The following is a 45570-nucleotide window of genomic DNA, read 5'->3' as shown; positions in this document are numbered from 1 at the left end:
TCGCTCAACCTACCAGTATCGAGAGTTGAGCGGAGTCGAAACTCGGTTCATGGGGATCTTTTTTGCGCGCAAGTCCCCTAGCGCTGGCTGGTCATGACATCCAGGCGGCAATCTAAGCCGACCTTGATTGCGACCACGCCGCACTGGCTAACCACCGTGCCAAGAACCCATCGAGCCACTGATCGACTTGGGAACCATGGTGGTGATGGGCCGCGAAATGGCGATCGCGGGGCTGGGCACCAGGCAATTGGAGTTGATCCGCCCCGCGCGTGGTCCAGTCATCAATCAGCGACGTGGTCATCTCAGGATGAAACTGGAGGCCAAAGGCCGCGTCACCGTAGCGGAATGCCTGGTGCGGAAACGTCGGCCCCGTGGCTAACTGCACGGCCCCACTGGGCAGTTCAAATCCTTCGCTGTGCCATTGGTACACCGCCATCGGCTGCGTAAAGTAAGGGCGGCCAGTCCTCAGAGGACTGAGGTCACAGTAGCCAATTTCTCGCTGTGCTGCTGGATGGGGAGTCACCTGAGCACCAAGGACGCGGGCTAACAGCTGCGCCCCCAAGCAAATACCCAAATAGGGTTTGCCCGAGGCCAGCGCCATCGCAATCCAGTCCAGCTCCGTGCGGATAAACGGCAGGGTGTCGTCGTCATTGGCGCTCATCGGTCCGCCAAACACGATCGCCCCCGCATACTGCGCCAGGGTCGGAGGCAGGGCATCGCCCAAGGCCGGACAGCGCTGATCCAGGTGGTAGCCGCGCGATCGCAGCTTGTCGCCCACTAAGCCAGGGCTCGAAGTCGCTTGATGCACGATCACTAAAATTTGCCGGGTGGAGGTCATGGGCTGCGGTGGATATTCGCCATGCCCTTCACTCTAGCAAGCTTATTCTTCCGGGGAAATGAAATCGAACGAACCGTGCATTTGCACCAGCAGCTCTCGGGTCGCGGCAGAATCGTCATCGTAAGACGACACGATGGTGGCCGTGCGGCCCCGCCCATCGCCGACGAACGTGATGACCTGGCGGGAAAACTCACCGGGCATTTGCTCCATCCAGAGCCGAAAGGCGTCGTTGCCGCCCACGCTGGTAATGCCATAGCGATCAATCGCGAATTCTCCGGCTAATGCCGCTTCGATTAAAGCGTCTAGTTGTTGGGGTACGTAGGTTTCTGGTGGCTCGGGCACGAGCACAATTGCGGTGGCGACATCGGTGGGTTGGGGGGCTTGGGTGGCCGCATCGTAGCTGGCAATGACGGCCCGGGCTTCGTCAGCAGCGGCGGCGGTAATCCATCCGGTAGGGACGTCAATGACAAACAGATCGGGCACCTCCCAAGGCTCAAACGTGACCGCCGCTGGTGTGGCATCCACCGCGGCAGTCAGCAGCGGTTCAGCAGCGATCTCGATGGCCGCAGGAGCCGTCATGTCGGCGATCGCCCCCGTCGCCCCGGCGATTAAGCTGCCGATTATCCATGCCCCGCTGAACCCGATGTGACGACTGATCATCTGCTGGCCTCCCGATTAATCCCCTTACCCTACAGCGTTTTGAGCCAGATGCGGGCTAGCCATCCACCCCCACCCAAGGCAGTCGCGCCAGATCTTCAAAGGTGGTCTGCCGCTCTTTTTCGAGTTCGGCGATGCGGCGCTTTTCGGCGTAGATCTGATTTTGGTAATAGGCCAGTTGGTCCGCCGCTTGGGTGTGGTCGCTCTCAGTCCACAGCTGCAAAAAGTGACGGTAGCGCTTTTCACACAGGGTTTGCTCAATGCAGGCCGCCGCTGCCCGAATCACCAGGGGCGCGCGCAGCACATCCCGGTGGGTCTTTTCGTCGAGATAAAACAGGTGCTGGGTTTGGGCCAAGGCGGCAGATTCGGCGGTGCGATCGCGCAACCACCCCACCAGTTCGTCGGGGGGAGCCGCTGCCTGCGATCGCAGGGTCTGCCACAAGGCGCGATGATGGGAAAAACTGAACTGGAGATCCCGGCTATCCAACATCGTCAACACGTCAGGGCGATGCTCGGCACTGTGGATAAAGACGCGCAACAAGGCCGCCTCGGCTTGTTCGAGGGTGCTGGTTTGGGTAAAGGAGAGGCGCGGTCGGTCAGAGCCGTCCTGGGGCGATCGCCGCTGCCGCCGCACCTGCACCACCAGGTTTTCGGCCAGCAGCGGCACCAGCCGCCCGTCGCCATTGCTAAAGAGTTCGGCACATTGGCGCACGTAATGGGTGCGAGTATCGGCGTTGGCGATTTCACTCAGCAGTTCCACAATCGCCTGCGATGACTGCTGAAACTGGTCGGCCTGGCCCAAATCGCGCCCGAGCACAATTTGCTGAATCTGCCAGTCAATCCAGAGGGGAGCCTGATCCAGCAGGGCTTGGTAAGCCTCAATGGGGTGATGCTGCAAATATTCGTCGGGGTCTTTCCCCTCGGGAATATTCAGCACCCGCAGCTGCACCTCGCCACGATAGGCCATGGCCTCCACTTCGCCGATCGCCCGTTGCGCCGCCTTCACCCCCGCCGCATCGGCGTCAAAGTTCAGGATCACCTGCTTGGACTCGGTGTAGCGCAGCAGTTGCCGCACCTGATTCGCATTCACCGCCGTGCCCAAAGCCGCCACCGCCGTCGGACTCCCCGCCGCGTGCAGGGCAATCACGTCAAAATACCCTTCCACGATGACGGCGCGATCGTGTTTGGCGATCGCTGGCCGCGCCTTGTCCAATCCGTAAAGGGTTTGGCCCTTGTCAAACAGCTCTGTGTCGGGGGAATTGAGGTATTTGGGCTTAGCGTCATCGGTGAGACCCCGGCCCCCAAACCCAATGATCCGCCCCCGTGTATCGTGAATCGGGATCATCAGGCGATCGCGAAACCGATCGTAGTAGCCGCTGCCCGACGTGCGGGGCACAATCAACCCGGCCTGTTCCACCAGGGCGACGGGAAACTGCTTTTGCTCCACCAGGTAGGCATACAGCGTTTGCCAGCCCCCCGGCGCATAGCCCAGCTGAAACTGCTGAATCGTTTCGTTGGTCAGCCCCCGCTGGTCGGTCAAATAGGTCAGGGCTGCCGCCCCATCCGGTCGCCGCAGGGCATGTTCATAAAAGCTGGTGGTGACGGCCAAAATTTCGTACAGCTGTTCCCGCAGGGTCAGTTGCCGCTGGAGTTCTTGGCGCTTCTCCGGTTCCAGGGTTTTGACGGGTACCTGATACCGCTTAGCCAGGTCGAGCACCACATCGGTGAACGATCGCTGTCCCAGTTCCATCAAAAACTTGTAGGCATTGCCCCCGGCCCCGCAGGAAAAACAATAGTAAAACTGCTTCGTCGGGCTGACGCTAAAACTAGGGGACTTGTCATCGTGAAAGGGACACAGCCCCACGTAGTCTTTGCCCTGCTTTTTGAGCACGACCTGCTCCGACACAATATCAACAATGTCGGCGCGATCGCGCACGGCGGCGATGGTATCAGGATGGAGACGGGGGGTAGACATGGAGGTGCGGGGCCAAACCACCAGGACAAGTGCCCACCATCATAGCGAACCCCCAGCGTTAGGGCTGAGCACCGCATCAAACTGCTCGCCCCGGCGGCTACAGGTCAGATACAGGCGGTTCTCCAGTGAGCACCCGCAGCAGCATCGCCAAAAAGGCTTGGGTAATCGTTAGGGTAATCGCAGCATCCGGGTATGAAGCGATGTGAGGCTGCCAGCGCGATCGCTGGGCTTCGAGCTGATAAATCGCCTGGGCTAACTCATAGGCTGACTGTTGCCACCGTTTGGGCTCCTGTGCCTGGGTCGCCAAGTCATCCCAGCCCCGCATGAGCACGGGCTGGAGGGCCGCAGTCAGCGGATCGAGCCGGGGCGTCGGGACGACTGGCGTCGGTGTCGCCGTTGGGGGCGCGTCCACCGACCACCGGCGGCAGCGACGGTCAGCCCACTGCAATAGCGTCGGCAACGATACTTGCAGGCGATCGCCGAGCGGCCAAGGCCCCTGGCTGGAGCGGCGGTGATCCGTGATCGCCATCGCTAGCGTTGCAGCCGGCCAAGCCCCCTGACTACACTGCCGCCACCAGGTCGCTATCCCCACCGGCGAGAGGGTGAGCTCCAGGCTGCCAGTGGGCAGCGCCTGCGCCACCAGCCCCGTCGCGATACTGTCCGGAATCGTGCGGCCCTGGGCGGTAAATTGCTGAGCGATCGCCTGCGCCACTGGGAAGACCGGTTGGGCCTGGGCCGCCGCCAGAGGGTGAGCGATCGCCGAGCGATACCGATACGCCCCCGTCGCCCTGATCTGCAAACCACTGAGGGGAATGGACGGTGGCGGCCAGCGATCGTCCTGATCCGACCAGCTAAGCGCCAGGATGGTTTGCAACCGGGCTCTAGGCGACACGGTCAGCAGCCAAGCCCCGACCGCTGGAGGCGGCGACCATCCTTCGCGAGGCCGGATCATGACTGCGCCGCTGCCGGCAGGTTGGTCGGCGGGCGATCGACGGTGGGCCTGAGTAGGCAGTTCTGCATCGGCAGCATTGTGTAACACTCCATTGACTAGCGATAATACGGAGGCTTTGCTTTAATATGAAGTAAATTAAGTCTAGATTTTTCAGTAAATTCCCTGTTTAATTCCCTCTATCCTTGAGATTTTGAGGCGGCCTTTCGACGATTCGAGAGATGTAGCCTATCCTGCATCTGTAAGTCGACGCGAGTCAGCGCAGTTTTGTTTATTCTTGACCCCCTAGAGCGTATATGTACCCAACATCATCGGCGAATCAGGCCCGTCCGTTTCTGACCTGGCAGCGAATTTCTGACTGGGCTCAAGAGCATTATCGGTGCCGTACTTTCGTCAAAGATGAGCGCATTCCGTCGCGGCCCGGCTTGTTATACCTGGTGCAGCGGGGGGCCGTCCGGCTCACGGGCAGTGCCCAGCTCGGCGTCAATGTGGCCGCTGATGATGAGGAAGCCCCCTCAACGCCCTTGATGGCACAAGACGAAGAGGCGTTTCTCGGGTTTGTCGGCCCCGGTCAACCCTTCGAAATTATTGCCCAATCGCCATTTTCGCTCCAAAGTTTTGCCCATGTGGATCAGACCGCCGTCATCTGGCTGTACTGGCACGATTTAGACAACTGGCCGCATTTTCGGCGGGAGGTCCTAGAAGCGTTTCGGCATCAGCATCAGCGCAAACTTCTCTGGCTGAGCACCCTCGGTCAACGGCGCACCATTGATCGGCTGATTGGCTTTTTGACCCTGCTGATCGAAGAGTTTGGCGAAACGTCTCCGGAAGGTTACTATCTGCCATTTCCCCTCACCCATGCCCAAATTGGCAGTGCGATCGGCTCCACCCGCGTCACCGTGACCCGACTGATGGGCAAACTGCGGCAGCAGGGGGTGCTCGCGACCCATGGCGACGGCCTGATCTGTTTGCCCGGTCATGGTGATCTGCCCCTGGACAAAGAAGCGTAAACGGTGGCCAGAAAATCTTAATTGACGGCTGATTGATTGATCGTTCCCAGCTTTGGGCGGTCCATGACCCGCCCTGCTGCGGGTTGAACAGGTGTCATTTCGAGTCGGTCACCCTAGGATAGAGAATGGACTGGGCCGTCGGGGGCGTTCCCTGTTGGGGAGTGGCGTGAGTCACGCGATCGCTGCGGTGAGCCGAGAGTGCTGCCCCACCGCTCGTTGCATCGACACCAGGATCCCCGTGGGTACGCCATCAAGTTTCTAATGATCGGCTGGGACGAGCCCGCCAATCGCTATTCAAGTTTTGAGAAGGGGACGCGATCGTGAAGTTTGTTGATTTAGCTGAAGTAACGGTCATCGGTGGTCAGGGCGGCGACGGTCTGGTTTCCTTTCGGCGCGAAAAATACGTGCCCGCCGGGGGGCCTTCGGGGGGCAACGGGGGACATGGAGGATCCGTCTACTTGATCGCCGAGTCCAATTTGCAAACGCTGCTTGATTTTCGCTTTGCCCATGAATTTAAGGCCAAGCCCGGCGGGCGGGGTGGCCCCAGCAATCGCACCGGGGCGAATGGCGCGGATCGCTACATCGAAGTGCCCTGCGGTACGACCGTGTACAATGCCGAGACCGATGAACTCATTGGCGACTTGGTCACCCCGAAGCAAATCCTGTGTGTGGCCGCTGGCGGCAAAGGCGGCCTGGGCAACAAGCACTTTCTCAGCAACCGTAATCGGGCTCCGGAGTATGCCCTGCCGGGATTAGAGGGGGAATGTCGGCGCATTCGCCTGGAGCTGAAGTTACTGGCGGAAGTCGGCATCATTGGGCTCCCCAACGCCGGTAAATCAACGCTGATTTCAGCGCTCTCCGCCGCCCGCCCCAAGGTCGCTGATTATCCCTTCACCACCCTGGTACCCAACTTAGGGGTAGTGCGTAAACCCACGGGCGACGGCACCGTCTTTGCCGACATTCCCGGTCTGATTGCGGGAGCCCATGACGGCCTCGGCCTCGGGCATGAATTTTTACGGCATATTGAGCGCACCCGGCTGCTGCTGCATTTGGTCGATGCCACGACCCCAGATCCCCTGGCGGACTATCGCACCATTCAGCAAGAACTCACCGCCTACGGCCATGGCTTGAGCGATCGCCCCCAAGTTCTGGCGTTGAACAAAATTGACGCCATGTCCCCAGAAGATGCAGCGGTGCTGGTCGATCTCATGGCCGAAGCCACTGGCACCCAGGTGTGGGCCATCTCCGCCGTGACGCGACAAAACCTCGAAGATTTATTACAAACCATCTGGGATGGGCTAGACGCTCTGCCCACCCCGCCCGCCGTGTCCCCCACCGATGAACCGCTGCCCCCTTCGACCACTGCGCCGCTGCCCACCGCCGAGTTATCGCTCACCGTGGCTGACGGTCAATAGCCCTGGGGAACCTGCCCGCCCCCGATCGCGTCCATGAATTTGGGCATATTGTCGCTAGCGATCGCACGAAGGAGCAACCAAACCATGACTGCACAATGGACCCGCTGGGTTTCTACCGGATTAACTGTGGGGCTGCTCGCTGCCAGTGCCTCACTCCCGGTGAGCGCCCAGGTAACCGATACGACCGATGAATCGGCTCCCGAGGCTGAGGCCGAAACGACCGACGATGAAGTGGCGCTGCCCGATGAGGAGGTGCGCTTTAGTTGTGAAACCCAAGCGGGTCGACCCACGGTCATGTACACGCCGGTAAGTCAGCCCGGCAATCTCTATGCCTGGGCTACCCCCGAAGATATGGGGGCCGCCTGGCCCGCCGAACGGCGCTGTGCCGAAATCGCCCGCCGCCTGGAACTGTATCGCCCCGATGGCTTGCTAGAGCTACAAACGGGTCGCGAAAATGGCTACAACACCGTTTGTGTCACCACCGAAACTGACGCCAGCTGCCGCATCGTATTCACCGTGCCGGAGGGGCAAGATCCGGTGGCGACCCGCGATCGCGTTTTCGACAACTTGGTGCTGGCCGATCAGGGGCAGGCCACGGAAGGCGTCACCACGTTTACCGAAGGGGATAGCCTGCTGGATGAAATTGGCAATGTGCTGGGTTTCCCGACCGGGGGTTCTGCGGCAATTTCCGGTTCTAGCGGCATTAATCTCCAGCCGTTTTTAGATAGCGCCGATGGGGGCACGGGTACGCAACTCAATCAGCGCAGTGGCGGCCGCCCCTTGAATCCGGATAATTTTTGACGCGAGTCGGTGAATCTGCCCCGTAAAATCGCGTAGCATGAGGGGCGATGTGTTGAGCGATCGCCCCTCATGACGGCAACGAGTCCCCAAAAACCCGCTTGGGCTGGTGATGACTTTCTTTCCCAAGTGGTGAATCGGCTGATTCAAACCAAGCCCCTCTACGCGCTGATGAAGCGACAGGCCCGGCAGGTACTGATTAAAACCGCTGAGCAAAACGGGATTCCCTGGCGGCAAACCTGCGCCGACTACGCAGCCGCGAATGTCGCGGCTCAGATTGATCAGGTGCAAAATCCCCAGGTCACCTACCCCGACTATTATCAGGTGCCGTTTCACGCCTATGACGCGGGCAACCTCTGCTGGCAGGCCGCATTTGAAGCGGAATCCGCCACCTACTCGATGGCGCTGCGGGTCTGGCCGAATGACTCTCTGGCGCCTCAAGCGGCTCAAGATCGATTGCGTAGCAGCTTTCACGAAGTATTAGAGCCCTATCTCACCCAACCAGTGGAAAACGCGCTGGATATTGGCTGCTCGGTGGGCATCTCGACGATGACCCTACATCACTGGCTGCAGCAGCGATCGCCCGCCGTCCACACCACCGGCCTGGATCTCTCTCCTCACATGCTGACGATCGCCCAAGCCCGGGATGCCCAGCACGAGATTACGCAATGGCTGCATGCGGCGGCTGAAGCAACGGGCCTGCCAGCGGCGTCCTTTGACCTCATTTCCATGCAGTTCGTCACCCATGAACTGCCCCGCACGGCAGCCCGCGACATTTTCCAAGAGGCGCTGCGACTGCTGCGACCGGGGGGGACGTTGGCGATCGCCGACAACAACCCAAAATCGCCGGTGATCCAAAGTCTACCGCCGGTCATTTTCACCCTGATGAAAAGCACCGAACCCTGGAGCGACGACTACTACACCTTTGACATCGAAGCGGCGATCGCGGAAATCGGTTATGAGCGCGTCACCACCCACGAAACCGATCCACGCCATCGCGCCATCCTGGCTCAAAAGCCCGAGTCATAATCTGCGCCTCCGCCTCCAGACCAAAAGCGCTAGAGCGGTGACCGCGGTCAAGATTTTTTCAGGGCTTGTAGCTGTTGTTGCAGGGCTTGAGGATCGACAGGCAGATTGCCGTAGCGCCAGCGCAGATAGGCTTGGACGATCGCCATCACCTGCTCACCCTGCGTGAACTGAGGCGTTTGCGTGAGGGCGTGGGCATATTCCAGCGGGGTTTGGGTCGGGCGTTTGGGATGCCCCTGGACGGCTAACCACGCCAGCATTTGCTGATAGAGGCGCTCCACGGGCGACAGTCGCCGCAGGCGGCGATGTTGCCACCAGCCTTGCCATCCCTTCCACAGTAGCCAACTCAAGAAAAGGAGTCCCGTCAGTGCCAGCAGGGCGGCTAAAAAGCCCACCAGTCCTTCGCTAAAAAAGCGTACCAGCCGCGAAAAGAGCGTGAATAGCCAGGTCACTACCCCCGTCAGCCAGCCCGTCACGGGAGAGGGGAGCCAACCCGCCACCCAGTTCCAGAACTGTCGCAGCACCGAAAAGGTTTGACTGTCTTTGATCGAGGGGGGCAGCAACTCGTGACCCGGAATGGGGTCAAAGCCGAACCAGCCATAGCCCGGAAAAAAGACTTCCGTCAGGGCGTAGGCGTCGGTATTGCTGACCACGTAGTAGCCCGTGAAGGGATTGAAGTTGCCGGGGCCAAACCCGGTGACCAGTCGGGCGGGAATGCCGATGCTGCGCAACATCACGGTCAGCACGGTGGAAAAGTGGTCGGGATAGCCGCCTTCGTAGGTGAATAAAAAGGCTTCCACCAAGTCTTCTTCCTCGGTGAAAAACGGCAGCTCAGTTTGAATGGTGTAGTTTTGCTTCAGGCTTTGGGCGAGATATAGCGTCTGCTCATAGGGATCGCTCAAGGGGGTGGGCGACTGGGCCAACAGCGCCTCGGTTTGCTGCCGTATGCGATCGCGAACCGCGGCGGGCACTTGCAGATATCGCTGCCGCATTGCGTCCTCATAATTGCGCGAGGCGGCCCGCAACTGGGTGCGATCGCGATAGGGCACATCGGACACCACGGTGTAGGTAATGCCCGGCGACAGCGGGATCGGCGATCGCAACGAGCCATCGGCATCGATCGCCACCTCGCGGGTGGGAAAGTACAGATCATCCGCCTGATACAGCGCCGGAATCAAGTTTGGTAGGTTATTCACCACCGTGTAAGTTTGCACGACTTCGCGCTCGCGGCCCTCGGTGTTGTAGCGCACGATTTGGTTCGCAGCAGCGGGCAATCGGGTGCGAAAAGACACACTGGAACGCTTGAAGAGTTCAATCTCGTTGGGCAGCGACATGTCCCAGCCTTGCCCGGTGTATTCATCAAAGGCGAGTACCCGCCAGAATCCGGGTGACTGCGATCGCACCCGCATTACCACCTGCGGTTCCAGCGTCCCCCGGAGGTTTTGATTCATCTGCTGGTTAAAGCCGTAATAGCTCGTGTCATCAAACTCTCCGGGGCCTTCAGCGGGGCTATTGCCCTGAATCTGGGTACTGTCACCATTGCCATCGTCCAGCCCTTCTACCCCGGGAGCCAGTTGACTGCCCGAAGAATAGCCGGGATTAAAAATCTGATCGCCGCCAAACTCCCCCTGAAAATCGATCGTGCCGCTGAGGGGAAAATTGCGAATCTGGTACCCCGGCAGCCGGGGCATGGCCGCAAAGATCGCGAGTCCTAAGCCCAGGGTCAGCAGCAACAGCCACAGCAATCGCTTCGGCTTGAGGGTGGCTCCCAGGTTCGTCCCCGTCGGCAGCGCCAGCAGCTGTAACCGCGACTGATAGTCCAGAATCAACACCGGCAGGATGACGGCCAAAAAGACAATCAGCAGCGGCGCAAAGGTCAACGACTGACTCACCGTGGCCGCCACCCCGAGCAAAATCAACCCAATCACAATGGAGTAGCCCAGATCTTTACGTCGGGGCATGTCGAAGCTGTGCAGCACCTGTAAATGAATCAGCAACTCCGCGAGCTGGATGCGGGTATCGCTTTCGCGGCCCACCAGTCCCGCCAGAAAAATGCCCAGCGCCATCAACATGCCAAACGCAATCAAGAACTTGACGGTGATGTTGCGGCGATGGCGAGCTTTCCAGCTCCAATAGCCTCCCAGAGCACTCAGGGGAATCGCCAGCAAATTCAGATAGGACACATCGGTCACGCCCGCTGCGGCCACTGAGACGGACGCCATGCCGACACTGACGAGCACCTGCACCAAGCTGCGCAACAGGATCGAGTCTTCGACAGTCTCTGAAGTTGGGGAGCGATCGCGCCAACGTTGTTGCCAGGTTTGCCGTGGGGAAGTGGGCGTTGGGGTCATGGTGAGGGAGTGTGAGGGTAGCTGGGTGTGTTGGCGAAGCCTGCCCGGAGGGCTTGGGTGGCGGGGTAGCGGGTTGCTTACCGTTAGTGTGCCCGACGCTGGGGAAGCCTGTTCGTCGGCTTGGTAGGGCGCTTTAGAATTCGATGCGATCGCCCTGGAGCCAGAGGGCGATCGGCACGGCGTTGCCCCCGGGGCCAATGCGCACTTCGACAAAGAATCGTGGTTGTTCTTCCCCCGCTTGGGCGTCACGAATGCGGTTCTCCAGATCGAGCCGTTCGGCTTCCGGGAGGTAGTAGCGTTCGAGGCCATAGACGATGCGATCGCGGCGATAGGTGCCTTGCAGGGCGATCTGATGCGGCGGGAGATCGCGGGGGCGATCGCGGGTTACGCGAATGGGCGTCCAGGGTTCCCCCACGATGGTGGCGCTGGGATTTTCCACCTGGGTTTGATCCGCCAGCACCACGTAAAAAGATTGCCCCGGCAGCAGCAATTGCGGCGTCCCCGAGGGCTCTAAGTTGGGCTGAATGGTTTCCCAACCGTCGAGGGTGCTGAGCACTCCCCGCTGGGAGATGTCGTACTGCAAGGTGGTGTAGTAGCCGCGAAAGGGATCGTAGGGGTCAACGGGGACGGTGCGCAGGATAACGGTAGTGCCGATCAGAGCCGTGGTCGCGGCCTGCCAGGGCACCGCCACAATCAGCAGGGTTTGCAGCAAGAGCGGCAGGGCGATCGCCCACAGCCCTGGCCGTTGCTCCAGGGATTTCGGCGGAGCTGGCGTCATGGCGTATCCACCCGCAACGTGCGGACGTAATGCTCAAACCACAGACCCACCACAATGAAGCCGATGCCACAGACCACAAACACGAGCGATTTCACCAATAAACCTGTTTCGTATTCTAAGACGCGGCTCAAAATCTGGAGGGTGAGCATCACCAAGCCCCACCAAAACGGGGCGCGGGTGCCTGATCCCAGGCCCTCTCGCATCATGCCCAGGGATAGGACTGCTAACAGAATATTCATGACCGTGGTGGCGAAAATCGGCAGTGGCCCGGTCGCAAAGGTCAGCCAAAACAGCCCCGCCGTAATCCCCAAAAAGCCGAGGATGATATTGCTGAGCGCATCCAGTCGCCAGGGTCGGCGTTGCCGCCAGCCCAGGTAAACCCACGCGCCCACGGTCCACCCTGCGAGCAGGCCAAGGGTCAGCATCACCAGGCCAGAATTGTGCCATCGCAAGGGAGACTCCAGCAGCGTCCGGCTCGCGGAGGTCAACCAGGCATCGCGAAAGGAGAGCACCCAGTAGATGAGGCTCAAGCTCAACAGCATTAGCCCCCGCGCGACGGGCTGAAAGGGTGGCTCGGTATCGTCTACGCGGGCTGGGGTGGCGAAGGCTGGGGTGGCATCAGGCCGGGAGTTCGTCAAGGGCCAGGGGAGTCGCCGGCGCTGTCGAGCCAACCAGGGCCACAGGGTATCGTCATAGGCCCACAGCAGGGCAAACGGCAAGATCAGCACCAGGGCATCCAGCCAATACGGCAGTGATCGCCCGACATCCAAAATTAAAATCATCAACGACGAATTAACGGCGATCGCGCTCAGGGCAAAGAGCAGGGGCGACTGGCAACGATAGGCCAGGGGAATGAAGAGCACCGCCGCCAGTAGGGGCATCATTTGCAGCGTCCACACCCCCAGCAGCGAATTTTGCAGCCACACCATATCCCACAGGGCGCTCCAATACCCAATTCCGAGAATCAACAGCGCCAACATGCCGAGAAACGGCAACCGTAAGCCGTAGGCCATGGCTAGCACCCCGATCGCCCACGTGGCACAGAGTTCATAGCGGGTACTGCTGGTGTGGACAATTTGCCCCATCAGCGCCAGGTTGGCTCCGAGCAGTAATGCCCCCAACAGCAGCAGGGCTTGGCCGAGTCGCCGCCAGCGATCGCTCGGCCCCACCCGATTCATCAAGCCAAAGCCACTGAGGTCACACACCAGCATGGCGATGAACAACAGCCCCGCCTTGACCGTTTGCGACAGCGCTTGCCAATTGGCCGCCACAAAGGTGATCGCCCCAATGCCGATCAAAATGCTGCCCAGCCCCAACAAAATCATGATGAAGCGATCGCGGGCCGCCGTTTCAATCGTGGCAAATTCGTATTGCTCAGCGAGGCGCTGATATTGCTCAGCCGAAATCAACTCGCTCGTTTGCCACTCGCGAGCCTCCCGCTGGAGCTCACGCCGAAACTCATCTGACGCCACGGCACCTTCTCTCCCCACGCTCACGGCTATCAGCTTGCCAGCCCCATTTCAGAACTGCAAGCCAGCACCTCAGTACACTGACAAAAGTTTGCCTCATAACCCTTCAGGATGCTGTCCCCGTGCAAAATCGCTTACGTCGCTGGTTGCCACATCTAGATCGCCGAGTTTGGCTGTTAGCGGCCGGTCGCCTGCTGTCGCAAATCGGCATTGGGTTTGTTTTATTTTACGCGCCGATTTTTTTCGTGAACGAGGTGGGTCTGTCGGCGACCCAAGTCGGGCTGGGGGTGGGCAGCGAAGCCTTATCGGGATTAGTGGGCCGCTTTTTGGGCGGCTCGATGACCGATTCTGCCTTTTGGGGGCGGCGCAAAACGCTGCTGTTGTCGGCGCTGATTTCCGCCCTCGCGGATGTCGTCTTTTTGGTGTCCAATAATTTTCCCGTCTTTGTGCTGGGCAATGTGCTGATGGGCTTTGGCGTCGGCTTGTATTGGCCCTCGACGGAAGCAGTGGTGGCCGACATTACTCCGGCCGCCGATCGCAGCGAATCCTATGCCATTGTGCGACTGGCCGACAGCATTGGCTTGGGGGTCGGCGTCATTTTAGGGGGCGTGCTGATTTCGACCACGCAGCAGTATCGTCTCCTGTTTGCGGTGGATGGGGTGTCGTTTTTGGCGTTCTTTGGGCTAATTTATGTGGCGATCGCCGAAACCCGCCCCGATCAGGAAAGCGATCGCACCTTTCTGGAAGGCTGGAATGTCGCTCTGCGGGATACGCTGCTGCTCATTTACCTCGCCGTCAACGTGCTGTTTACCAGCTACATCGCGCAAATCCAGAGCACGCTGCCGGTGTACGTCAACAAGTTTGTTCCCACGCCGACGGGGGCGGGCCTGCCCGAAGCCGCCATCAGCGTTTTATTCACGGGACACGTGGTGTTGGCGGCACTGGTGCAGCTCCCCATTGCCCGCCGGCTCAAGCCCCTACCCTACCCCCAAGCGCTGATGGTATCGGCTTGCGGCTGGGGATTGGGGTTTACCCTGGTGTGGGCCACGGGCAGCGGCCTGGTGCGCCCGGCGAGTCTGGGCATCGGGTTGGCCCTGGCGGTGATGGCCCTAGCGCTGACCGCTTATACGCCGATCGCCGCCGCGTTTGTCGTGATGCTGGCACCTGAGGCGCTGCGGGGCGTCTATCTATCCGTGAACTCCATGTGTTGGGCGATCGGCTACATGATCGGTCCCCCCCTCGGGGGCTGGGCCTTGGACCAAACTGCCGCCGTCGCTACCCACTTTTGGCTGGTCGCAGCGGTGAGCGTTATGCCATTATTAGCAGTCCTGTCCCTGCTCAATCGCCGCCTGGCGAGCCAACCCCACCGTTCTCTGTAAACTCCGCTGTGTGTATTGCCCCATGATTTCAGGATTCCAAACTGCTCCGAAAAAACTGCTCGGCCTCGCCACCGGACTGGGTCTGGCGATCGCCCTCGCTAGCTGTAGTGAAACGGTGACCACCGACTTTGAAGCGATGGCCGTCACCACCTACACCTGGCGGGCCGAATACTCCCCGGCGAACGTGAACCAAGATCGCCCCCGCGATCGCCGCCTGGAAGAATTTGAGACCAACTCGCTGATCAATATGAACGGTGAACCGACGGTCGATCCCACCGGGGAGCGAGACTCCGATGGCATCTGGTGGCCCGCGATTCCCCCCAAACCCTCGGTGGATGAGTTGGAAGCCCGGCTCCAAGATGGCGAAAAGTATGCGGAACCACTCATCGACAAATCCATCGACTTTACGATGACCTTTGACCAACAGGGTCAGACCGTCACCCTGCCCACCAACGCTGCCGTTTACCGCCGCGCCGTGCAGGCCACCGAACGCGATCGCCCCCTCAAACTCCTGCTCGGCCCCCAGGATGGCTCGGTACAAAAGGCCGAAATTCAGTAAGGTGAAACAGTAGCGGGCAGGCTGTGAAATCCGGAGAACCGTCCGAGCACGGGATCACGAAGGCACCGCCCCCACCGATTACGCTCACCGACTCCACTCACCCTGCCACCCACTCACCCTGCCACCCACTCCACCGACCTCACCCACGTTCCCTGCCACCCACTCACCCTGCCACCCACTCACCCCCCCACCCCCATGGCCGATCGCGATCGCATCCCCCCCGGCATGAGTCCGGAAAAGTACCAACGCCTCATGGCCGAAGCCAAAGCCCCCTACAAAGGGCTGCGCAAATTTATCTATGGCACCTTTGCCGCCTCCGGAGCGATCGGGGCGTTCATCTTTTTCACGCAAGTGCTCGCAGGGCGGGATGTCGGGACAGCCCTGCCTAATCTGGCCCTGCAAGTTGGCGTCGTCGCCCTCATGGTCTTTCTGTTTCGGCTGGAAAGCCGCAAGTCGGCTAAGAAGTGAGTCCGGCTCCGGACGGTTTGGAGCCGTCCGTCATCAATGCGCTGTGCCAAGGAGACAGAAGCGTGAAGGGGACTAAATCTGTGGTTGCCATCGAGAGCGATCGCCTCACTCGCCCTTGCGATCGGCCCAAGGTTTCAGCGTGTCACTCGCGAGCCGTTCACTAAAGCCCGCGATAAACGCCGCCACAAAGATTTTATAGACTTCTTGCGAGTCAATGACCCCGAGCGGATCGCGCCGCTGTAGGGTCGTTGAACTGCTAGTAGTTTCCTCGTACAGGTCGAAGCCCGCCGGCAGCACATCCACCACTTTGGTACTCAATAGGGCAAACACCACCACGCCAAACACGGCACCAATCAACGGTTTCAAGCAGCCCAACGCATAGGGATTTTTGAGGTTGTCTTCGTCCAGCTTATCCAGCCGAATAACGATGCTCATCATGCTGCCGAGCGCCCCCGCAAACGCGGCCAGCGCCAACCGACTGAGGTGATTTTGAATCTGCTGATTATTCAACCAATTGGCGATGAGTTTCAACGTCGTATCGGGATCGGGATCTTGATTGAGGTTGCGATCGTTCGCTTCAGATGTGCGGGCGGCGTTAATCTGCTCAGTGAGCGCATTGATCTCCAGCAGCAGGGTATCGACCTTATCTCGCTGGGCTTGAATCTGTGAGGTTAGCTCGCGCTCTTTTTGGGGCAGGGCCGTCGTCGCATCGGTGCCAGGGGGCGCGTTTGTTGCCGCCGCTGCCGTCGGCTCGTCGGTTGAAGGGGTTCCCGCTGCCTGGTCTTCGGCAGCAGCCTCTGCAGGAGTCGTCGCCGCACTTTCAGGATTGGTGGCGTCGGACTCGGGGGCCGCTGTCGATGCTGGGCTGGTCGATTCCTCCGGTTCGGCCACCCGGTTCTGAAGCGCTTGAGCCGCGATGCTATTTTGTATGGCCTGTCGCTCGGTTTCCTGGTTCCGCAACAGCTGCACTTCTTCCTGAAGGGTTTGCAGGTCGGTGTTGCGCTTTTGCTGGAGCTGAAGGCTTTTGGGCACGGGTGATTCGAGCTGGCGGCTCACCGTCGTAAACACTCCTGAAACCGTCGCAATCGTGACGATGGCCAGCGATAACGTCGTCGCCATGCCCAGCATCACGCGGGCTTGGGGCGAGCGAAAGCGGTTGATATCGCTCAAGCGGCTCGCCAGCCAGCCGAAGCCGAAGCAGTATTCGTAGCGGTGCAGTTGACGCTCAACAAATACTTCAGTCTCTTCTAACAAATCGGGGGCCGCTGCGGTCTGGTAGTCGAGGCGATCAACCGCGCGGTCAATCTGATACACCAGCGGGCGCAACTGGGGCGCAATGGAGCCAGCTTTGTTGAACCACAAATCTGGTTGCAGCCAGTTGGGGCGCACTGCACGGCACTGGCTCAGGCCGTCAATACGATGCAGCAAGCCAGCTAGACGGTTGAGGCGCTTGGCGATCGCGGCATTGAGGGGGGTATCAAGCGGGACGCTGACAAGTAGCGGCGGCGGCTGGAGCGATCGCCCCAACCGTTCCAGTGCTTGATCGATCGCTGACGGTTCCTCTCCTAAACCGGGTAGCGGCGCGATCGCCCGCCGTTCAATTTGAATTTCGTCTAGCCACCACCTGAGCAATTCAAACCCGTTGCGCACGTTCAATCGATTCAGTGAGGCCGCGACATCGCTAGCATCACTGGGGTCTGTGGCAATCTGGTCGACAAAATGGGTGATGGCTTTGAGGTCGGTTTGATACTCGGCCTGACTAGCTGCCTCTAGGGCGATGTCATCACTAGCGAGCAAGCTCTCCGCCTGTCGAATGCCCCGGTGGAGCTGGGCCAGTTGCTGCCGCAGGCGGCGCGGCGTCTGCTCGATCGCTTGCAGCGTGGTTTGCTTATGGTGAATGCGTGTTAAGGTCTGCTCGATCAGCCAGCTCAGCTCAGCTTCAGGTGACCGGGGTGACTTCGTGGCGGGAACCTGGGCAGAGGAGGACGGAGACGAGGCAGGAGACGAAGGGTCCATGCTGAATCTGGCGCTTGTGACAACTCGGTCGGTTGCCCTCCAAGTTAACGTAGGGTCTGATCATCACTTCAGTTTTCTTATCGCATCTTGACGATCGCTGCCCCCGCTCAGGCGTACGGTCATCTGGCCAGCGATCGCCCTCAAACTAGGTCGGGCACACTGTCGGTAGATCGCAGCTATCGTTCCCCACCGAGAACCATGCACGACATCCAGCCCATCGGCACCTTAGTTCAATCCCGCTACAAAATCATGGACGTGTTGGGGCGCGGCGGCAGCGGCATCACCTATCGCGCCGAAGATGCCTTTACCGGGCGACAAGTGGCGCTGAAGGAATTGTCCCTCAAGGGGCCAAGTGATTGGAAAAAGCTGGAACTGTTTGAGCGCGAGGCGCGGGTGTTAGACGACCAAACGCCTGCTCAACGCTAATCCCAACTGCTCCCAGCCATTTTTCGTCGGTGCAGAGGAGACGGTTCCCTGTCGGCTGCATCCAAGCGCTGGGACATGATCAAGGGAACCGTCCCCTGATGGGGCTCTGGACTGCAACATTTCCTACCAGCCAGTCTCAACGCAAGCTGTAGAATCGTTTAGCTTGGCATAATGATGCCTACAGGTTTTTTCAATGAGATGAGGAGCGCGATCGCCGTGACCAATAGCTTCAACGCCAAGTCCAGCCTGAATGTGAACGGCAAGGAATATACCTATTACAGTCTGCCGGAAGCCGCGAAGACCTTAGGGGATATCGATCGCTTGCCCTTTAGCCTCAAGGTGCTGCTGGAAAATTTGCTGCGGTATGAAGATGACCGCACAGTCACGGCGGATGACGTACGGGCGATCGCCCAATGGCTCGAAACTCGGTCCTCTGATCAAGAAATTGCCTATCGGCCGGCCCGCGTACTGATGCAAGATTTCACCGGGGTGCCTGCGGTGGTGGATCTGGCGGCCATGCGCGATGCCATGGTCAAGCTCGGCGGCAATCCCGAACAGATCAATCCCCTATCCCCGGTCGATTTGGTCATTGACCACTCCGTCATGGTGGACAGCTTTGGCAGTGACAGCGCCTTTGGCGACAATGTGAAGCGTGAATTTGAGCGCAACGGCGAGCGTTATGCGTTCCTCAGTTGGGGCCAAAAAGCGTTCGACAACTTCCGCGTGGTGCCGCCGGGAACGGGCATTTGCCACCAAGTGAACCTGGAATATCTGGCCCAAACCGTCTGGACAAAGGAAGAAAATGGCGAAACCGTCGCCTACCCCGATACGTTGGTGGGCACCGACAGCCACACCACCATGATCAACGGCCTGGCGGTGCTGGGCTGGGGCGTCGGCGGCATTGAAGCCGAAGCGGCCATGCTAGGACAGCCCATTTCTATGCTGATCCCCGAAGTGGTGGGCTTTAAGCTGACGGGCAAGTTGCCCCAGGGGGCCACGGCGACTGACCTGGTGCTCACCGTCGTGCAAATGCTGCGGCAAAAGGGCGTCGTCAGCAAGTTTGTCGAATTTTACGGCGACGGCCTCTCGCACCTGACCCTGGCCGATCGCGCCACCATCTCTAACATGGCTCCGGAATACGGCGCGACCTGCGGCTTCTTCCCCATCGATGCGGAGACGCTGAACTACTTGGCCTTCTCCGGTCGCGATCCGGAACGGGTGGCCCTGGTGGAAGCCTACGCCAAAGCCCAAGGTCTCTGGCGCGAAGACGACACCCCCGATCCCGTCTTCACGGACACGTTAGAACTCGACCTCGCCACCGTCGAACCCTCTCTGGCTGGCCCCAAGCGGCCCCAAGATCGGGTGCTGCTGTCTGATCTGGCGGCACAGTTCACAACGTCGGACTTTCCCACCTTTAGCGGGCTAGAGTCTTACGCCGAAAAGCGGTCAGTGCCCGTGGCGGGAGCGGACTATGAGCTGACGGATGGCGCGGTGGCGATCGCCGCCATCACCAGCTGTACCAACACGTCCAATCCTTCGGTGATGATTGGGGCCGGGCTCGTCGCCCGCAAAGCTCGCGCCAAGGGACTGACGGTGAAGCCCTGGGTGAAAACCTCCCTGGCTCCCGGCAGCCAAGTCGTGTCTGACTATCTGGAAAAGGCTAATTTGCAGGAAGATCTGGATGCGCTGGGCTTCAACCTGGTGGGCTACGGCTGCACCACCTGCATCGGCAACTCGGGTCCCCTGCCGGAACCGATTGTGGACGCCATCAATGCCAAAGACCTGGTGGTCGGGGCTGTGCTCTCCGGCAACCGCAACTTTGAAGGGCGAGTTAGCCCCCACACTAAGGCGAATTATCTGGCCTCGCCGCCGCTAGTCGTCGCCTATGCGATCGCGGGCAACCTCGCCATTGATTTGAAAACCGACCCCATCGGTCAAGACGCGGACGGTCGCCCTGTGTACCTCAAAGACATTTGGCCCACCACCGAAGAAATCAAAGCGGTGATGGGAGAAGCGCTGACGCCAGAAATGTTCCGCAGTCGCTACAGCAATGTTTTCAGCGGCACGGCAGATTGGCAAGCGATCGCCGCCGAAGAAAGCCAGACCTATGACTGGCAGGGCGACAGCACCTATGTGCAAAATCCCCCCTTCTTTGAAAATATGGCTGCGACGGTCAACGGCAGCAGTGCCGCCGACATTACCGGAGCGCGTCTGCTGGCACTGCTCGGCGACAGCATCACCACCGACCACATCTCGCCCGCTGGCGCGATTAAAACTGACGGCCCCACGGGCAGCTATTTGCAGAGCCATGACGTGCCCGTGAGCGAGTTCAACTCCTACGGATCGCGACGGGGCAACCACGAGGTGATGATGCGCGGCACCTTCGCCAACATTCGCCTGCAAAATGAGCTGGTGCCCGGTTCCTCCGGCGGCGTGACCAAGTACATGCCTGCTGGGGAAGAGATGTCGATCTACGACGCGGCGATGCAGTACCAGGCGGAAGGCACGCCGCTGGTGGTCATTGCGGGTAAAGAGTACGGCACCGGCTCCTCCCGCGACTGGGCCGCCAAGGGCACCCGTCTCCTGGGTGTCAAAGCCGTGGTGGCAGAAAGCTTTGAGCGTATCCACCGCTCTAACCTGGTGGGCATGGGGGTGTTGCCGCTGCAATTCCAGCCTGGCAGCGATCGCGAGACCCTGAAGCTGGACGGCAGCGAAACCTTTGACCTGACTGGCCTCAGCGGTGGCATTCAACCCGGCATGACTGTCACCCTGACCGCGCATCGCGCTGACGGCACCACCGCATCGGCGGATCTGCTCTGCCGCATCGATACCCTCGATGAAGTCGAGTACTACCGCAATGGCGGCATCCTGCACTACGTGCTGCGGCAACTGTTGGCAGCTTAAATCTGTAGAAAACCCCGGTTTCTGAATTCTGGACACTGGCATATGTGCCGGTTCCTGCCTAGAAACCGGGGTTTTGATCTCTAGCGGTGAGTCAGGGCGACGATCGCGCCACAAACTCCGATCGCAACATCGACATCAGCCACTGCGACTTAAACTGCTCACCCATTTTCACGCTCTCCCGCAGGCAGCCCTCTTCCACAAAGCCCAAACTGCGATACAGCGATCGCGCGCGGTGATTATCTTCCATCACATCGAGCCAAATGCGATGGGCCGCAAATTCGTTAAAGGCTTTATCAAGCACCTGCATGAGAACCGAGCGACCATAGCCTTTACCCGTTTGCGTAATCACGATGCGCTTGAGCAGCAGGCACTGGTGGGGGTCTTGCAGCCCTAACAAAATCACGTACCCCACCCGTTTATGAGTCGTTGTGTCTTCGATGATCCAGTGGCCTGCGTTGGGATCATCCAAGGTTTGCAAATGGCGATCGCGCGTCCACAGTTGTACAAACCCTGATGCATGGGCAGTGGCCTCCGCTGACAGCACAAACTCTAAATTGGCGGGCGTGGTCGGACGCAACTGGGCAGAGTGATCGGTCATGACAGTTCGCAAAACAAGGGCATTTGCCGGGCCGCACTAATCCGCATCGCCGGATAGCACGGCAGCGCTAGCACTAATCATCTAACGCGATCGTCGCCACCACCTGACCGTGATCCGACTTCCACGGCTCGATCTGGTCATCCAGCAAGGTTTGGTCAAACAAGTGGTCATTGTAAACCGAGACGTAAATCACCTGACCAATGTGGTTGCGGTTGCGCGGGGCAAATTCTTCGCTCACCATGATGTGATCCAAGCTGTCGTAGTGACCGTTGTGAATGTGGGTGTAGTAGTGGTCGCCGTAGCCCAGCCGGGCCTGAATATCTTTGACCTGATACAGCAGCGTGTCCCAAACGGGCACCTTTTTTCGAAACGGCCAGCATTCCCATGGCGGCTGCCCCGTTACGAGCTGAGTCGTCACTGATGTGTGGTTATCGTTCACATCCCCCATCACAATGACGGGATAGCGGCGATCGCGTAACTTTTCCATCAAGATGTAGCGCAGAGCCGTGGCTTCGGCTGCCCGGCGGATCAGCGATCGCGCTTGCCCCTTCGCGATTTCTACCGGGTCAGTGCGATCGACATTACGGAACATCATCGGTCGCTTCGATTTCAAATGCACCACAAACACCGTGCAGTGCGTGCCATTCGGCAACTCCACATCCACCGCCAACACCGGATGCGAAAACGAAGTGAGCGGAATGCGAGCTTTTTCCGCATCCACACTCAGCCAACTCTCCGGCGGAAAATCGATGTAAACTCGCTGCCCCAAAACGGGAAACCTCGTCGCCAGCGCCACCCCAGGCCCGTTACCAATGCCTGCCGCCATCACCAGCTGATGCTGCTTGGCGCTATCGGTAGCTGCCAGCACTTCCGCTAACGCCTGCTCCTGAAAGATTTCTTGAAACCCCACCAGATCGACCTGCATACGGTCTAGCTGGCGTGCCGTCCAGGCCACCTTCTGGTGATAGTCAGCGCTTGAGTAACACTCGCCGTGGTAGTACTCCACCTCAGGCAGCACTAAATTATTGAGGTTAAACGTGCCAATCCGAAACTGCTGCTTTTCCACACCCTTATCCACAACCAGCTACGGCCAGTTTTAACACCTCAGCGGCTGGCCGAAACATCTTTAGCACAACGCTTTACCCACTGGATGGCAGAACGAGGCGCGATCGCAGTCCGGCGCTAGCTACACCACTTTGCGAGTCCAGATCGGCTCGATTTTGAAGGGCCGCTGCTTATGAGACGGCATGGTTTGGCGGAAAGATTGGTAATAGTCCTTGTGCGCTTCGACGAACAGAGTACGCAGTTCCACAATGGGCTCAGGATTATTATCGACCCGGAGATCCAAATAGGGATAGAAGTCATCCTGCACCACATACAGCGCTGCGGATTGCTTGCCGCGCTTATCGCCGCCCGCCAAATCCCCGGCTTCCAGCGCACACAACAACCGTTCCGAAAAGCTCAGAGAAGGATTATTGCGGAAGGTTTCAGCCATGGCGTGCAGCACCTGCTCACCCACCAGCATGTTGCCTGCGACAGAAAAATTCGGAAACGTAAAATGCCCAGCCCAGTCGGTGCAGTGCTGCCCCGTCCAAGCGGTGGTATGGCCCTGATGATCGACTAAGTGAAGCTGCCGATAATCACGCTCTTCGTCGTTTTGTAGCAACACGTCAAGCACGTCCGCCACGGGAATATTGACTGAATCAGCTTGAGCCGCCTTGCGACTTTCGAGCAGGCGCAGGCCCCAGATGCCGAGTAGCGGATTCGTTTGGGCTTGAGTCGCGATCGCCCCCACTGCCGCCTTCGCATGGGGCACCAATGCCCCCACAGCCAAATGCTTGGTAGCCACAGCCACGCCCGTCATCCCAGTGAAAGGATCCCAGGCCACGATAGAGAATGTCATGCCGCAACCCCCCTATCCAAAACGCGTTAATGGATATATTCAATTGTTAATGTTTTTGGAAAAAAGATCTGTCGTGAATCTTACGGTTCTTGTATACCGTCGCAATTTTGCTGGCAGGGGCGACGGGACTCGCAACGCTGAAAGTGCCAACACAACACGTTACAATGGCTCCCTGATTCATATTCTCGGTAATGACGCAAGATCTGAAACAAGAACTGAAGTCAATGATTGGCCCTGCCGCTTGGTATAACCTGCTACCTCATGCGGCCCGCGACAGTATCGTCTTGGTGAATCCGGGCCTAGACTTGGCCGAGGTGGGGGCCGCCGTCGCCACGGATAACGTGACTTCCGTGCAGCGCTGGATTAGCGAAGCGCTGATTACCAAGCCTACCGTCGAGCAAATGGCCGATTGGGAGCGCGATCGCAGTCGCCAATTTCAGACTTTGATTGTGCAGCCATACGTGCTGATTCAATATCTGCCTGACGATTCATCGGTATAACTTTTCCGATATCTTGTCCCAGTCTTGTCACGACGAGCCTCACACCCGATAGTCTAAACAGGAAACCTCATACGAGCGCATCATAGCGATGGGTCAAAGCGTTTCTCCCCAGGCAACACCAGCACCAGTCCAGCAGCTTAGTCTGTTTCGGACGCCGCTGCCCTGGTTGGCTGCCTTTTGGAAATTTTCTCGGCCCCACACCATCATTGGCACGAGCCTTAGCGTGATCGGGGTATTTGTCATTAGCTGGACGGTGGTGCAAGACAGCGGTGTCACCCCCGCCTTGAATCCGTTTTCGCTGGTGTTGCCGCTACTGGCTTGTTTAGCGGGCAATGTGTATATCGTTGGGCTTAATCAGATTGAGGATGTCGAGATCGATCGCATCAACAAACCGGCGCTGCCGATCGCTTCGGGTGAATTTTCGAGCGGCAATGCTTGGAGCATCATCGTCTTTGCCGCCAGTCTAAGCATTTTGTTAGCGGCCTTAGGCAACTGGTATCTACTGGCGACGATTTTACTGAGTTTAATGATTGGCACAGCCTACTCAGTGCCGCCTGTCCGCTTAAAGCGGTTTCCCTTTTGGGCATCGGTCTGCATTTTGACCGTGCGCGGGGGCATTGTGAATCTGGGCTTATTCCTGCACTACAGCCATCAACTCAGGCTGCCTTTGGCGATTCCCGCTCGCATGTGGGCCTTGACAGCCTTCGTGCTGGTGTTCAGCATCGTGATCGCCATTTTCAAGGATATCCCCGATATTGAGGGCGATCGCCGCTTCAATATCACCACCTTTACGGTGCAGCTTGGGCAAGCGCGGGTTTATCAAGTGGCGCGACTGGTGTTGACACTTTGCTATGTCGGCATGATGGCTGCCGTCCCGTTGATTCCCGGCATTAACTGGCTCTTTATTTGGTTGACTCATAGTACGTTGCTGGGCTGGTTTTGGTGGCGTAGCTATCGGGTCGCTATGCCCAATCAAGCCGCGAGCGCCGATCTGCCGCTGACGTTTACCAACTTTTACCAATTCATTTGGCAGCTCTTTTTCTTAGAGTATGTGTTGTATCCGATCGCGTGCCTGTTGGGCTAATGGCATGGGACCAAGGCCGACGATGAAGTTCTATCGCCCGCACCGCGATCGGTCTTAGCGTAGGAACATGAGAGATGCCAACAACGGCAAAACGACAACTAGGCGATCGCGGCGAAGCCCTAGTCGCGGCCTGGCTGCGCCAACAGGGGTGGGAAATCGTCGCCCAGCAGTGGCACTGTCGCTGGGGCGAACTTGATCTTGTGGCCCGACATGTTGACTCCAATGTCGGAGTTGTGTTTGTCGAAGTCAAAACCCGCCGCCGCCCAGGCCTGGATCAAGGCGGCAGACTCGCCATTACGCCCCAAAAGCAGCAAAAACTCTGGCGTAGTGCGCAAACTTTTTTGACCGAATATGTCGCCTACAGTGACCTGCCCTGTCGGTTTGATGTGGCGCTGGTGAGCCAAGGCAAACTGGCCACGGGCTTACACCACTCACCGCCAGGCGAAGCACCCTTGACCCTGGTGGAATATATCGAAAATGCGTTTCAAGGATAGAGCATCACCCCCACCCACCCGGCGGTGAGCCTGCCCCCGGCGGCCATCTCACCACATCATCACGGCGGTTTGCCCGGCAGAATAGTTGAAGTAGAGACGAATGCGCAGTACGTATTGCCGATCTTTGTACAGTCTGACCCGCAGCCGGGCGTTGGTATCGGTACCGCTGTCGTCATCGCCAGTGACATATTTCAAATCGCCGTTTTGGTCTTCAAAGAGCACCATGACAGTATCGGCAGCGCCAAAGGTCTGAATGGTATAGCTTCGGGTGGCGTCAGGTCGGATGGTGAAATTCTTTTGTTCGGCGGGGGCCAACGACAGCATTGCCGACCGGAAAACCTGCAACTCTGGATAAGTGGCTTCGAGCGGGGGGTAAAACAGTTTGGTCTGCTCGATATCTTGAGGCGATAGGCCTCCGGCTGGCCTGATGCCCTGCTGGTATTTTTCGGGCTCCAGAATCAAACCACTGGGAAACGAATAATGCATGACGGAGTCGGGATCCCATTCGGAACCACCCACCTCGCCCTGGGATAACTTCCGCAGAATATTGTAGAAAGTCGTTTCACGAGCCCAGTTGTTAGGGGGACCGCCAAAGTATTCATATACGGCGGCCTCATCCCACTCAATCCCCGCGAACGGATTTTGGTGCTCATGGGGAAAGCCCAGCGTATGGCCGATTTCGTGGACTGGAGTATCTACACCGCGCGGATCGCGGGTTAAGTCCCAGCCGAAGTTCATCGTGCGTTCTGCCTGACCGGGAATGTCCAGAACATCGCGCCCCACGTAGGACCATGAACCGACCCCCCGCTCAAACCCAATCCGAATTTCTGCTTCACTGATATTGGTGATTTCTTCAAAAGTCAGGCCAATGCCTACGTTCTCCCAAAGGCGAAACGCTTCTCTGACGACTTCGATTTGCTCGATCGCTCCACCATAGGCACCGCTCGTGAAAAAGTAGTAGCGGAGCTTGGTGCCATTCATCCACTTTTTGTCGATGTAGCGAATGAGCCGCGCCCGATGGGGCGAAAGGTCATCGGGGAGTTCGCGGTTGGGAATTTGGGGCAAGCTGCAAAACTGCTTGGCGATCGCTGTCTCAGGGACAACTTCTTCCAGATCATCGACGTCAAGGGCGGCTTCGAGGCGGCTGACCCGCATTAAGAGCTTTTTGAGCTGTTCTGTCAGACTGGCTTGATGATCAAACATGGGGGCTTCCCTCGCAGACGAAAGCAAAGCAGTAGCAGCGATCGCACCGCAGAGGAAACGCTTAAGTTGCCGCTGCCTAATCCAGGCATACTATGCCTGCTATCAGAGATCGCAACAATGGTCGAAATCTTCACGTTTCTTAGGTGTCGGTATCACTGTGCAAAAGTAGCGAGGCGGCTGCCAGCTCTGGGATAGGCACCGCCGCCCGCCAAACTTGCCAGAAACTAAGGCATCGTCAGCGGTTGGTTGACGATTTCATCGAGCTCAACGGAACTCAGCAGCTCAGCCCAGCGGTCTGGTAGGCGGCGATCGCTCGGGTTCATCGTTTGCAGCGTCGCCAACTGATCCACCGCGTCAAACCAATAGCCATTTTGCGTATATAGGCTTACCTGGTCGGACTCAGAAACTAAGGCGAGCACACTACTCAGACCTTGGCTGGGGGGCTGATATTCCACCCAGCCTTCAATTTGTAAATCGCCAACTTCATTGGCAGGGTTACAAAAAGCCGCGACTTGCCAACGGTAGCGATCGCCGGCCTCCAGCACTGGCAAATCAGCGCTTTCTGGCACCTCAAAACTAACAATGCCAGCATCACTGGAGACGTCCAATCGTGTGGTGTAAAAAGGCGACTCCACACCGTTTGCATCAACCTGAGCTAACGTCAATTCCACAAATTCTGCTTGGTTGAGTGGCATATACCAGTAAAACTGAGGATAAGGCTCGGCAGTGAGGCCAATATTCTCAGTCGGCATCAGCGCGATGAGATTGGCTGGGTTCCCAAACGCACAGCCGCGAGTGCCCGCACTTTCGCGCCGCCCTGGCGCTCCCAAACCCGCCGGTGGCACATAGGGCTCGGCTAAGGCAACAGTACCGCTCGCTAGCACTAGTGCCCAAGGCAATAGTTTGACCATGGATGGGCAGAGCACGTCAAAAAGTTTCATAAGTCTGACAAGTAACGACTGAAAACAAAAGAGCGCCCCTGATATCTGCACAATACTGGCTACTTCAAGTTTGCCGATCAAGAATCCGTAAAAGATCACACTTGAGTTGAGATTGAGTGATTGCTGGAGAGTGCAGGCGATCGTGTGATTCCTCCAGGCTGCTACAGCACCATGGCGAACCCGCCGATGTCCCCAACCCCTCGTGAGAAGACGAAGGAGACGTCGGCAGCGATCGCCAAAAGTCGTCAAAATACTTAAAGCATTCACCATGAGGCGGCACCATGACGACGGGCGTTTGGGTACTGGGCGATCAACTCTACGCGGGACAGGCCGCCTTAGCCCAGCGGAACGAGCACCAAGCCGAGACCCCAGTGCTCATGATCGAGTCCCGCCAGCATGTGCAACAGCGCCGCTACCACGCCCAAAAACTCGTGCTCGTTTGGTCAGCCATGCGTCACTTTGCCGCAGAACTGCAAGCAGCGGGATGGACGGTGAGTTATGAACTTGCCAAAGATTTTGAAACTCCGCTACGCCAGTGGATTGAGGATCAAGACATTACGACTTTGCAGGTGATGGAGCCCAGCGATCGCCCTTTCCTCACCTTTTTGCAAACTCTCGACCTGCCCTGTGATCTCGAAATCATCCCCAACAATCATTTTCTCTGGAGTGTGGACGGCTTCAAGGCGTGGGCCAGCGATCGCAAAAGCCTGCTGATGGAAAGCTTTTATCGGGCCGGGCGCAAAGAACTGAATGTGCTGATGGCGGGCGGCGAACCCGTTGGCGGTCAGTGGAATTTTGATAAAGAAAATCGCAAACCGCCGAAGGGCCAGCTTGACACTCCCGAACCGCTGACCTTCGAGCCGGACGAGATCACCCAAGCCGCGATCTCAGCGGTGCAAAATGCCGACTTTCCCACCTTTGGTGAGGTTAAGCCGTTTCCCTGGGCCGTGACCCGCGACCAGGCGCTGCAAGTGCTCGACCATTTCATCGCCACGCGCCTCAATACCTTCGGCCCGTATCAAGACGCCATGGTGACGGGCGAAGATACGATGTGGCACGCGCTGCTGTCGCCTTATCTCAACCTGGGTCTGCTCCAACCGTTAGAAGTGATTGAGGCTGTCGAGCGGGCGTATCACGAACAGGATTTGCCGCTGAACAGTGTGGAAGGCTTCATTCGGCAGGTGATGGGCTGGCGCGAATACATGCGCGGTCTCTATTGGTACGTGGATGAAGACTACTGCGATCGCAATTTCTTTGACCACGATCGCCCCTTGCCCGACTTTTTCTGGACGGGCGACACCGACATGAATTGTCTGCATCAGGTCATCGACCAAGTGCAGCGCACGGGCTACGGACACCACATTCAGCGGCTGATGATCCTCGCCAACTTTGCCCTCATCGCCGGACTCAACCCTCAGGAAGTCGAAAACTGGTTTCACGCCGCGTTTATCGATGCCTACGACTGGGTGATGCAGACAAATGTGCTCGGCATGGGTCTCTTTGCCGATGGTGGCGTGCTCGCCTCAAAACCCTATTCCGCCTCAGCCAACTACGTAAACCGCATGAGCGATTACTGCAAGGGCTGCCGCTACAACCACAAAGCGAAAACGGGCGACGATGCCTGCCCCTTCAACTTCTTCTACTGGGACTTTCTCGATCGCCACCGCGACAAGCTGAAATCCCAAGGGCGCATGAATTTCATCCTGGCCAATCTCGACAAGATGCAGCCCGCAGATCTGGACGAGATCCGCGATCGGGCCGCCAACTTCTTTTAGATGTCTCCATGGAAATTAGCAACCTATTTTGAAATGCCCTTGGCGTCTATTGCTTTACCGCTGCTAAATTTGTGGCGATGGTGGCGGTAAATGGCAATGGCGAATCAAGAACAATTGGCTTTGCTAAAGCAAGGAGTAAGATGGTGGAATCGTTGGAGAGAGGATAACCCAAGACAAAGAATAGACCTCCGCAATGCCATCCTTTACGATGCCAACCTCCGCAGTGCTGACCTTAGCGGTGCTGACCTAAGCTTTGCCGACCTCTTCGCTGCCAATCTCCGCAGTACTGACCTCAGGGGTGCCAAACTCGGTGGTGCCGACTTCCGTGATGCCGACCTCAGCCGTTCCAACCTCCACGATGCCAACCTCGTCGAAACGGTCTTCAGCAACATCGATCTCAGCGAGGTCAAAGGATTAGCAGAGTGTCAACATCATGGGCCAAGTATTATTGACTACAGGACGTTGTCACGTTCGGGCCAACTGCCTGAATCATTCCTGCGAGGCATTGGCTTACCCGATACCTTCATCGACTACATTCCCTCTCTGTTCAATCAGCCGCTTCAGTTCTATTCCTGTTTCATTAGCTACTCCCATCAAGATGAGGAATTTGCCAAACGACTCCACGCCGACTTGCAAGACAAGGGCGTGCGCTGCTGGTATGCCCCAGAAGACTTGCCCATCGGGGCCAAAATCCGTGTCGATATTGACCAGGCTATCCGTAAGCATGACAAGCTATTGCTGATTCTTTCCAAACACTCGGTCAACAGTCAGTGGGTGGAAAGTGAAGTCGAATCAGCCCTAGAAAAAGAACGCCAGAGCCATAAAACCGTGCTCTTCCCAATCCGGCTAGATGACACGGTCATGAACTCTAGCGACGGGTGGGCAGGGTTGATCAAGCGATCTCGCAACATCGGCAACTTCTGCCACTGGAAAGACTATGACGATTATCAGCAGGTATTTGAACGATTGCTTCGGGATTTGAAGCCATCGCTAGCAGAACCGGCATAAATAAAGTGTGAGTAACTGAGAAAACAGTCGAGATCGCTGATTGCCGCATGATTACCGCCTATTTAGCCGCATAACTGTTGGCCGCAAAGCGACTGGCATGGGCTGCCGATCACAAGTCTCTCCGAAATCCATCAAGACGTTGGCTATAAAGTTCAAAGGGTGTGTTTGCTGCGGTTGCTATTTTCAAAAAGTCGTCTTTCAAACGCTGTGGGAAAGTGGCTCTGTCTCAGAGTTGTTGTCTGCGCAGGGCACCAAACAATTATTTTGGTCAAATCTACATTATTTGGAGTATTTGCATGGCTTTGGCAAGATTGAAAGCTGGCAGTGCGATCGCGACACTGCTGCCTGTGCTCGGACTCGGGTTCATGCCCAGCGCGGCCCCAGCACAAATTATGGACAAACAAGTCGCTAAAAGTGATGCCGATATGCCTGCCGTGCAATATCTGGACGACCTGCAAGAGTGCGTCGCCAGCAGGCAAAGTCCACCCTTGCCCTTGCCGTTGTTAGAAGGGGTCATGGCGGCTTCTCAAATTCTTGGCTGGGCGGATGAAACCTGTGTGGTGGAAACGAAAGTGTTTTTGGCGACGGCTCCCGAGACTCAGACCACGATGTCTTATTGCCAATACACGCCCGCAACGATCGCGATCATGACCGATGAAGTTGCTTACGAACAGGCTCGCACGGGTAATTTTTCTTTCAGTACAGATAACGAGCGTGACATGGCACTTTCGACGGCGATAGAAAGTGAGTGTGAATTTAACTTTGAGTGGTTCGAAGAGTTGACTGGGGTGACGCCATAGTTACCGCAATCCTGGCAATCCGGCTATTGCGTGTTTATGCGTTGCGTCGCCAGTTGCACCAGTTTTCGGCACAGTCGCGCCGCCATTGACCGGGTTGCCAGCGATCGCTTTCCCACTGCTGGGCCGCCTGTCGCAAAATTTCCATCAGGCTATCGGGCAGGGTGGGAAAGTTGGCTAAGCGCCACCAGGGCGTTTTTTCCGCCATCAATACAGCCACTGTTTGCACCCATTCCGAGGCTTCTGGCCCGACGCCATGACACCCGAGCAAGCGTCCGTCGCGGTGGGCGATGAGCTTACAAAAACCACTGGTGGATTCTTGCCATTGGGCCGTGGAATTGTCATACAGCGACTGGCGGGCGACCAGCACAGCGGACGGGCCAAACCGTTGTACCGCTTGCGACTCGGTGAAACCCACCCGCGCCATGGGCGGCTGGGTCGGCAATGCATAAGGAATCGTCTGATAATTGACGCGGCGGCGCGGCCACAAGAGGGCATTGTGGACGGCGCATTCGGCTTCTTCGCGGGCGATCGCGGGCAACTCATACCCACCCATGGCGGCCCCACAGGCATAAATACGCGGGTGCTCGGTTTGCATGTAAGCATTCACCTTCAGCGGGAGATCGCGGGGCAGACAGTGTTCCAATCCCAAAGCTTCAAGGTCAGGTACGGGGCGCGGCGCAACGACCAACGCAGCGGCTGTGATGGTCGTTGTCTCTAACTGCACAGCGATCGCTGACTCGGGTGGATGATCGGTCAGTTGCGATACCGCTACCCCCTGGGCTCCCAGCTGCACAGCGATGCCATCGGCGCGCAGTTGAGCCGTCAACCAGTCGGCAACCGCTGGATCCTCAGCGGTGAATAACTGCGTATTGGCCGTGATCAAAGTCACTTTGACAGGCCAGCGGGCCAACCACTGAGCCAACCCGAGTCCGGTTGGACTGCCCCCCAAAATCACCACACTAGGCGGCAGATGTTCGCGTTGATAAAACGTTGCCGGAGTGTCACAAGGCACCGTCTCTAATCCTGGCAGCGGCGGGGCGATCGCTGACTGGCCCGTCGCAATTAACAGCTTGCGGGTGGTGAGTCGGCGGGTCGCAGTGGCGATGGTCAACGGGCGATCGCTCACAATCTTGCCGATCTCAGCAATGACATCGACCCCCTGCACCATCAGCTGCGGCAGGGTATCGCGGGTGAGGGTATCAGCAATTAAGGCGGCTCTTTGTTTGGCCCACTGCCAGGGCGTCGCCATACTCTCAGGGGGTGGAGTCGCTAGGGGATGCGTCGCCGTGAGTGACCACAGTCCCTGCTGTATGAGGCGCGATCGCTCACCCTCCAAATCCTGCAAGACCAAAGCAACCCTGGCACCGTAGCGGCTGGCTGCTGCCGCAGCGGCAATGCCCTCTGGGGTGCCACCGACAATCACCAAATCATATTCGACTGCCATGCTTGACCTAATCGCCTCAATGCAGGCCGCCCTTGAGTGTAACGTTCAATAGCGTTGTCGAGACTTTGCGTTAACGCGCGAACGTCTGATCAGCCGTCTGCTGAATCGGCTTTGGGGGCATCGGCTTTGGGACTGTCGAGGAGTGAGGCGTCGGGGTCATGGGTGTCTGCTGTTGGCGCTTGAGTTCCTTGACCTTGAGCACAATGAGATATTCATAAAACCCCTGGAGAGTACACCAGGCAAAGCCCGCCTCACCATCACGCCACCCCCCCAGGATGAAATACATGTAAAACCAACGAATAAGCGGGCGCAAGGGCAGCCGCAGCGACAAGTCTTTGAGGGCATGACGGCGCTCGACTTCGGTCTTACCAAACCATAAATCTCGCCAGCGCACCTGACCGGATTGCAACTGCCGGAGAGTCTCCTGGGCTTCGTCGGTGGAGTAGCGATTGTGCTTTTCAATCCAGCGGCTCATGCCTTTGCCGCACGTGTAATGGGGATAGGTTGCTTGTAAGAAGCCCGTCGAACCTTCGCACACTTCCCGCTCGGTGTGACCATAGTCGGTGAACCAGACTTTGCCGAGTTCCAGCAGGCGCAACTGATAGCGCGGAAACTGAGTGCTGTGCTTAATCCACCGATCCATGAACATGACGCGCTCGGCAACGTAATAGCCAACAGACTCGGACTGTTGCACCATCTGGCAGCATTCCTGAAATAGTTCGGGCGTCATGCGCTCGTCAGCTTCCAAAATGTAAGCCCAGTCGTACTTCGCGGGAATGTTTTCCAGCATCCAAGTGCGCTGCTTGCCGTGGCTCTCAAAGGGATGCTCAATGACCCGCACGGGATACTGCGCCGCAATTTCGACGGTGCGATCGCGACTACAAGAGTCCACCACAATAATGTCGTCAGACAGCATGGCTGACTCAATGCAAGCCGCAATATCCAGCTCTTCGTTGTAGGTCAAAATGTAAATTGAAAACATAGGCAGCGAATAAAAAAGGTAACAGACCTGAGACCCGGCGCGGGCCAGCGACTGAACTGAGCAAACGTAAGCCAGGCATGATGCCAAGTTGCGTTAATTCTATTCTTCCCATCTCAACCGATCTGCTGAGGCAAGTGCAGGATTCCCTAGAAAAGTTCATAGAAAACTTAATGGACATAAGCAAAGCATGAACTCACGGTGCTAATGCTTTGCTGACTCGGGAAACCGCGATCGCAATTGCAGGCAACCGCATGGACTGGCGATTCTCCCAAACAGCAAATTTCCAGCCAACTCACAAGACCCACAATTGCGGGATTCCATTGAAAACTCCCACTGCTAGAAGACTGGGCGAAATCGCACCTGATACCAATTCTCCATGAGGAATGGCAGAATATAGGAGTAGTGATTTCAATATTGAAGGATGGCTCGACCGCTTAAGTTAGAGGTTCGTGAAAGTGTAGAGTATTTGCTCAAAAGCCTGCGTCATGCCACAACAGCCGCACAAGCCGAGCGGTTGCGGCTGTTGTGGTGGTACAAGAGTGGGCAAGTGACTGAGCACAAAGAATTCAGCCATCGCCTAGGGCGGTCGCCCTCAACGATTACACGCTGGCTCAAGTTATATCGAGACGAGGGGCTAGCGGGCTTGCTCGAAGAACGCAAGGCCCCTGGCAAGCCTCGGCGCATCGATGGTGACCTGCTGGAGCAACTCAAGGCTCGCCTAGATTCACCCGAAGGTTTTGCTAACTATGGCGAAGTGCAGCAGTGGCTCGAAGCCCAGAGCGGGGAGCCGATACCTTACAAAACGGTTCATAAAACGGTGCGCTATCGCTTAGGGGCGAAGCTCAAAGCCCCTCGCCCACAAAACATCAAACAAGACCCTGAGGCCGTTGAGACCTATAAAAAAAAATAGGTCCAGCCCTGAAGGTGTTTGGGGACTGTTTCGGCACGGGTAAGCCAGTGCGATATTTGTGCCAAGACGAGATGCGGATTGGGCTGATGAGCCAGCGAGGGCGTGTGATTACCTCGCGTGGGGTCAAGCCCATTGCGATGGAACAGTACGTCCGTGAGAATTTCTGGGTCTATGGGGTAGTGGAACCGCTCTCAGGTTGGCACTTGTGCCAGGAGTATCCTCACTTGAACGGGATGCACTTTCAGAGTTTCATTGATGCGGTCTCAACGGCCTTAGGCGATGAGTTAGCGGTGATGCAGATGGATCAAGCCCAAGCGCATCGAGCCCAAGCGCTGATCTGGCCGGAGAACCTGATTCCTATATTCCAGCCGCCCTATAGTCCCGAACTCAATCCAACTGAGCGCTTCTGGCAGCATCTGAAGTCCCCGCTCAAAGGGAAATGCTTCGAGACCTTAGACCAGTTGCGGAAGCAGCTTTGGGACAGGATTGAGAGTCTGAATGCCGAGGCAATCGCCTCCTTGACCGGCTATGACTTTATCCTTGAGGCTCTATTCTGTGCAGCTTTATAGGGAATCGGTATGAGTTGACTGGATACAGTAAAGCCGCGGATCCCTGATCCAGTAATGTGAAGCCAAAGAACTCGCGCCGCAGTAACTTCGACGCGGCCAGTCAATTGCAGCTTCATTCGCCCCAACACGAGATTGTGTGGAGTTTTACGATCGCTCACTCTGACTGGAACCGACCCACAGCTGGTCAGCCGAAAGTTCACCCAAGCGATCGCCAGATCCCTCGAACAATCATCGCCTCTGTCAGACGTTGGCAGTGATAGAAATGTGAGTAAGCCCCGCAGACTATTTAACGGGAGGGGGCAGTGACGGCTAAATCATACTGACGACCACGCCAGGATTTAGGGGTGCGCAGAGAAGACAACCAAATTCGCAGCACCGCCCAGGGATCTGCTAGCGGCGACAACCAAAAAATCCAGCGGTTGGGGGACTGGCTTAAATCATACGAGGGCAAGATCGCAAACTGTAGGGCCACACGGGCGGCGATTAGGCTCGCATTGAGGCCCAGGCTGAGCTGCATGGGTAAAGTCGGCGGCCCACTGCCAATACCCCACAACAGCAGCGGCAAACTCAACCAGGGCAAAGCTTGCACGCAGGTCAGAAACCACAAATCGCCCCAGATCTGTCCCCGCGAAGAAGCATCTTTCAGATCGAGCGATCGCCCCCATTCTTTCCAGGTTTCCGCCAACCCCTCGTACATGCGAACCTTGAGCAACTGAGCGCCATCCCAAAACCCCACCTTGGCTCCCGCCTTGGCCGCTTCACGAGCCAGCGTCACGTCATCACAAAACGAGAGGCGAGCACTGGTATAGCCGTCCAACTGCTGCAAAAGCTGACGACGACAGAGAAAGCATTGCCCATTAGCCATCACCCGTTCCGCACCACTTTCCGATGCGCCGGTCGGCCCAAATCGATACACCAGGGTCATTAGCAATGCTGGCTGCAGCCAAATCTCTCCGAGCCCCTTCAAGATAAAACGCGGCGAGAGTGACACGAGGTCATATTGTTCAGCCGTGGCGGCGGCAATTAGCGCCGCCACGAGTCCAGGCTGCGGTTGAGTATCAGCATCTAGCCCCAAAATCCACGTACTCTCTGCCGCGCTCTGTAGATACCCATAGTGGAGAGCCCATGGTCGCCCCACCCAACCGGGTGGCAATGGATCATCGGTCAACAGGCGAATGCGAGCATCCGTTTCCTGCGCTTTCTGAACAATTTCACGGGTGCCATCGGTCGAACGACTGTCTACCACCAGCACCTCTCGCACTTCCGCCGTTTGCTGGGAGAGCCCCGTCAAACAGGGGGCAACCCGGAGGGCTTCGTTCAAAGTCGGCACAACGACACTGACTTGCCCCGCCTGATCCGGCGTCATGGCTCGGGGTTGCAGGGGTGGGCGACGGGTTGGCCCCTTCAGCAATCGAGCGAACAGCACCATGACCGCTGGCAACTGTAGAGCGAACAAGCCCAGCGCGATCGCACTGCTGAGCACCCCCAGAGAAACAGAAGAAAACATGCAGGTTAGTTCAATTGGCGATGGAAAATCAATTTATTTAGAGACGCCAGCCGGAGTGGAAACCATCTCCATCACGGGCATCTGTGACAGTTGAGCTGCACTATCGGCGTCGGGGGTAGCCGACTGAGGCGCAAACCACCAGCAGGCGATCGCCGGTGCTGCCCCGACCGCAATTCCCAAGAAAATGGGGATATAAATGCCGCCACCGACACTCATGAACATGGCAAAGCTAAAGTTAGCCAGATACATCACCAACGGCACCGTCAGTTGCTCACGATTCAGCCCTTGCAGCCGCTCATTACGATGCCAAAACAGGGCCGCCACGGACATAAAGATGGCACCCGTGACAAACCAACCGGCAAAGTTTTCGTAGGGCATCCCAAAGAAAGCTCCTGGCTGATGCCAGTACCAAAAAGGCATCGCCGTCTGACTCATCGCCGGATCCAGTACAAAATCCCAAGACATCAGCAGCAACGCCCCGGTCGCGATCGCCGCCAGTTGACGCACCCAAGTGCCGCGCTCACCGAGCAAACCACCCCGAGCCAGCAAATATGCCGACACCCCTACATAGAACCAAGACAAGGGAATCGTGAACGGCACCAGTCCGGAAATTTTGTAGCCCAGACCATTCAAATAGCTGTAGTCGCCAAAGGGAAAGCCCGTACTCGTGCCGGACAGCTCGCTAGAGAGAGAAATGACCAGCGCTGGAATCATAAATGACAGCCAGGCTTGCCACCCAAAGGCGCGGCGCAGGTACAGGGCCACGGCCACGGTACCCAGCAGAATATAAACCACACCACCCCCGGCCATGCTCCAACGGTACAGGGTCGAACCGGCGGGCAAATAATCCAAAATTTCGGGATGGGGCATGACCCACAGCAACCCCGCCAGACCAAATGCCATGGACAGCACATGTCCCCACAAGCACCACTTTTCAATGCGCATCAACCGAGTCATGTTCGAATCAACCTCTAACTGCGTGGTCAGTCGCTTTCATCCGCCGAAGCCAGAAATCTGCAACATTTCTTATCGAGATCGTGCCCCACTTACCTGGTTTTGTAAAGTTTTCTGAAACCTTGGCGGCACTGATGTTGCAACTTTGACTTCTCTACCGTACGAGGCTAAAGGATAGCGCGGAGTGATGAACTTTGCTGTTTGATGGTCGGTCAGGGGAAATCCTTGGGGGTACGTCTCTGGTGCCCGTGACTTTTGGGGCTGAGCGTGGTTGCCCTCACGCTGGCTCCACCGGCCAGGGCCTGCCGCCCCGTTGACGAGAGGTTTAACCACTATTTGACCCCTACAGACTGCATCCTGAAGATGACTGGCCGGGCCGGTTGCTGGTCTCGTCGCAGCGGCCATTGACCAAGATGATGTCCCCGTGATCATCAAAATTTGCGGTGGACAATGGCGTCTCCCTGGCAGCTACCCTACCGGGTCACAACGTCTCGCTAGCCCTGTGATAAACCGCGATTCTTCGCAAATTTCGTTAAGAATGCCCCCAAACTTCTATAGACTGACCCTTGAGAAAGCGCCATGGCCGATTCGGTAACAGGCGACGAAATTTTCGAGGAAATGGTGAGCAACGATGATCTTCGTGTGGTTGGTGGGAGCGATCGCGCTATTGGGGCTAGTCGGTTGGCTCAGTTTGGAATGGCAATATCGACAACGCGCAGGCAATCGTCTCGCCTTTGCCGCTGGCCAGTGGAATATCGAAAAATATGAGGCGGACCATTACCAAATCGTCGGCGTTCCCGAACTGATTAATCGCACCCCGGCCTCCGAGATCATGGTGCCAGAGCTTACCGCCGAGACCACGCTGCTGGGCAAAGGGGAGGTGGACGATCTGCAAGTCAAGATCACCATTACCTCCCAACATCCCGATGCCGATGCCCGTCCCGATGGCTACTGGTTTGCCTACATTGTCAAGCTGCAAAAGCGCACCCAGTTCAAGGTGCAGGTGGATATCACCGGGCCAGAGGTGCGATCGCTCAAAGCCCTCTGGGTGCGGGTCCACTACCTCACCTATGGGCCAGGGGGCCGCGTTCCCAAAACTGGGCATGTCATTGTGCCGCTCCAGTTTCCTGATCCCGCCCTGGCTCCACCCTGGCGGGACACGCCCCAAGCGCAAGTCATGCCCGTGCCCACCCACTTGTTGACCCACCTCGATACCCCCACCGAAGTCGTCAAACGATACGCCAGCCCCCACGCCCAACCGGGCGACATTATCACTCTGGGCGAAACCCCCGTCGCCATTATGCAGGGGCGTTGGCGTCATCCTTCCACCGTGCAGCCCAGCTGGCTGGCGCGGCGCTTGTGCTATTACTTTTTGCCCACCTCCAGTCTGGCCACCGCCTGCGGTTTACAAACATTAGTGGACTTAGTCGGCCCCTGGCGCGTCTTTGGGGCCTTTGTCGGCGGTACAGCGAAAAAAGCGCTACTGCGACAAGGGGGCGGCTTTTATCAGCTGGCGGGCGAGCAAGCGCGACTCATTGACGACGTTACGGGCACCCTACCGCCCTATGACCAATTCATTGTGCTCGGCCCCGAGGCTCCCCAACTCATTGTCGATGAAATCGAGAAATCCACTGGCCTGGGCGCGGCGATCGTCGACGTCAACGACCTGAAAGCCGTCAAAATTGTCGCCGCTAGCCCCCGAGTGAATCGCGCGGTGGTCACCCAAGCCCTGATTGACAATCCGGCTGGCAATGCCGACGAGCAAACCCCCTTAGTCTTGATACGGCCCAAATAGCGTATGCCTTAAAGTCTTGACGACACCCGACATCGCACTCAAGGCTCAAGGCTACCTTCAGTCCTGAGCCGCCAACCCCCTTGGCCGTCGCGGCATCTCGCATCGCTGCCCTGCCTGGGCGAGCCAGCTCTGGGGATGAGCACGTTATGATGAAGTCAACAAAAGGCCAACTTGGCTATTGGTGATGTTTTTCGTGGCTGGCAATGTCTACTCCCGATCTGCAAACTTCGGAACTACAACTGCGTCCCCTGTATCCGCGCGACATTGATGCCTTGGATCATTGGAGTGGGGCCGCAACTGTCATTCCTGAGCCGGACTCAGGGCTCTGGGGTGCCGCCAATACCCAAAGTTTAGTGCAGCATCCTCTCGCCGCTTGGTGGCAACGAGTGACCACCCTAGCGCTGCCGAACCAGCCTCGGTGGTCAGGCTTTGTGGCCTCCCTCGACGACACCCTCTGCGGCATGATCGAGGTGTCCCCCTTCAACCGCACCCGCAGCACTTGGCAGGTCAATCGGTTGGCGATTCATCCCGATGTGGTGCCGCCGAGTACTGAAAGTCCCCTGGATAGTGTGGGGTCAAAACTCCTGCGCCACTGTTTTGAGACGGTTTGGGAAGCCCGCATGTGGCTGGCAGAAGTGGATATTGAGCAAAAAGCCGCGTTGGCTTTGTATCGACAAAATGGTTTTCAACCGTTGGCTCAAGTCACCTATTGGGAAATTAGTCCCGACGTGTTGGTTGAGCAAGCAAAGCAAGAACCCGATTTGCCCAACCTGATGGCGGTCAGCAATGCCGACGCACAGTTGCTATATCAGCTCGATACCGCAGCGATGCCGCCTCTGGTGCGTCAAGTCTTTGACCAACAAATCCAAGATTTCAAGGTGGAGCCCGCCAAGTCAATGGCGAACACCGCGCGACAGTGGATGCATCGCGAAAACCGCATTCAGGCTTATGTGTTTGAGCCGCAGCGTAAGGCCGCTATCGGTCGCTTTGACCTGGTGGCCTGCCGGGGCAAACACCGCTATCACTCGGCAGAACTGACGGTACATCCCGCTTATACGTGGCTGTATCCCGAGTTACTGAGTCACATGGCGGGATTGCTGCAAAGCTATCCGGCGATGCCGTTACGGGTCACGTCTCGGGATTATCAGCCCGAACGAGAAGAGTTTTTGCTGAAAATACAGGCGAGCCCGGTGGATCGCACATTGATGTTGTCGCGCTCGGTGTGGCACAAGGTGCGGGAAGCAAAACCGGCGGCGTTGGAAGGTCTGCAACTGCCGGAGGTCTTAGCGGGCTTACAACCGGCGGGCAAGCCGATTCCCGGACGCATCTCTTGGCAGTATGACCAAGACGACTCACCGCGATCGCCCAATCCTTCTGCTCCCCAGCGGCCCGAAAGTGGCGACCTGGGACGGGCTCATCCCCACTCAAATTCAGACAACCTATCCGGGCAGTCAGGATAGTCAGTAACGACCCAGCGAGATTAGGCATGATGGGTTGGTTTTCAAGGCTCCCGCAACGTGGCCTACAATTTTTGCTGACTGCCGTCATTGCGAGCTTGCCATGCCTCAATCCTACGTCTCCGCCCTGGCTTTAGATATTGGTCGCCGCCGGATTGGGGTGGCGGGGTGCGATCGCTTGGGGATGTTGGTGACCGAATTGCCAACCGTGCAGAATCGTTCCTGGCGCGCGGTGGTGGATGATCTCAAGACCGTGATCGAAGCACGACAAGTGAATGTGCTGGTGGTGGGGCTGCCGTACACCATGAATGGGGAGTTGGGCAAGCAAGCAGCCTGGGTGCAAACTTTTGCCGAAAAGCTATCGTCAATTTTACAAATACCCGTAGAGTATGTAGATGAGCGGTTGACCTCTTTTCAGGCAGAGCAAATGTTGCAAGCCGAAGGGGTGACCCTGTCTCGTCGTAACAAAGGACTGATCGACCAAAAAGCGGCCGCGATTATCTTGCAGCAATGGCTCGATCAGCGCGATCGCCCGCCTACAGTCCCGCCCACGCCCTCACCTACGCAGCCCGCCGCAGGAGACCCGGAATGACTTTTTCGGATTCAGATTTCGTTCAAGACCGTCCCACCATTGCCGTTAGAGACGAGGCAGGTCGGGTCCTGATGTGCCAAATCGAGCAGACCTTTGACATTGGTCAGCGGCAGTATGCGCTGTTGTTGCCGCTAGATACACCGATCGAAATTTTTGCCTGGGAGCCAGATGAAGACGACGATGATACGGACACGCTGGTCGATATCGAAGAAAGCGACATTGAAGTCCTGTTGCCTACGGCCCGAGCCGTCTTAGCGGAACACGATCTGGTGTTGCAGCGGAGTGCTGTAACCCTGAGTGTCTCGGGCGAGCTCCCCAGCCCCCAAGAGGAAGATTGTTTCACGCTAGATATTGGGGACATTGACGAAGATGGTGAAACTGACACCGAAGAATTTCAGACCCTGGCAACGTTTTTCCATGAAGATATGGAATACACCATCTGCACGCCGCTAGATCCCCTCTTAATCTTTGCCGAGATCGCGGCGCAAGGGGATGCCCGCATGATTCCGCCCGAGGAATTTGAACGGCTGCGACCGGAAATTGAGTCCAGCATTTTTGATGTGTTGGAGTAGATTCTGGCGGTGCCGGACCTCAACGATCGCTCTACTCACGGTGAGCGGCCACTGACCGCCTGCGTCGCGAGGGGGCACTCCGGGTCCGACCAGCGACGGGCAGGCATTCTGTTGGACTTGCCCGCGATCGCTCTTTCCCCCTTCGTCTCAGCCTCCCATCAACGGAGTTGCCTTGATTAGCCGCGATAACGGGCTAAAATAGCCGACGTTGGCATGCAGCATTCATCCGCTAACGGCAAAAGCAATGGCTTCTCGTCTTCCCAAGCTTCTATTTTTCTTTTTACTGCTCCCCGTTGCCTTAGGCTTGGCGGGGTGGCAGGGCTGGGCTTGGTGGAGCTGGGCCACCGCTCCCATCGATCCAGTCGAGGACACTGACGAAGCCAGTGCTGCCGCTACTGATCCCGTGCAAATTCAGATTAGTCAAGGCACCTCTGGTCAACAAATTGGCCGCGATTTAGAGGCGGCTGGCCTGATTCGCTCCCACGTCGCATGGGACATGTGGAGCCGCTGGCAAGATTTGCAGCAAGATGTCACCTACCAAGCGGGGACTTACGCCCTATCACCGGCCCAATCGCTGCCAGAAATCGCCCGCCAAATTCGCTCCGGTGAGGTGCTGCAAACCGCCTTCACTATTCCCGAAGGATGGACTCGCGAGCAAATGGCGGCGGCCTTTGAAGAGCGCGGCGCATTCTCTGCTCAAGCCTTTCTAACCGCCACGCAGGAGGTGCCCCGCGATCGCTTTCCCTGGCTGCCCCAGGAACTGCCTCACCTAGAAGGTTTCCTCTATCCAGACACTTATTTGCTGCCCGCTGAAGCCGTCACGGCTGAAGGAATGCGTGATTTAATGTTGCAGCGGTTTGAGGCGATCGCGTTGCCGGTTTATCAACAAGGTAACTCTGAGTTTTCGTTGCTGGAGTGGGTCACCCTGGCCAGCATTGTCGAGCGCGAAGCCGTCATTCCGGAAGAGCGATCAGAAATTGCGGCGGTCTTTAATCGGCGTCTCGCGGAAGACATGCCGCTAGGGGCTGATCCAACAGTAGAATATGGTTTGGGAGTGACGCAAACGCCTGAGCAACCGCTAACCCTGGCTCAAGTCAACACGCCTTCGCCTTACAACACCTATATCAACGTCGGGTTGCCGCCGACCCCGATCGCCAATCCTGGGTTACCGAGCTTGGAAGCCAGCCTCGCTCCGCCCCCGACGGAGTATTTGTATTTTGTCGCGCGTTATGACGGCACCCATGTGTTTAGTCGGACTTTGGCGGAACACGAAGCGGCTCAGGCCCGCATTCGCGATGCGATCGACGGCATCAATCCGTAGATTCAGCCAGGCGGTGGGTCGATATGCTGGGGACACGACCTTTCGACTACAACGTTTTCGTTTTCGCTTAGGATGGGAGCCCTAGTTTGATGTGCAGTCATAAGTTGCAGCCTGATCTTGTATTGGGTCAGCCTGTTCTGGGCATTAGCCTGGATTTGGTGGAGCGGCATCGCTTAAAGGGGCTCGTACTTGACGTGGACGAAACCCTGGTGCCCATCCGCGAATCTGAAACCACGGCTGAAGTACAAACCTGGTTTGCCACGCTTCAGGCTCAGGTGCCCATTTGGTTAGTGAGCAATAACCTCAATGAACCGCGAATCCGGCGCATTGCCGAAAGTCTATCAGCGCCCTACATCACGGGCGCGGGCAAACCCTCACGCCGTAAGCTGAGACGCGCCGCCGAGGCCATGCAGCTCCCCATTGAGCAAATTGCGATGGTCGGCGATCGCCTATTTACTGACGTTTTAGCGGGCAACCGCCTAGGCATGTTTACCATCCTGGTTGAACCGATGGTGACCCCAATGAGCCAACCCGGCAAATATCTGGTGCGATCGACGGAAGTTTGGCTCTCGCAAATTCTGGGAGTGTCTTTGCATTCTGAGCCTTGATCAGGAATCTTAAGTGCCTTTACAGTGAGCGATTTATCTTCACAAACCTTTGCACAGGCAAAATATAAAAACAAAATTACAAACCATTCGCCACTTGTTCAGCATCGGCGAATATAAAATCAATGACATGGAGTCACGCAGAATAAAGACTCTAGCCTATAAGAAAAATTGATGGGGACGCTGTCTAGTTTCGGCAGTGTCCCCATTGTCTTTCTGCTGGATTTGCTGGATTTAACTACTAGACCCACTGCCCATCGGCGTCATGCTCTCCAGACCTGATTTTCGTCTGGAAGCAGCCCTCGCAATCGGTGCAAGCAGAGAGGTAAATGACACGTTATGATGCAAAATCGATAACGCTATTGGTTCGCTCGGGGCAGCTATTGTGGGCGGCTGATCACCCACCTTAGCGATCGCCACCATCGACCGCCGATGATTTTGGTCAGGAGCGATTATGGCGGGTCAAGCACCCACCGAAACTGCTGCCACACTGGTGAGATTTGGCTTTCTAGGGGTTTATGAATCATTCTTGGCATTGGTCTGAAGACACTGAACACGCCTACTTGACCACATCACTGCTGAGTCGCTGGCCCCACGGTTTTTTTACCCGTCAGTCTTGGCCCAGCCTGCCAAACACCTTGCGTCAGCGATTGGGGGGTGATGGTCCGGCCTATCGGGCTAAACAGGTGCACGGCAATCACGTGGTGACGCCTCAAGACCTCCCCGCTGATCATGCCGCGACCGATCAGTTGCCGCCAGCGGATGCCGTGATGAGTGTGGCCCCCCAACAAGCGGTTTGGGTCTGTACCGCCGACTGTACTCCAGTTTTGATTGCCGATACGCAGACGGGTCAGGTGGCGGCGATTCATGCCGGTTGGCGCGGCACGGCGCTCAACATTGTGCCGACTACGATCGCGAAAATGCAGGCCCAGGGCAGTGAGTTAGCGCATTTAAGGGTGGCGATGGGGCCGGCGATCGCGGGGACGGTGTACCAAGTCACGACCCATGTAGCGGCAGAAGTGGGGCGATCGCTGACGGCCATGGATGCGGCGATCGCCGCGCTAGATGACCACGATCTCGTCGCTCATTTACAAGCATTGGCCGAGCCCCCCGTGCTGCCCGATCCGCAGTCTGGACGCGTACGGCTCGATGTGCGACGGATCAATGCATTGCAAATTTCCGGTCTGGGCATTCCCGATGAACACGTCGAGATCGCACCCCACTGCACCTTTCAAGAACCTGAGCGGTTCTTCTCTTACCGCCGCACCCGCGAAAAAAAGGTGCAGTGGTCTGGCATTGTCAGTTGCTAAGATCTGAAGTCGTTTCTGACTCTGACGATGAGGCGTCAGTCGCCTGATTGGGCGATTGTCCATTCTTGTCCACGTTGCTGACGCTGCTATCACCGTTGTTGGCCGCACCCGCAGTTTCCGGCCTCGCCCCCTTAGCGGGTTTGGTTTCTGTCCCAGCCCTTTCAAGGTGCTTTCTTCTCAGCTTTAGCTTTGGCAAGCAATCGAGCGGTTGAGACATGAGGTTTCTTT

The 45570-nt window shown here is 57.5% G+C and carries 41 protein-coding genes; 24 read left to right on the top strand and 17 right to left on the bottom strand.

Annotated elements, in window-relative coordinates; all coding sequences use genetic code 11:
• Positions 1-112: 112 nt before the first annotated feature.
• From JUK32_RS24200 to JUK32_RS24185, 4 genes are all read right to left on the bottom strand, one after another.
• Complete coding sequence (locus JUK32_RS24200) at positions 113-838, bottom strand: glutamine amidotransferase (protein WP_204141442.1); 726 nt, start codon at positions 836-838, stop codon at positions 113-115.
• A gap of 42 nt (positions 839-880) precedes the next feature.
• Entirely contained in the window at positions 881-1498 is a 618-nt protein-coding gene (locus tag JUK32_RS24195) for a hypothetical protein (RefSeq protein ID WP_204141441.1), read from the bottom strand.
• Between the two features lie 55 nt (positions 1499-1553).
• Complete coding sequence (dnaG, locus tag JUK32_RS24190; protein ID WP_204141440.1) at positions 1554-3470, bottom strand: DNA primase; 1917 nt, start codon at positions 3468-3470, stop codon at positions 1554-1556.
• A gap of 97 nt (positions 3471-3567) precedes the next feature.
• Positions 3568-4509: a hypothetical protein gene (locus JUK32_RS24185; RefSeq protein ID WP_204141439.1), complete on the bottom strand. Its 942-nt coding sequence runs from the start codon at positions 4507-4509 to the stop codon at positions 3568-3570.
• Positions 4510-4715: 206 nt separating this feature from the next.
• Here JUK32_RS24185 and JUK32_RS24180 point away from each other — a divergent pair, with 206 nt between their 5' ends.
• From JUK32_RS24180 to JUK32_RS24165, 4 genes are all read left to right on the top strand, one after another.
• Positions 4716-5429, top strand: a complete 714-nt coding sequence (locus JUK32_RS24180) for a Crp/Fnr family transcriptional regulator (RefSeq protein WP_204141438.1) — start codon at positions 4716-4718, stop codon at positions 5427-5429.
• A 320-nt stretch (positions 5430-5749) separates the two neighbouring features.
• The gene (obgE, locus tag JUK32_RS24175) at positions 5750-6844 is read left to right on the top strand and encodes a GTPase ObgE (protein ID WP_204141437.1); all 1095 of its coding nucleotides are present in this window, start codon (positions 5750-5752) and stop codon (positions 6842-6844) included.
• Positions 6845-6928: 84 nt separating this feature from the next.
• Complete coding sequence (locus tag JUK32_RS24170) at positions 6929-7645, top strand: COP23 domain-containing protein (RefSeq protein ID WP_204141436.1); 717 nt, start codon at positions 6929-6931, stop codon at positions 7643-7645.
• Between the two features lie 69 nt (positions 7646-7714).
• The gene (locus JUK32_RS24165) at positions 7715-8671 is read left to right on the top strand and encodes a class I SAM-dependent methyltransferase (protein WP_204141435.1); all 957 of its coding nucleotides are present in this window, start codon (positions 7715-7717) and stop codon (positions 8669-8671) included.
• Between the two features lie 47 nt (positions 8672-8718).
• Here JUK32_RS24165 and JUK32_RS24160 read toward each other — a convergent pair whose 3' ends face one another.
• The 3 genes from JUK32_RS24160 to JUK32_RS24150 all read right to left on the bottom strand — a co-directional run bounded on the left by JUK32_RS24160 (position 8719) and on the right by JUK32_RS24150 (position 13269).
• The gene (locus JUK32_RS24160; RefSeq protein ID WP_204141434.1) at positions 8719-11019 is read right to left on the bottom strand and encodes a DUF3488 and DUF4129 domain-containing transglutaminase family protein; all 2301 of its coding nucleotides are present in this window, start codon (positions 11017-11019) and stop codon (positions 8719-8721) included.
• A 133-nt stretch (positions 11020-11152) separates the two neighbouring features.
• Positions 11153-11797 (bottom strand): GDYXXLXY domain-containing protein, encoded by a 645-nt coding sequence (locus JUK32_RS24155; protein ID WP_204141433.1) that lies wholly within the window; start codon positions 11795-11797, stop codon positions 11153-11155.
• A complete protein-coding gene (locus JUK32_RS24150; protein ID WP_204141432.1) occupies positions 11794-13269 on the bottom strand; it encodes a DUF2157 domain-containing protein in 1476 nt (491 codons plus the stop codon). Before JUK32_RS24150 ends, JUK32_RS24155 begins: the two co-directional genes overlap by 4 nt.
• A 119-nt stretch (positions 13270-13388) precedes the next feature.
• On the opposite strand from JUK32_RS24150, the gene JUK32_RS24145 reads away from it, so the two are divergent.
• From JUK32_RS24145 to JUK32_RS24135, 3 genes are all read left to right on the top strand, one after another.
• Entirely contained in the window at positions 13389-14645 is a 1257-nt protein-coding gene (locus JUK32_RS24145; RefSeq protein ID WP_309224618.1) for an MFS transporter, read from the top strand.
• A 22-nt stretch (positions 14646-14667) separates the two neighbouring features.
• Positions 14668-15204: a hypothetical protein gene (locus JUK32_RS24140; protein ID WP_204141431.1), complete on the top strand. Its 537-nt coding sequence runs from the start codon at positions 14668-14670 to the stop codon at positions 15202-15204.
• Between the two features lie 195 nt (positions 15205-15399).
• Entirely contained in the window at positions 15400-15672 is a 273-nt protein-coding gene (locus tag JUK32_RS24135) for a DUF3493 domain-containing protein (protein WP_204141430.1), read from the top strand.
• 105 nt (positions 15673-15777) lie between these two features.
• Here JUK32_RS24135 and JUK32_RS24130 read toward each other — a convergent pair whose 3' ends face one another.
• The gene (locus JUK32_RS24130; RefSeq protein ID WP_204141429.1) at positions 15778-17688 is read right to left on the bottom strand and encodes a hypothetical protein; all 1911 of its coding nucleotides are present in this window, start codon (positions 17686-17688) and stop codon (positions 15778-15780) included.
• Positions 17689-17775: 87 nt separating this feature from the next.
• Here JUK32_RS24130 and JUK32_RS24125 point away from each other — a divergent pair, with 87 nt between their 5' ends.
• Complete coding sequence (locus JUK32_RS24125; RefSeq protein ID WP_204141428.1) at positions 17776-18114, top strand: hypothetical protein; 339 nt, start codon at positions 17776-17778, stop codon at positions 18112-18114.
• A gap of 174 nt (positions 18115-18288) precedes the next feature.
• Entirely contained in the window at positions 18289-21018 is a 2730-nt protein-coding gene (gene acnA / locus JUK32_RS24120) for an aconitate hydratase AcnA (RefSeq protein ID WP_239113017.1), read from the top strand.
• Between the two features lie 91 nt (positions 21019-21109).
• On the opposite strand, the gene JUK32_RS24115 is transcribed toward acnA, so the two are convergent.
• From JUK32_RS24115 to JUK32_RS24105, 3 genes are all read right to left on the bottom strand, one after another.
• Complete coding sequence (locus JUK32_RS24115; RefSeq protein ID WP_204141427.1) at positions 21110-21616, bottom strand: GNAT family N-acetyltransferase; 507 nt, start codon at positions 21614-21616, stop codon at positions 21110-21112.
• Between the two features lie 73 nt (positions 21617-21689).
• On the bottom strand, positions 21690-22682 hold the full coding sequence (locus JUK32_RS24110; RefSeq protein ID WP_204141426.1) for an endonuclease/exonuclease/phosphatase family protein: 993 nt from the start codon (positions 22680-22682) through the stop codon (positions 21690-21692).
• 120 nt (positions 22683-22802) lie between these two features.
• Entirely contained in the window at positions 22803-23519 is a 717-nt protein-coding gene (locus JUK32_RS24105; RefSeq protein WP_204141425.1) for a DUF1028 domain-containing protein, read from the bottom strand.
• Positions 23520-23710: 191 nt separating this feature from the next.
• Between JUK32_RS24105 and JUK32_RS24100 the strand changes: the two genes are divergently transcribed.
• From JUK32_RS24100 to JUK32_RS24090, 3 genes are all read left to right on the top strand, one after another.
• A complete protein-coding gene (locus tag JUK32_RS24100) occupies positions 23711-24019 on the top strand; it encodes a DUF2288 domain-containing protein (protein WP_204141424.1) in 309 nt (102 codons plus the stop codon).
• Between the two features lie 88 nt (positions 24020-24107).
• The gene (locus JUK32_RS24095) at positions 24108-25103 is read left to right on the top strand and encodes a homogentisate phytyltransferase (RefSeq protein WP_204141423.1); all 996 of its coding nucleotides are present in this window, start codon (positions 24108-24110) and stop codon (positions 25101-25103) included.
• 74 nt (positions 25104-25177) lie between these two features.
• Positions 25178-25597: a YraN family protein gene (locus tag JUK32_RS24090; protein WP_204141422.1), complete on the top strand. Its 420-nt coding sequence runs from the start codon at positions 25178-25180 to the stop codon at positions 25595-25597.
• Between the two features lie 48 nt (positions 25598-25645).
• Here JUK32_RS24090 and JUK32_RS24085 read toward each other — a convergent pair whose 3' ends face one another.
• Both JUK32_RS24085 and JUK32_RS24080 read right to left on the bottom strand, forming a co-directional pair.
• Positions 25646-26800: a matrixin family metalloprotease gene (locus JUK32_RS24085; RefSeq protein WP_204141421.1), complete on the bottom strand. Its 1155-nt coding sequence runs from the start codon at positions 26798-26800 to the stop codon at positions 25646-25648.
• A gap of 224 nt (positions 26801-27024) precedes the next feature.
• On the bottom strand, positions 27025-27741 hold the full coding sequence (locus JUK32_RS24080) for a DUF928 domain-containing protein (RefSeq protein WP_204141420.1): 717 nt from the start codon (positions 27739-27741) through the stop codon (positions 27025-27027).
• A gap of 281 nt (positions 27742-28022) precedes the next feature.
• On the opposite strand from JUK32_RS24080, the gene JUK32_RS24075 reads away from it, so the two are divergent.
• The 3 genes from JUK32_RS24075 to JUK32_RS24065 all read left to right on the top strand — a co-directional run bounded on the left by JUK32_RS24075 (position 28023) and on the right by JUK32_RS24065 (position 31324).
• Complete coding sequence (locus tag JUK32_RS24075; protein WP_204141419.1) at positions 28023-29516, top strand: cryptochrome/photolyase family protein; 1494 nt, start codon at positions 28023-28025, stop codon at positions 29514-29516.
• Positions 29517-29612: 96 nt separating this feature from the next.
• Positions 29613-30524, top strand: a complete 912-nt coding sequence (locus tag JUK32_RS24070; protein ID WP_204141418.1) for a toll/interleukin-1 receptor domain-containing protein — start codon at positions 29613-29615, stop codon at positions 30522-30524.
• A gap of 296 nt (positions 30525-30820) precedes the next feature.
• Positions 30821-31324, top strand: a complete 504-nt coding sequence (locus tag JUK32_RS24065) for a hypothetical protein (protein WP_204141417.1) — start codon at positions 30821-30823, stop codon at positions 31322-31324.
• Positions 31325-31358: 34 nt separating this feature from the next.
• On the opposite strand, the gene JUK32_RS24060 is transcribed toward JUK32_RS24065, so the two are convergent.
• Together JUK32_RS24060 and JUK32_RS24055 are read right to left on the bottom strand one after the other, a co-directional pair.
• Complete coding sequence (locus JUK32_RS24060) at positions 31359-32768, bottom strand: FAD-dependent oxidoreductase (RefSeq protein WP_204141416.1); 1410 nt, start codon at positions 32766-32768, stop codon at positions 31359-31361.
• Between the two features lie 70 nt (positions 32769-32838).
• Positions 32839-33750, bottom strand: coding sequence for a glycosyltransferase family 2 protein (locus JUK32_RS24055; RefSeq protein ID WP_204141415.1), 912 nt, complete (start codon positions 33748-33750; stop codon positions 32839-32841).
• 421 nt (positions 33751-34171) lie between these two features.
• On the opposite strand from JUK32_RS24055, the gene JUK32_RS24050 reads away from it, so the two are divergent.
• Positions 34172-34660, top strand: coding sequence for a helix-turn-helix domain-containing protein (locus JUK32_RS24050; RefSeq protein ID WP_204141414.1), 489 nt, complete (start codon positions 34172-34174; stop codon positions 34658-34660).
• A 71-nt stretch (positions 34661-34731) separates the two neighbouring features.
• Positions 34732-35229, top strand: coding sequence for an IS630 family transposase (locus JUK32_RS24045; RefSeq protein WP_375541604.1), 498 nt, complete (start codon positions 34732-34734; stop codon positions 35227-35229).
• Positions 35230-35515: 286 nt separating this feature from the next.
• Here the strand turns inward: JUK32_RS24045 and cruG are convergent, their stop codons facing one another.
• Together cruG and cruF are read right to left on the bottom strand one after the other, a co-directional pair.
• Positions 35516-36736, bottom strand: coding sequence for a 2'-O-glycosyltransferase CruG (cruG, locus tag JUK32_RS24040; RefSeq protein ID WP_204141412.1), 1221 nt, complete (start codon positions 36734-36736; stop codon positions 35516-35518).
• 33 nt (positions 36737-36769) lie between these two features.
• Positions 36770-37693, bottom strand: a complete 924-nt coding sequence (cruF, locus tag JUK32_RS24035) for a gamma-carotene 1'-hydroxylase CruF (RefSeq protein ID WP_204141411.1) — start codon at positions 37691-37693, stop codon at positions 36770-36772.
• Between the two features lie 628 nt (positions 37694-38321).
• Here cruF and JUK32_RS24030 point away from each other — a divergent pair.
• From JUK32_RS24030 to pgeF, 7 genes are all read left to right on the top strand, one after another.
• A complete protein-coding gene (locus tag JUK32_RS24030) occupies positions 38322-39485 on the top strand; it encodes a F420-0:Gamma-glutamyl ligase (RefSeq protein WP_204141410.1) in 1164 nt (387 codons plus the stop codon).
• Between the two features lie 203 nt (positions 39486-39688).
• Complete coding sequence (locus JUK32_RS24025; protein ID WP_204141409.1) at positions 39689-40945, top strand: GNAT family N-acetyltransferase; 1257 nt, start codon at positions 39689-39691, stop codon at positions 40943-40945.
• Between the two features lie 100 nt (positions 40946-41045).
• Entirely contained in the window at positions 41046-41534 is a 489-nt protein-coding gene (ruvX, locus tag JUK32_RS24020; protein WP_204141408.1) for a Holliday junction resolvase RuvX, read from the top strand.
• On the top strand, positions 41531-42106 hold the full coding sequence (locus JUK32_RS24015; protein WP_204141407.1) for a DUF3727 domain-containing protein: 576 nt from the start codon (positions 41531-41533) through the stop codon (positions 42104-42106). Before ruvX ends, JUK32_RS24015 begins: the two co-directional genes overlap by 4 nt.
• 244 nt (positions 42107-42350) lie before the next feature.
• Positions 42351-43427 (top strand): endolytic transglycosylase MltG, encoded by a 1077-nt coding sequence (mltG, locus tag JUK32_RS24010; protein WP_204141406.1) that lies wholly within the window; start codon positions 42351-42353, stop codon positions 43425-43427.
• Positions 43428-43516: 89 nt separating this feature from the next.
• The gene (locus JUK32_RS24005; protein ID WP_204141405.1) at positions 43517-44035 is read left to right on the top strand and encodes a YqeG family HAD IIIA-type phosphatase; all 519 of its coding nucleotides are present in this window, start codon (positions 43517-43519) and stop codon (positions 44033-44035) included.
• A 515-nt stretch (positions 44036-44550) separates the two neighbouring features.
• Complete coding sequence (pgeF, locus tag JUK32_RS24000) at positions 44551-45342, top strand: peptidoglycan editing factor PgeF (RefSeq protein WP_204141404.1); 792 nt, start codon at positions 44551-44553, stop codon at positions 45340-45342.
• Positions 45343-45570: the final 228 nt, after the last annotated feature.

The organism is Halomicronema sp. CCY15110 (assembly GCF_016888165.1).
GTDB lineage: Bacteria > Cyanobacteriota > Cyanobacteriia > Phormidesmidales > Phormidesmidaceae > Halomicronema.
This window is presented reverse-complemented; position numbering and strand designations above follow the sequence as displayed.

Bases quoted from the DNA above. Each gene is read 5' to 3' on its own strand.
- JUK32_RS24025 (WP_204141409.1), top strand. From the start codon at position 39,689: ATGTCTACTCCCGATCTGCAAACTTCGGAACTACAACTGCGTCCCCTG.
- JUK32_RS24135 (WP_204141430.1), top strand. From the start codon at position 15,400: ATGGCCGATCGCGATCGCATCCCCCCCGGCATGAGTCCGGAAAAGTAC.
- JUK32_RS24195 (WP_204141441.1), bottom strand. From the start codon at position 1,498: ATGATCAGTCGTCACATCGGGTTCAGCGGGGCATGGATAATCGGCAGC.
- JUK32_RS24095 (WP_204141423.1), top strand. From the start codon at position 24,108: ATGGGTCAAAGCGTTTCTCCCCAGGCAACACCAGCACCAGTCCAGCAG.
- JUK32_RS24170 (WP_204141436.1), top strand. From the start codon at position 6,929: ATGACTGCACAATGGACCCGCTGGGTTTCTACCGGATTAACTGTGGGG.
- JUK32_RS24055 (WP_204141415.1), bottom strand. From the start codon at position 33,750: ATGTTTTCAATTTACATTTTGACCTACAACGAAGAGCTGGATATTGCG.
- JUK32_RS24160 (WP_204141434.1), bottom strand. From the start codon at position 11,019: ATGACCCCAACGCCCACTTCCCCACGGCAAACCTGGCAACAACGTTGG.
- pgeF (WP_204141404.1), top strand. From the start codon at position 44,551: ATGAATCATTCTTGGCATTGGTCTGAAGACACTGAACACGCCTACTTG.
- JUK32_RS24015 (WP_204141407.1), top strand. From the start codon at position 41,531: ATGACTTTTTCGGATTCAGATTTCGTTCAAGACCGTCCCACCATTGCC.
- JUK32_RS24030 (WP_204141410.1), top strand. From the start codon at position 38,322: ATGATCTTCGTGTGGTTGGTGGGAGCGATCGCGCTATTGGGGCTAGTC.
- JUK32_RS24065 (WP_204141417.1), top strand. From the start codon at position 30,821: ATGGCTTTGGCAAGATTGAAAGCTGGCAGTGCGATCGCGACACTGCTG.
- JUK32_RS24045 (WP_375541604.1), top strand. From the start codon at position 34,732: ATGCGGATTGGGCTGATGAGCCAGCGAGGGCGTGTGATTACCTCGCGT.
- ruvX (WP_204141408.1), top strand. From the start codon at position 41,046: ATGCCTCAATCCTACGTCTCCGCCCTGGCTTTAGATATTGGTCGCCGC.
- JUK32_RS24100 (WP_204141424.1), top strand. From the start codon at position 23,711: ATGACGCAAGATCTGAAACAAGAACTGAAGTCAATGATTGGCCCTGCC.
- cruF (WP_204141411.1), bottom strand. From the start codon at position 37,693: ATGACTCGGTTGATGCGCATTGAAAAGTGGTGCTTGTGGGGACATGTG.
- JUK32_RS24200 (WP_204141442.1), bottom strand. From the start codon at position 838: ATGACCTCCACCCGGCAAATTTTAGTGATCGTGCATCAAGCGACTTCG.
- JUK32_RS24075 (WP_204141419.1), top strand. From the start codon at position 28,023: ATGACGACGGGCGTTTGGGTACTGGGCGATCAACTCTACGCGGGACAG.
- JUK32_RS24130 (WP_204141429.1), bottom strand. From the start codon at position 17,688: ATGGACCCTTCGTCTCCTGCCTCGTCTCCGTCCTCCTCTGCCCAGGTT.
- JUK32_RS24105 (WP_204141425.1), bottom strand. From the start codon at position 23,519: ATGACATTCTCTATCGTGGCCTGGGATCCTTTCACTGGGATGACGGGC.
- JUK32_RS24180 (WP_204141438.1), top strand. From the start codon at position 4,716: ATGTACCCAACATCATCGGCGAATCAGGCCCGTCCGTTTCTGACCTGG.
- JUK32_RS24080 (WP_204141420.1), bottom strand. From the start codon at position 27,741: ATGAAACTTTTTGACGTGCTCTGCCCATCCATGGTCAAACTATTGCCT.
- JUK32_RS24165 (WP_204141435.1), top strand. From the start codon at position 7,715: ATGACGGCAACGAGTCCCCAAAAACCCGCTTGGGCTGGTGATGACTTT.
- JUK32_RS24090 (WP_204141422.1), top strand. From the start codon at position 25,178: ATGCCAACAACGGCAAAACGACAACTAGGCGATCGCGGCGAAGCCCTA.
- mltG (WP_204141406.1), top strand. From the start codon at position 42,351: ATGGCTTCTCGTCTTCCCAAGCTTCTATTTTTCTTTTTACTGCTCCCC.
- JUK32_RS24005 (WP_204141405.1), top strand. From the start codon at position 43,517: ATGTGCAGTCATAAGTTGCAGCCTGATCTTGTATTGGGTCAGCCTGTT.
- JUK32_RS24140 (WP_204141431.1), top strand. From the start codon at position 14,668: ATGATTTCAGGATTCCAAACTGCTCCGAAAAAACTGCTCGGCCTCGCC.
- cruG (WP_204141412.1), bottom strand. From the start codon at position 36,736: ATGTTTTCTTCTGTTTCTCTGGGGGTGCTCAGCAGTGCGATCGCGCTG.
- dnaG (WP_204141440.1), bottom strand. From the start codon at position 3,470: ATGTCTACCCCCCGTCTCCATCCTGATACCATCGCCGCCGTGCGCGAT.
- JUK32_RS24085 (WP_204141421.1), bottom strand. From the start codon at position 26,800: ATGTTTGATCATCAAGCCAGTCTGACAGAACAGCTCAAAAAGCTCTTA.
- JUK32_RS24060 (WP_204141416.1), bottom strand. From the start codon at position 32,768: ATGGCAGTCGAATATGATTTGGTGATTGTCGGTGGCACCCCAGAGGGC.
- acnA (WP_239113017.1), top strand. From the start codon at position 18,289: ATGCCTACAGGTTTTTTCAATGAGATGAGGAGCGCGATCGCCGTGACC.
- JUK32_RS24155 (WP_204141433.1), bottom strand. From the start codon at position 11,797: ATGACGCCAGCTCCGCCGAAATCCCTGGAGCAACGGCCAGGGCTGTGG.
- JUK32_RS24050 (WP_204141414.1), top strand. From the start codon at position 34,172: ATGGCTCGACCGCTTAAGTTAGAGGTTCGTGAAAGTGTAGAGTATTTG.
- JUK32_RS24070 (WP_204141418.1), top strand. From the start codon at position 29,613: ATGGCGAATCAAGAACAATTGGCTTTGCTAAAGCAAGGAGTAAGATGG.
- JUK32_RS24115 (WP_204141427.1), bottom strand. From the start codon at position 21,616: ATGACCGATCACTCTGCCCAGTTGCGTCCGACCACGCCCGCCAATTTA.